This is a genomic window from Ramlibacter sp. Leaf400 (assembly GCF_001424545.1).
In the GTDB taxonomy this organism is placed as follows: Bacteria; Pseudomonadota; Gammaproteobacteria; order Burkholderiales; family Burkholderiaceae_C; genus Ramlibacter.
Window position 1 is genome coordinate 328254 of sequence record NZ_LMQL01000008.1, and the last position, 54986, is coordinate 383239.

A 54986-nucleotide genomic window follows, 5' to 3' on the forward strand; every position below is an offset into this window, starting at 1 on the left:
GTCGAGATCACCGGGCGCGGCCTGGAAGGCATCCTCTTCGAGGTCCAGGCGCCCACCGACCGGGCGGTGAACCTGGGCACGCTGCAGGGCGACGCCGTCGGCATCTTCGCGGGCACGCTGCGGCACAGCGGCCTGGTGCAGGCCAGCGCCGCCACCGTGCAGGGCGGCCGGGTGGTGCTGCGCGCGAGCGACCATGCCGAGACGGCCGGCACCGTCCTGGCCCAGGGCGCAAACAGCGCCGGCGGCCAGGTCGACGTGCTCGGCAAGACCGTGGGCGTCATGTCGGGCGCCGTCATCGACACCTCCAGCAGCAACGGCGGTGGCCGCATCCGCATCGGCGGCGACTACCAGGGCGCCAACGCGGACCTTCCCAACGCGCAGGTGGCCTACGTGGCGGCCGACGCCGCGTTGCGCGCCAACGCGATGGACCACGGCCAGGGCGGCACGGTCATCGTGTGGGCCGACGACACGGCGCGCGTGCACGGCAGCATCGAGGCCAAGGGCGGCGCCCAGGGCGGCGACGGCGGCTTCGTCGAGACTTCCGGCAAGCGCTACCTCGATACCAGCGGCGTGCGCGTGAACGCGTCCTCGCCGCGCGGCAAGGGCGGCCAGTGGCTGCTGGACCCGAGCGACCTGACCATCGCGGTGAACGGCGTCGACGACGCGGATTTCCTCAGCCCGTTCTCCATCGCCTCCGGCCTGCTGAACTCCCTGGTGCGGCTGGACACGCTGAACAACGCCCTGGATTCGGGCACCAGCGTCACGCTCACCACCAACGCCCAGGGCACCGGCGGCAACGGCGACATCGTCTTCGGCGACGGCACCGGCTTCCTGGACATCGTGCGTTCGACCTCGGGCGCGGCCACCCTGAACGTGCAGGCCGACGGCGACATCGTGTTCAAGGCCGGCACCACCACCGCCTTCCGCACCCAGGGCGGCAGCGGGCGCGACCTGAGCGTGGTGCTGCAGGCCAGTGGCGGCATCCGCACCGAGACCGGCTCCTGGGTCAAGCTGTCCACGGACCACAACGACAGCAAGGTGCGGGCCATCGTCGCCGGCGGCAAGACCTGGACCAACGACGGCAACGTCACGCTCAACCTGAACGGCAAGATCGACCTGGCCAGCGGCGCGACCTTCCAGAACAACGGCCTCCTGGACGGCGCCGCGGGCCCGTACGGCGGCATCTGGGGCGGCAACTTCATCAACTGGTCGGACGTCCGGCTGAGCCAGGGCCACTTCAACGTCGGCTCCTTCAGCGGCGGCGGCAGCTTCCGCTTCGACGGCGACACGTTCTCGGCCGGCGCCTTCGACTTCAGCGGCACCGACCTGTACGTGAAGGCGCGCACCGGCGACGTCGTCCTCTCCGGGATGTACGGGGTCACCGCCGCGGGGCACATCGGCCTCGAAGCAGTCAGCGGCAACGTCGAGGCCTCCAGCCTCACCGCCGGCAGCGTCGACGTATCGGCGGCCGGCAACATCACCGTGCAGGGCTGGGTCGACACCTACGGCGGCCGCACCAGCGCAGGCAGCGCCAGCGGCGGCAGGGTCAAGCTGGCGGCCGGCGGCAACGTGACGGTCTACGGCTCCATCGACTCGAGCGCCGGCTACGACTACTACGGCACTTCGGCCGGCGCCGGCGGCGACATCGACGTGTCGGCCGGTGGCGACATCTCCATCGGCAGCATCTACGCCTACGGCGGCTCGTCCAGCAGCGACGGGGTGGGCGGCAACGGGGCTTCGGTGACCCTGCGCTACGGCAACAAGCTGACGCTGGACTACGTCGACGCGGCCGGCGGCGGTGGCGGCTACAGCGGAGAAGGCGTCGGTGGCACCGGCGGCCGCGGCGGCAACCTGACGATCATCAAGGAACGCGGCGACCTCGAACTGTCCGGCGGCTACTTCAACGTGGACGGCGGCTGGGGCGGCGACGGCCTGGTCGGTGGCCAGGGCGGCCGCGGCGGCAACGTCACCCTGATCGCGCGCGCCGGCGGCGTGCTGATGCCGGGCTACGACGGCAGCATCAGCGCGCGCGGCGGCAGCGGCGGCTGGTCCGACGGCACCACCACCAACGCCGGCGGCCGCGGCGGCGACGGTGGCGCGATCGACATCTCGGCCAACGGCGCCTCCAGGCTGCTGGCCTGGCTCGATGCCTCCGGCGGCGACGGTGGCGAGGGCGACTACTACGGCTCCTCGCGCGGCGGGCAGGGCGGCAACGGTGGCGCGATCAACATCGCGGTCAACGGCTCGCTGGCGCTGGGCGGCGCACTGCTGGCCGGAGGCGGCCAGGGCGGCATGGTGTACGACTGGGGCTCCGAATACAGGTCCGAGTACACGTACGGGTACGAACCGTCCACCACCGCAACCGACCCGTCGCGCACCGGGGCGACAGGTGCGCTCGGCAGCGTCCACCTCTTCGCCACCGGCGGCGTGGTCGTGCCGGCCGTGATCGACATCCCCTACCCGACGCCCACGCCCACCGAGCAATCGGCCGGCATCCTGCCGCCGATCCCGTCGTCCACCGAGATCCCCGGGTCGCTGCAGATCGACGGCGCGTTCAGCAACGCGTCGGCGCTGCAGCTGGAGACCGGTGCCACCCTGCTGGTGAGCGGGCCGATGACGAACACCGGCTCGGTCGACCTCGGCGCGGCCTCCACGCTGGCGGTGGGCTTCAGCTACGACGCGGCCAGCGACACCTACGCGCTGGGCAACGGCACCTTCACCAACGCTGCCGGCGCGCGGCTGTCCGGCTCGGGCACGGTGCAGGGCAATGTGGTGAACGCCGGCACCGTCACGCCCGGCGGCGCCTCGGGCATCGGGCAGCTGAACATCACCGGCAACTTCGAGCAGACCGCCGGCGGCCGGCTGGAGATGGACATCGCGGCCAGCTCGCCCTTCGTTCCCGGCGTCACCTACGACCAGCTGGCCGTGGGCGGCAACCTGGCCCTGGGCGGCCAGCTGTTCGTCAACGCGGTGCCGCAGGTGCCGACGGCCAGCAGCACCCAGCTCGCGGCGGGACTCACCAGCACGTCATCCACGTCCGTGCCAGTCGCCACGCAGTACTACGAGCTGCTGCAGGCGGCGGCGGCCGGCGGCCGCTTCGACCTGATCTCGGGCCCGCCCGAGCTGCTGTCGCAGATCCGCATGAACGTGGGCGGCACGGTGATGGAAGTGCCCGGCAACACCGCCAGCGGGCTGATCGCCGCCATCGCCCGCATGCTGCCCGGCGTGACGCTGGCGCAGATCCAGCAGGTCATCGTCGAGGCGAACAACAACTCGATCGCCCAGCCGAAGGACGAGAAGGAAGGCGAGTCCGGCGAGAGCGACATCGTCGTGACGGACAGCGCGTGCAAGCCGGCGTGATGTAACCCGTCGTCCCCGCGGATTTGAACCCGTCGTCCCCGCGGAGGCGGGGACCCAGTGCTTCCATCTTCAAGGGGGTTCGAAGGCGGAAGCACTGGATTCCCGCCTTCGCGGGAATGACGGTGCTTGGTATTCCTAGAACCGCGGCAGTTCGGGGTGGGCCAGGCGCCCGCCCCGCACCAGCTCCTTGCCGTACTCCGCGCAGCGCGTCAGCGTGGGGATCACCTTGCCGGGGTTGAGCAGGCCGCGCGCATCGAAGGCGCGCTTGACGGCCAGCATCTGCTCGCGCTCCTGCGGGCTGAACTGCACGCACATGGAGTTGAGCTTCTCCACGCCCACGCCGTGCTCGCCCGTGACCGTGCCGCCCATGGCCACGCTGGTCTCCAGGATGTCGGCGCCGAACAGCTCGCAGCGGTGCAGCTGGTCCGCGTCGTTGGCATCGAACAGGATCAGCGGGTGCAGGTTGCCGTCGCCCGCATGGAACACGTTGGCGCAGCGCAGGCCGTACTTCTTCTCCATCGCCTGGATCGCCAGCAGGATGTCGGCCAGCCGCTTGCGCGGGATGGTCGAGTCCATGCACATGTAGTCGGGGCTGATGCGGCCCGACGCGGGGAAGGCGTTCTTGCGGCCGCTCCAGAAGCGCAGCCGCTCGGCCTCGTCGCGGCTGACCGCGATGGCGGTGGCGCCGGCGGCGCGCAGCACGTCGCTCATGCGGCCGATCTCCTCGGCCACTTCCTCCGGCGTGCCGTCGCTCTCGCACAGCAGGATGGCCTCGGCCGTCAGGTCGTAGCCGGCGTGGACGAAGTCCTCCACCGCGGCGGTCATCGGCTTGTCCATCATCTCCAGCCCCGCCGGGATGATGCCGGCCGCGATCACCGCCGCGACCGCGTCGCCGGCCTTCCGCACGTCGTCGAAGCTGGCCATGATGCAGCGCGCCAGCAGCGGCTTGGGCACCAGCTTGACGGTGACCTCGGTGGTGACGGCCAGCATGCCCTCGCTGCCCACCAGCACGCTGAGCAGGTCGTAGCCCGGCGTGTCCAGCGCCTCGCTGCCGAACACCACCGGCTCGCCATCGGCGGTGAAGCCGCGCACCTGCAGCACGTTGTGCAGCGTGAGCCCGTATTTCAGGCAGTGCACGCCGCCCGAGTTCTCGGCCACGTTGCCGCCGATGGTGCAGGCGATCTGGCTGGAGGGATCGGGCGCGTAGTACAGGCCCCAGGTGGCCGCGGCCTCGCTGATGGCCAGGTTGCGCACGCCGCACTGCACCCGCGCCGTGCGGCTGGCCGGATCGACCGCGAGGATGCGGTTGAACTTGGCCAGCGACAGCGTCACGCCCACCTTGTTCGGCATCGCGCCGCCCGACAGGCCCGTGCCGGCGCCGCGCGCCACCACGGGCACGCCCAGGCGGTGGCAGGCGCGCAGCACGCCCTGGACCTGCTCCTCGGTTTCCGGCAGCGCGACGGCCAGCGGCCGCTCGCGGTACGCCGTGAGGCCGTCGCATTCGTAGGGCCGGGTCTCCTCGGCATGCCACAGCAGCGCGTGCTTCGGCAGCACCGCGAGCAGCGCGGGCACGAGCTGGTCGAGCAGGGCGGCCGGGGGCAGCACGGCGGGATCGAGCGGGGCGTTCATGGGTGCAACCCTAGCGCACCTGGCGGGCGGGTGGGGTGAAGAAACTTCAAGCGGCGTCGGGCCTGCGGCTCACGCAGGCCGCCGTCAGGTACTGGCGGGGGCCGCCCGCGGCTCCAGGTGGTGGATGGCGCGCTTGGGATCGGTCTTCAAGCGATCCAGGGCCCGGTGCAGGCGCTGCAGCAGCAGCTGCTCGTCGACCTCGCCGCCGTCGGCCGCCTCGATGTCGCCGTCGGGCACCCGGGCCGAGACCACGCGAAGGTTGAGCCCCAGGTCGGGCGGGAAGGTGCGCAGGCGCTCCAGGCCGCGCGCCACCATGTGCTGCGCCAGCCGGCGGCGCTCGTCGTCGTGGCTGGGCCCTTCGACCAGCACCGCGAAACGCGTGTCCGATACCCGGCACACGGTGTCGACGTCGCGCACCACGGCGGCCAGGCGGGAGGCCGCCACCACCAGCGCGCGGTCGCCGGCATCGCGCCCCTCGCGCTCGACGATGTGGGCGTGGTTGGCCAGCTCGACCAGCAGGACCGCGCAGCGGTGGCCCAGGCGGCGGCCGCGCCGCAGCGCGTCGCGCAGGCGCAGCCGCAGCACGGGCGCGAGCACCAGGCCGGTGAGCGGGTCGGTGCTTTCCAGCGCACGCAGCCGGGCGCGGTGTTCGCTGAAGTCGCGCGCGCGCCGGTGCAGGATGTACAGCAGCAGCGGGATCTCGATGGCCGAGCCGATCAGCACGGCGTACTGGGTCGCCCAGCTGTCGGGCAACACGCCGGCGGCGCGCAGCGCGGGGAAGGGGTAGGCCAGGTGCACCGGCAGGAAGCCCAGGAACAGCCAGAACGAGTACGCCTCGCCGCGCCGCCACGTCCACAGGCACAGCGAGATGCTCAGGGCCACGGCGGCCAGGCCGTAGACGTTGAGGATCGCGTACATCGCCCCGTTGTTCAGCAGCAGGTAGGGCAGCGGGAAGGCCAGCCCGAACAGCGAGAAGGCCAGCGCCGCGCGATCGAGCGTGGGGCCGTGGCGCGAGAGGGCCGTGGCCTTGCGGATGTTCCAGATGCCGGCCGCGGTCATCCACAGCATGAAGATGGCCGGCGCGGCGTCGTTGAAGCGGGCCGAGCCGGGCCACAGGAACACCCCGCCCACCCCGGTGAAGGCCAGCTGGAACAGCAGCATGCAGGCGACGTAGGCCGCGTACGAATCGAACGCCAGGTCGGCGTACAGCCGCGCGTGCATCACGGCCAGCAGCCCCACCAGCAGGCCGAAGCCGACGTAGGCGCCCACCAGCAGGTAGGTCCACTGGCGGCGCTGCTGCAACTCGTTGGCATCGAGCAGCATCAGGTGCGCGCTGGCCGCGGCCGGGCGGTTCTCGATGCGCAGCCACGCGGTGACGGCGCCGCCCGCGGGCACCTCGAACAGGGGCGCGAAGTTGGGATGCGTCCACTGCGCCACGGGGAGGTGGTCGCCAGCGTGCTGCTCGCGCCAGCCGCCGTCGCGCCCCTGGGTGAACAGGCTGGCGCGGTTGAGGAAGGCGGCGCCGTTGAGCATCAGGTACCAGGGCGGCTCGGCGGCCAGGGGCGGGACGTCGATTCGCAGCCAGAGGGCGCCCGAGCCCAGGGAGACGGCGCGAGGGCGCTCGACGGGCTGGAATTCGGTGCCGCGCTGGGTGACTTCTTCGATGGTCAGCTGGCCGGTGGGGTCGATCCATTGGCCGATGCGCAGGGGGTCCTGGGCGTGGGCGGGAAGGGTGAAGAGGAGAGTGAAGAAGGCGAGGAGGAGGCAGCGCCACCACGTGCCGAAGGCCAAGGCGGAGGCGGGAGCGGAAGCTCTGGATTCCCGCCTCCGCGGGAATGACGGGAAAGGGTGGATCGTTTCGGTGACGCTCATGCCAGGCTCTTCTTCAGCCATTCCGCGAACGCGGCGCATTCCCAGCGGTCCAGGGTGCCGGTGCGCCAGCACAGGTAGTGCGCATGCGGGCTGGGCACGTTGCGCGGCGAGATGCGCTCCAGCGTGCCGTGGTCCAGCCAGGGCTGGCCGAGTTTCAGGCGAACGAGGGCGATGCCCAGGCCCTGCGCCGCCGCGTCGCACATCAGGCCGATGTCGTTGAACGAGGAGCCCTCGGCCGGCTCGCCGGCGTCGACGCCGTGGGCCAGGAACCAGGTGCGCCAGGGCTCCAGCGGGCTGCGGATCAGCTTGGCGGCGAGCAGCTCCTCGAGGGTGTCGAACGGCCCGTGCTCGCGGATGAAGGAGGGCGCCGCCAGCGGCGTGACCTCGTCGGTCAGCAGGCACAGGTGCTCGACGTCGGCGTAGCGGCCGGTGCCGAAGCGCACCATCAGGTCAGCGTCCTCGGCCACCACGTCCAGCAGCGGGATCGACACCTGCAGCGTGAGGTCGATCTCCGGATAGGCCTCGATGAAGCTGCGCAGCCGCGGCATCAGGATGGAGCGCGAGAACGTCGGCGTGACCGCCACCCGCAGCTTGCGCTTGCCCTGCGCCGCATGTCGGCCCGGGAAGCGCTCCAGGCTGGCCAGGCCCTCGCGCACGTGCGCCAGGTACTCGCTGCCTTCGGTGGTGAGCGAGAAATCGGCCCGGCCGAACAGCTTGGCGCCCAGCATCTGCTCGAGCTGCCGCACCCGGTGGCTCACCGCGCTGGGCGTCACGCACAGCTCCTCGGCCGCCAGCGTCACCGACCGCAGCCGCGCCAGGGCCTCGAAGGTGAGGAGGCACTGGATCGGCGGGATGCGGGCGGTCATGGTTGGATTCTCGTCATTCCCGCGGAGGCGGGAATCCAGTGCTTCCGGCTGCGGCCGCCACGCGGCCGGCGCGCTGCGCTGGATCCCCACGTACGCTCTTGCTCCTCACGCGGGGATGACCCGATGCGCTTCGCTTCATCGGGTCACTTGAAGATGACCGTCTTGTGCCCGTTGAGCAGAACGCGGTGCTCGCCGTGCCACTTCACCGCGCGGGCCAGCACCTGGCTCTCGGTGTCGCGGCCGACCGCGGTAAGGTCCTCCACGGTCTGCGAGTGGTCCACCCGCGCCACGTCCTGCTCGATGATCGGGCCCTCGTCGAGTTCGGCGGTGACGTAGTGCGCCGTGGCGCCGATCAGCTTCACGCCGCGGTCGTGCGCCTGGTAGTACGGCTTGGCGCCCTTGAAGCTGGGCAGGAAGCTGTGGTGGATGTTGATGGCGCGACCGGCCAGCTTGCGGCACAGCTCGTCCGACAGGATCTGCATGTAGCGGGCCAGCACCACCAGCTCGGCGCGCTCGCTCTCGATGATCTCCAGCTGGCGCGCCTCGGCCTGGGCCTTGGTGGCGGCGCTCACCGGCACGTGGTGGAAGGGCACGTTGTAGCTGGCCGCCAGCTGGTAGAAGTCGCGGTGGTTGGAGACGATGGCCGCGATCTCCAGCGGCAGCAGGCCGCTGCGCCAGCGGAACAGCAGGTCGTTCAGGCAGTGGCCTTCCTTGCTGACCAGGATCACCGTGCGCATCGGCTGGCGGGTGGCGTGCAGCTTCCAGGCCATGCCGAAAGGCTGGGCGAACAGGTGCAGCTGCGCCTGCAGGTCCTCGAAGGTCAGCTGGCCGCAGGCGAACTGCACCCGCATGAAGAACAGGCCCGTGTCGTGGTCGTTGTACTGCGCCGCCTCCTCGATGTTGCCGCCGCGCTCCAGCAGGAAGCCGGAGACGGCGTGCACGATGCCCGGGCGGTCGGGGCAGGAAAGCGTGAGGATGTAGGCGTGCGTCATGGGAAGCGGCGATTGTCGCAAACGCCCGCGCATTGCCGCGTTGGCGCGCCGCAGGCATCATCGACTTCCCATCGCTTCTCGCTGCCCCGATGCACCGACGCCGCTTTTCCCTCGCCCTCGTCTCGGCCCCCGCCGCCTTGCTGGCGCGGCCGGCCCATGCCTCCGGCCTGGCCTCCCTGTCCGATGCGGACGCCTCCCGCGGCCTGAAGACGGCGCTGGAGCAGGGCGCCCTGACGGCGGTGCGCCTGCTCGGCGTGCAGGACGGCTTCCTGGGCAACCCGCGGGTGCGCATCCCGCTGCCCAGCGCGCTGCAGGACGCTTCCAAGCTGCTCAAGGCCATGGGCCAGGGCCGGCAGGTGGAGGAGCTCGAGGTCGCGATCAACCGCGCCGCCGAGAACGCCGTGCCACTGGCCAAGAACCTGCTGGTGAACGCGGTGCGCACCATGAGCGTCACCGACGCCAAGAACATCCTCACCGGCGGCGACACCTCGGTGACCGCCTTCTTCGCCGACCGCACCCGTGCGCCGCTGGGCACGCAGTTCCTTCCCGTGGTGAAGCAGGCCACGTCCAAGGTGGGCCTGGCCGCCAAGTACGACCGCCTCGCCGGCAAGGCGGCGGGCTTCGGCCTGCTCAAGCAGGAGGACGCCAGCATCGACCACTACGTCACGCGCAAGGCGCTGGACGGGCTGTACCTGGTGATCGGCGAGGAGGAGAAGAAGCTGCGCAGCAACCCCGTGGCGGCCGGCAGCGACATCCTGCGCAAGGTGTTCGGGGCGCTGAAGTAATTCAAGGAACTGAACACGGAGGCACAGAGGCCCAGAGGAAAGAAGAGATTTCTTGAGGGTTTTCTCTGTCTCCCTCTGTGCCTCTGTGCCTCTGTGGTGAATTCTCAAGTGCTTCCCTGACGCGCGCCGCCCCCGGATTGCCGCCTCCGCGGGGCCACTCGCATTCAGAGCAAAATCAACTGACGATTCCGAAGGAGACCCGCCCCATGGCCTACAACGACTTCAACATGGACAACCAGTGGCTGCCGTTCACGCCGAACCGCAGCTTCCGCAAGGACCCGCGCGTGTTCGTCGCCGCCGACGGCATGAACTTCACCACGCACGACGGCCGGCAGGTCGTCGACGGCATCTCCAGCCTGTGGTGCGTGGGCGCCGGCCACAACCGCAAGCCCATCAACGAGGCGATCAAGAGGCAGCTGGACACGCTGGACTACGCCACCGCCTTCCAGGCCTCCAACGACAAGGCGTTCAAGGCGGCCGAGATGATCGCCGCGATGGCGCCGGGCGACCTCAACAAGGTGCTGTTCTGCAACTCCGGCTCGGAGGCGGCCGACACCTCGATGAAGGTGGCGCTGGCCTACCACCGCGCCCGCGGCGAGGGCCACCGCAACGTGTTCATCGGCCGCGAGCGCGGCTACCACGGCGTGGGATTCGGCGGGATGAGCGTGGGCGGCATCCCGTCCAACCGCAAGGTGTTCGGCTCCGCGATGCTGCCGCGGGTGGACCACATGCGGTTCATCCACGATCCGGTGAACAACGCCTACATCCACAACCAGGAACCGGAGTGGAAGGAAGACCCGCTGCTGGAGCTGGAGCAGCGCATCCTGCCGCTGCACGACCCGAGCAACGTGGCGGCCATCATCGTCGAGCCGGTCGCGGGGTCGGCCGGCTGGTACCTGCCGCCCAAGGGCTACCTCAAGCGCCTGCGCGAGATCTGCGACAAGCACGGCATCCTGCTGATCTTCGACGAGGTGATCACCGGCTTCGGCCGCATGGGCACCAACTTCGGCGCCGATTTCTACGGCGTGGTGCCGGACATGCTGAACTTCGCCAAGTGCGTCACCAACGGGGTGATCCCGCTGGGCGGCGTGGTCTGCCGCGACAAGCTCTACGACGCGATGATGAAGACCGACGCGCCCGAGCACGTGGTCGAGTTCTTCCACGGCTACACCTACTCGGGCCACCCGGTGGCCTGCGCGGCGGCGATCGCCACGCTGGAGCTGTTCCAGCAGGAGAACCTGTTCGCCCGCGCGGGCGAGATGGGCAAGGTGCTGGGCGATGCCTTCCATTCGACCTTCAAGGGACTGCCCAACGTCATCGGCATCCGCAGCCTGGGCCTGGCCGCGGCGGTGGAGCTGGCGCCGATCACCGGCTCGCCCGGCAAGCGGGCCTACGACATCTTCCTGGACTGCTTCCACAAGGGCGCCCTGGTGCGGCCGGCCGGCGATGTGCTGGTGATCGCCCCGCCGTACATCGTGGAGAAGTCGCACATCGACCAGCTGGTGAACACGCTGGCGGATTCGGTCAAGCGGCACGCCTGAGCGCTTGCTGTTGTCCCCGGCAGTCGCCGTCATCCCCGCGCAGGCGGGGATCCAGTGCTTCCCCCGGCAGGGCTGAAGGCGGACGCCCTGGATTCCCGCCTGCGCGGGAATGACGTCCACCGGCCACGCCTCAGCGGCGCTGCATCCGCTCGCGCAACTGCGCGCAGTAATCCGGCGCAGCCGCGCCCTTCGATCCGCTGGCCGGCAGCACCACCGGCCTGACCACCAGCGCCGGCGGCAGGTGGCGCGGCACGCCCAGCTCCGGCAACACGTGCCCGGCCCCCGCGAGCAGCAGCACGGCGCGCCCCGGCACGGCGGCCCGTTCCAGCGTCTGCGCCATCGCCCGGTCGCGGGCGATCTGCACCCGGGCCATGGGCGCCAGCTGCTGCTGCGGCAGCAGGTCGCAGTGGCCGGTGCGGATGGCCTCGCGCTGGCCCGCCAGCGCCGCCGCGTCCAGCGTGTCGTCCAGCGAGGCATCGGCCATGGCCTGGCGCATGCGGTCGCGCGGCAGGTTGGCGCCCAGAACGGGGACGCCGGCCGCCACCGCGGCCATCACGGCCGGGCCGTAGGCGCTCCAGGGCCAGGCCTCTTCGTTCCAGTGGAGCGCGGCGCGGACGTCGCCCTCGTCGGCGTTGCGCGGCAGGCCGGCAGTGCTGCGGCCCTGTTCGGCCATCTCCAGCGCCACGGCGGCGAGCCGGCCCCGGGCCGCTAGCGACTGGACGGTGTCGCGGTGCTGGCGCTGGTGGGCCGCGTCGTCGTGCTGCTCGCCCAGCAGCACGATGTCGGCCCCGGCCAGCTCGTCGACGCCCGGTCCCGGCGAGGCGCAGCCGGCCAGCGTGGCGAGGGCGGCCAGCCCCCAGGTGCAGAGCGCGGTGCGCATCGGGCGATACTAAGCCGCGGCCGCGCTTGCCGCGCCGCTTTTCCCGACCGATGGATTCCCGATTTTTCGTGCGCGCCGCCGCCACGCTCGCCGTCGCGCTGGCCGCCGCCCTGGCCTGCGTCTGGCTGCACACGCCCCTGCCCTGGATGCTGGGCCCGCTGATCGCCACCTCGGCGCTGTCGCTGCTGGGCGCGCCCACGCAGAGCTGGACACCGCTGCGCAACGCGGCGCAGTGGGCGATCGGCGTGGCGCTGGGCCTGTACTTCACGCCCGAGGTCACGGCGCTGGTGCTGCAGCTGTGGTGGGCCATCCTGCTGGCCATCGTCTGGGCGCTGCTGCTGGGCTGGGGCTTCGGACGCTGGCTGCACGGCGTGCTGCGCGGCCGCATGCCGGGCGGGCCGAAGGAGCTGCGCGCCACCAGCTACTTCGCCGGTGCCATCGGCGGCGCTTCGGAGATGACCTTGCTGGCCGAGCGCGCCGGCGCGCGCACCGACCTGGTCGCCGCCGCCCACAGCCTGCGCCTGCTGCTGGTGACGCTGCTGCTGCCGGTGGCCTTCGCCTGGCTGGGCCTGCACGGCAGCGACCCCACCTTGCCCGGCGCCCGCGTGGTCCGGCTGCCGGGGCTGGGCCTGCTGGTGCTCGCCACGCTGGCGGGCGCCTGGCTGCTGGCGCGCACCGGCCGCGCCAACCCGTGGTTCCTGGGGGCGCTGCTGGTGGCGATGGGCCTGACCATGGCCGGCATCCAGCTGTCGGCGATGCCGCAGGCGTTCACCAACGCGGCGCAGCTGGTCATCGGCGTCAGCCTGGGCGTGCGCTTCCGGGCCGAATTCGTGCACACGGCGCCGCGCTGGCTGCTGGCGGTGACGGTGGGCACGGTGGGAATGATCGTGCTGTGCGCGGGCTTCGCCGTCCTGCTGGCCTGGGCCACGGGATTGAGCGCCGCGACGCTGGTGCTGGGCACGTCACCGGGAGGGATCGCGGAGATGGCCATCACGGCCAAGGTGCTTCAGCTGGGGGTGCCGGTGGTGACTGCGTTCCAGGTCTGCCGGCTGGTGGCGGTGCTGATGCTGGTGGAACCCCTGCACCGATGGGGCTGGCTGCGCTGAACCGGCAGCCGGGGGAAGACGCGGGTGGGTCGCCCGCGGCCGGGGGTCAGTGCATCACCAGGGGGTTCTGGGCGAGCTCGGCGTAGCCGTCGAGCGTTTCCTCGACCTCTTCCTGGGTGGGCGTGTTCAGCTGCCAGGCGTTGATCTGCTTCTGGAACGCGTCGGCCCAGGAGCCGTCCAGGTAGACCTCCTTGTTCGTGCGCTTGTCGACGATCTCGAAGCCGTGGCGGGCGGTGCGCGGAGGCGGCTCGCCATCGGCAGGCTCGTTCGCCTGCATGTGCACGACGACGAACGAGTCGGAGTCATAGAGCATTTGCATGGTGTCGTCCTTTGGCATTCCAGATGGCTGCGTTCGGATCCGTTTCAAGTCATCCTCAAGAAGCCGCTTTCTGCATGCTTCCCAGAGTAGGCAATACCAGCCTCAGCCTTTGTCGGTGCCGGACCACTGCAGGTCGAGCCATTCGCCAGTCGGCGTTGTAAGACGCAGGCGCACCGGAACGTCAGCCGCGCCGGGGGCGAACCACAGTTCGAGTCGCGGATCCCACTCGCGTTCCGGTGTCCGCGTGAGCTTCAGCCCATCCGTGGGGCCCGACGGCAGGGCCAGCGTCTGCGCCCCATCGACCGTGAAGCGCCAGGCCTGGGCGTCGCGGGTGGTGGCGGTCTGGACCACGAGCGAATCGCCCGCCGACCAGCCTTGCGGTCGCGCTGAGAGCAGGGCGCCCAGCTGCAGCAGCACGCTCAGGCGGTCCTGAGCGCCAGGGTGCAGCGGCGCCGCTTCGGCCTGGCGGCTGAACACGATGCGGCCGCCGTCGCGGTCGAAGTGGGTGGCTTCCTCGCTGCGCAGCCGCTCGGAAAAGCGCAGCGGCGCCAGGCCGTGCGGCTGCAGGGTGCCGGTGCTGCGCTGCACGCGCGCCGGCAGCGGCGGCGCGTCGATGCGCAGCGTGGCCTCGTAGCGCTGGCCGTCGTGCCACCAGGCCAGTTCGGCCCGGCCGGACACGGGCACGCCGCGGTGAAGGGCGGTCACGGCGTAGTGCCAGCGGGCAGCGCCGGGGAGGGCGACTTGCGGAAGGGCTGCGCTCGTGTCCGGGGGCGGGATTGCGGGCGCAGGCGCCGCTGGCAACTCTCGGGAAGCAGGCGCGGGTGGCCGGGCTTGTCGCGCATCTGGGGTGCGGGGGACCCGCGTCGGCGTGGTCGGCGACGCAGCCGCGGGCGGCGCACCTGCCTGCGCCCCAACGGGCTCCACGGGCGTCGTCACCAGCGCGCGGACCGCCGCCCCCTGCGGCGTTCGCGATCCATTCCACGCGAACGTCCCCGGCGCCTCCTTCAACACCAGCCCGTGCAGCAGAAGCACCAGCGCGGACAGGACCAGCAGCGGCCGCGTCGGCACGCCGGGCCCGGGTTTCACCCGCGCCAGCCCAGGTCGCTGGAGAGCTGCAGGGCCGCTTCACGCAGCGGGCCGTGCACCGCGCCGTCCCACGCGGGGTCGAAGGTGCCGGTGGGCCCGAGGGCGACGATGCCCAGGACCATGTGGCCGTCGGCGTCGAACACCGGCACGCAGAAGCCCACGATGCCGGGCAGCAGCACGTCCACCACGCGTGCCGCGCCGCGCTCGCGCACCTCGTCCAGCAGGGCGCGCGCCTGTGTGAGCGTGGCGGGCACGTCGGTGCGGCCCTGCTTCTGCGCGCGCGCCAGTTCCTCGCGCAGCATGGGCGTGATCGCCTCGCGCGAGGCGTAGGCGGCAAAGCAGCGGCCGGTGGCGGACGACAGCAGCGGCATCACGTCGCCCAGGCGCAGGTTGACCGTCACCGCCGAGGGCGACTCCTCCCAGTGCACGATGGTCGGGCCGTGGTTGCCCCACACGGCCAGGGCCAGCGTGTGGCCGATGCGCTCCATCAGCGCCGTGACGCGCACGCGCGCCGCCTTGACCGCATCCAGCCGCGAGAGCGAAGCCAGACCGAGCTTGAGGGCCGCCGGCCCGAGGTCGTAGCGCGTGGTCGAGGGGTCCTGGGCCACCAGCTGCAGGCGCTGGAAACTCACCAGGTAGCGGTGCGCCTTGGCGGCGCTCATGCCGGCGGCGGCGGCCAGGTCGCGCAGCATCAGCGGGCCCGGCGCCTGGCCCAGGGCGTCGAGCAGCGCGAACCCCACCTCCACCGACTGGATTCCGGCGCGCTCCTTCATGCGGGAAGGCGTGGGCTAGAATTTCGTTTAGGTAAATTCATTTCACTAAGCGTAACGCCGCGGTCGGGCCCCGACTTTAGCGCAGGACGCGAATTCCGGGGTGCTCAGGATGAAGCTTGCGACGTACAAGGACGGTTCCCGCGACGGCCAGCTGGTGGTGGTGTCGCGCGACCTGGCGACGGCCCATTATGCGACCGGCATCGCGGGCCGCCTGCAGCAGGCGCTGGACGACTGGGGCTTCATCTCCCCCCAGTTGCAGGACCTGTACGAGGCCCTGAACGGCGGCAGGACGCGCCACGCTTTTCCCTTCGAGCCGCAGCGCTGCATGGCGCCGCTGCCGCGCGCCTACCAGTGGGCCGACGGCTCCGCCTACATCAACCACGTGGAACTGGTGCGGGCCGCCCGCAAGGCGGAAGTGCCCGAGACCTTCTACACCGACCCGCTGATGTACCAGGGCGGCAGCGACGACTTCCTGGGCCCGTGCGACGAGGTGGTGGTGCCCAGCGAGGAGTGGGGCATCGACTTCGAGGCCGAGATCGCGGTGGTCACCGGCGACGTGCCCATGCAGGCCACCCCGGACGAGGCGCTCGAGGGCATCCGCCTGGTGATGCTGGCCAACGACGTCAGCCTGCGCAACCTGATCCCGGCCGAACTGGCCAAGGGCTTCGGCTTCTTCCAGAGCAAGCCGGCCACCGCTTTCAGCCCGGTGGCCGTGACGCTCGACGAACTGGGCGACGCCTGGCAGGGCGGGCGCCTGCACCTCACGCTGCAATCCAACTGGAACGGCCGCCGCGTGGGCATGTGCGAGGCCGGCCCCGAGATGACCTTCCACTTCGGCCAGCTGATCGCCCACATCTGCAAGACGCGCAACGTGCGTGCCGGCAGCATCGTGGGATCCGGCACCGTGAGCAACAAGGGCACGGAGCAGAACGGCCGAATGGAGTGGCCCAAGGGCTACAGCTGCATCGCCGAGAAGCGGGCCATCGAGACCATCCAGGACGGCAAGCCCTCGACCGAGTTCATGAAGTTCGGCGACACCATCCGCATCGAGATGAAGGGCAAGGACGGGCAGACGATCTTCGGGGCGATCGAGCAGAAGATCGCGCCGGTGGTGCGCTGAGCCCCTGGTCCCGTCATTCCCGCGAAGGCGGGAATCCAGTGCGTCCGCCTTCAGCGGACTGCCGGAAGCCCTGGGTCCCCGCCTCCGCGAGGACGACGCACATTCCCCCGCATTCCTCTTAAAGCCGCAACCAAGGCGTCCCCGACTCCTCCGCCTCCGCCTGCCCCAGCGTGTGCAGGAACGAGTCGCACCACCAGTGCACGTCGGTGCGCTGCAGCGTCTTGAACAGCGCCTCGTGGCGCTCGCGCCGCTCTTCCAGCGGCATCTGCAGCGCCAGGTGGATGGCGTGGGCCGTGCCCTCGGTGTCGTAGGGGTTCACCAGCAGCGCTTCCTTCAGCTGCTCCGCCGCGCCGGCGAAGCGCGAGAGCACCAGCACGCCCGGATCCTCCGGGTCCTGCGCCGCGAGGAACTCCTTGGCCACCAGGTTCATGCCGTCGCGCAGCGGGGTCACCAGGGCCACGCGGCTGGCGCGGTAGAGGCCCGGCAGGCGCGCCCGCGCCACGGTGCGGTGCATGTAGCGCACCGGCATCCAGTCCAGCTCGCCGTAGTTGCCATTGATCGAGCCGCACAGGCTTTCCAGCTCGTGCAGGATGTCGGTGTAGGCGCTGACGTCCTCGCGGCTGGGCGAGGCGATCTGGATCAACGTGGCGCTCTGGCGCGTCTCGGGGTAGCGCGCCAGCAGCTCGCGGAAGGCGCGCATGCGCTGCGGCAGGCCCTTGGAGTAGTCCAGCCGGTCCACCCCCACCAGCAGCTTGCGGCGCGAGTACTCGCGCTTCATCCGCTCGTACATCTCGCGCGCCTCGGGCGCCTCGGTGACGCTGCGGAACTCCTGCACGTCCAGCCCGATCGGGTAGGCGCCGGCGTGGATGGTGCGGTTGAACACGCGCCAGCGGCCCTCGCCGGCCGACTGGGCGTGGGCCTCCGACTGGATGTAGCGGCAGAAGTGCTCGTGGTCCGCCTGGCTCTGGAAGCCGACCACGTCGTACGAGCACAGGCCCTTCATCAGCCAGTCGTGCCCGGGGATGGCTGCCAGGATCAGCGGCGGCGGCAGCGGGATGTGCAGGAAGTAGCCGATGCGCTGCGTGCAGCCCAGCGCGCGCAGCTCCGCGGCCAGCGGGATCAGGTGGTAGTCGTGCACCCAGATGATGTCGTCCGGCTGCAGCATCGGCAGCAGCGTCTTGGCGAACATCTGGTTGACCCGCCGGTAGCCCTCGATGTAGCCGGCGTCGAAGTCGGCCAGGTCCAGCCGGTAATGGAACACCGGCCACAGCACGCCGTTGGAGTAGCCGACGTAGAACGAGTCGTAGTCCTCCTTGTTGAGGTCCACGGTGGCCAGCGTCACCGGCCCGGCGTGGTGCACGTGCAGCTGCGGCTGGGCATCGCCCTCGGCCAGCTTACCGCTCCAGCCGAACCAGAGGCCGCCGCTGTTGTTGAGCACTTCGCCGAGCGCGACCGCCAGGCCGCCGGCGGCGGTCTTGCGGGGGTCGGCAACGCGGTTCGATACGACGACGAGCCGGGACATCGCGGTCAGATCACCGTGTCCCACGGCGCCGACAGGCGGACCGCGGCATTGATCAGGCCGACCATCGAATAGGTCTGCGGGTAGTTGCCCCACATCTCGCCGGTCTCGGCGTGCGTGTCCTCGGACAGCAGCCCCAGCGGGTTGCGGCTGGCCAGCATCACCTCGAAGATCTCGCGTGCCTGCGCCTTGCGGCCGATTCGCGCCAGCGCGTCGATGCGCCAGAAGGTGCAGATGTTGAACGCCGTCTCGGGCTTGCCGAAATCGTCGGCCGCCTCGTAGCGGCGCATGTACGGCCCGTCGCACAGCGACTTCTCCAGCGCGTCCACCGTGGCCACGAAGCGCGGGTCGCGCGGGTCGATGAAGTTCACCTCGGCCATCAGCAGCGCGCTGGCGTCCAGGTCGCGGCCGCCGAAGCTTTCCGCGAAGGACTTGCGCTCCTCGCTCCAGGACTCGCGCAGGATGCGTTCGCGGATGGTGTGGGCGCGCTCGGCCCAGTAGTTGGAGCGGTCCGTCAGCCCCAGCGTGACCGCCACCTTGGCCAGCCGGTCGCAGGCGGCCCAGCTCATCAGCGCCGACGAGGTGTGGATGCGCGCCCGGGTGCGCAGCTCCCACATGCCGGCGTCGGGCGTGTCGTAGATGCGGAAGGCCTGCTCGCCCACCGCCTCCAGCGAGGCGAACTCGGCGCGGCCGGCGCGGCGCAGCAGGCGGTGGTCGTGGAAGGCCTGGGCCGCGCCCAGCACGATGTTGCCGTAGACGTCGTGCTGGAAGTGCTCGGCCGCCTGGTTGCCCACGCGCACCGGCCCCATGCCGCGGTAGCCGGGCAGGTGCTCGTAGATCGCCTCGGGCAGCTTCTCCTCCTGGCCCACGCCGTACAGCGGCTGGATGTGGCTGCCGCGCGAGCGCACGATCACGTTGGTCAGCCAGCGCAGGTACTCCTCCATGGTCGCCACTTCGGAGATGCTGTTGAGCGCCCGCACGACGAAGAAGGCGTCGCGCAGCCAGCAGAACCGGTAGTCCCAGTTGCGTCCGCTGTTGGCCGCCTCCGGGATGCTGGTGGTCATGGCGGCGATGATGGCGCCGGTGTCCTCGAACAGGGACATCTTCAGCGTGATGGCCGCGCGGATCACCGCGTCCTGCCACTCCAGCGGCAGCGACAGGGCCCGCGACCAGTTGCGCCAGTAGGCGGCCGTGTCCTGCTCGAAGGAGCGCGCCGTGTCCTCGATGCCACCGGTGAGCGTCTCGTCCGGCCCCATGATGAAGTTCAGCGGCCGGTCGACCACGAAGAACGTCTCGGACAGGATGTAGTCGATCGGCGCGTCGGTGTTCACGCGCAGGGTCTGCCCCGGGCCGACGAAACGGATGTGGGTGCTGCCGCGCGTCACGTCCGGCTTGAAGCGGCCCCAGTCGAAGCGCGGCCGCAGCACCACCCGGATGCGCGGCGTGCCACCCAGCACGCGCACGCGCCGGATCATGGACAGCGGCCGGAAGGTGCGGCCGCGGCTCCAGAAGCGCGGCGCGAAGTCGGTGATCTCGATGCCCTGGCCCTGGCGGTCGTACAGGCGCGTGTGCAGCACTGCGGTGTTGGTCTCGTACTGCTGTTCGCTGCGCGCGAAGTCCTCCAGCTCGAACGCCCAGAGGCTGCCGTTCTCGGTCGGGTCCAGCAGCGCGTTGAAGATCGGGTCGCCGTCGAAGCGCGGCAGGCAGCACCAGACGACGCTGCCGCGTTCGTCGATCAGTGCGCTGTAGGCGCAGTTGCCGATCACGCCCAGGTTGAGGTTCGGGATCGAGGTGTTTGCTTTCATGCGGAGGCTTTCCGGGCGACCTTCATGGCCACCGCGTTCTCGAATTCCAGGCGCAGCGCGCCGGGGGTGGGCAGGCGCTGCCAGGCGACGGTGGGGCCTTCGCCCACCTTGACGCCCAGGCCGCCCAGGCGCTGCACGGCGGCGAAGCCGCCCTCGTCGGTGACGTCATCGCCCACGAACACGGGCAGGCGGCCGGCGAACGGGCCTTCGCGCAGGAAGGCCTCGATGGCGCTGCCCTTGGTCGCGCCGCCCGGCTTGGCTTCCACCACCATCTTGCCGCGCAGGAGCGTGAGGCCGGGCGAACGCTCCACCGCCTCCTGCATCGCGTCCAGGCATTCCTGTTCGAGCTCGGGGGCCGCGCGGTAATGGACGGCGATGGAGCTGTCCTTGTGTTCGACCAGCAACTGCGGGTAGCGCGTGGCCAGCACGCTGGCCGCGCGCTCCACCGCGTCCAGCGGATGCGTGGGCAGCAGGTCCACGGCACCGTCGGCCGCACGGCGCTCGGCGCCGTGCACGCCGGCCACGGGCAGCCGCAGCGGGCCGAGGTACTGGTCGATCTCGCGGATCGGGCGGCCGCTGACGACCGCCACTGCGCCTCCGAGGTACTGCTGCAGGGCGCTGAGCGTCGGCACGAGGCCGCAGGGGACGACCACCGCGCCGGGCTCCGGCGCTATGTCCACCAGCGTGCCGTCGAAGTCGAGAAACAGCGCGCAGGCCGGACTCAGGATGTCCACGAAATTCATGGGTCGTGAACGTAACACCGAAGGGGTGGGCGACGGCCGCCCTGCCGACCGCCGGACTCGGTAGGAACGCTCCTACAGGCCGGCGCGCTCGCGTAGAAAGTCAGGCCTGGTAAAGGCCCTGGAGCGAGCGGAAGCCCTTGACCTCGATCGGGTTGCCGCAGGGATCCAGGAAGAACATGGTCCATTGCTCGCCCGGCTGGCCGGCGTAGCGCAGGTGCGGCTCGATCACGAATCCGGTGCCCGCGGCGCGCAGGCGTTCGGCCAGCGCCTCCCACTGCGGCAGCTCCAGCACCAGCCCGAAGTGCGGCATGGGCACCATCCGGTCGCCCACCCGGCCGGTCAGCGTGGTCTCGAAGGGCTGGCCCAGGTGCAGCGAGAGCTGGTGGCCGAAGAAGTCGAAGTCCACCCACGTGTCGGTGCTGCGGCCCTCGGCGCAGCCGAGCACGCCGCCGTAGAAGCGGCGCGCGACGTCCAGGTCGGTCACGTGGAAGGCGAGGTGGAATAAGCTTTCCATCCCGCAAGACTACCCCACCCCGACGATGGACTACTCGCGCTACCGGACCCTCTCGATCAGCCGCCGCGGGCCCGGCGATTCGGTGCTGGACATCGTGATGCGCGCGGCCAACGGCAAGCTGCCGACGGCCGGCCACGAGGGCCACCGCGAGCTGGCCGAGATCTGGCGCGACGTCGGCGCCGACGACAGCGTGCGCTGCGCCGTGCTCCGCGGCGAGGGCCAGGGCTTCTCCGGCGGCGGCGACCTGTCGCTGGTGCAGGACATGGCCGGCGACTTCGAGGTGCGCAGCCGCGTCTGGAAGGAGGCGCGCGACCTGGTCTACAACGTGATCAACTGCGACAAGCCGATCGTCAGCGCGCTGCACGGCCCGGCCGTGGGCGCCGGGCTGGTGGCCGGGCTGCTGGCCGACATCCCGATCGCGGCGCGCGACGCCAGGATCGTCGACGGCCACACGCGGCTGGGCGTGGCGGCCGGCGACCACGCGGCCATCGTCTGGCCGCTGCTGTGCGGCCTGGCCAAGGCCAAGTACTACCTGATGCTGTGCGAGCCCGTCAGTGGCGAGGAGGCCGAGCGCATCGGCCTGGTCGCGCTGGCGGTCGACCGCGACCAGCTGCTGCCCAAGGCCTACGAGGTGGCCGACCGGCTGGCGCAGGGCAGCCAGAGCGCCATCCGCTGGACCAAGTACTCGCTCAACAACTGGCTGCGCCAGGCCGGCCCCAACTTCGACACCTCGCTCGCGCTGGAGTTCATGGGGTTCGGCGGACCGGACGTGCGCGAGGGCATCGCCTCGCTGCGCGACAAGCGGCCGCCGCGGTTCCCCGGCAGCTGACCGGCGTTGGGCCGGCGCGCTGCGGTCGCGTTTGTTTTTTCACGCAGCCGCGCACACGGCCCAGGGCCCGCCGGACATAATCCCGGCCATGCAGCGCTTGCGCCAAGCCCGTTTCCTCGCCCGCCTCGTGCTGGCCTGGTTCGCGCTGGCGATCGGCGTCGCGGTCGCGTCGCCGGTGGTGCAGCCCAAGGCCGTGGAGATGGTGTGCAGCGGCGGCGTGATGAAGCTGATGCTGCAGGGCGACGCGGACGAGCCGGTAGCGTCGCACACGCTCGACTGTCCGCTCTGCGCTTCGACCAGCGCGCCCCCGCCCGCTCGCTCCACGCACGCCGTCCAGCTGCCGCTGGCGCACGTCGTGCAGCCGATCCCGGCCGCCCGGCTGGCGGCCCGCGTGGCCGCGCCCCTGCCCGCCCGCGGGCCCCCTTCGCACTCCTGATCCGCTGAAAGCGTTCCATGCGCCGGCGTTCCCGCCGCGCGTGGCCTTCGTTTCCGAGACAGGAGTCCCATCGTGGACAGGTCGCGAGTCGCGGCCGCCGTGGCGGCCACCATCCCCCTGCTCTGCGCGCCGCCCGCCCGCGCGCAGGACACCCCGGCCCGCTCGCTGGGCGTGGTCACCGTCACCGGCGGGCAGCCCACTTCGCTGCCGACGCAGATCCCCACCACCATGGAAGGGATCACGCGCGAGCAGATCGAGCGCACCGTCAACGCGACCGACAGCGAGGACGTGCTCAAGTACTTTCCCAGCCTGCTGGTGCGCAAGCGCTACCCCGGCGACTACAACCACGCCATCCTGTCCAGCCGCGCCTCGGGCACGGGCAACAGCGCGCGCTCGCTGGTCTATGCGGACGGCATCCTGCTGTCCAACCTGCTGGGCAACGGCGTCGGCGGCCTGAGCTTCCCGCCGCGCTGGGGGCTGGTGACGCCCGAGGAGATCGAGCGGGTCGACGTGATGTACGGGCCGTTCTCGGCCGCGTACCCGGGCAATTCGGTGGGCGCGGTGGTCGACTTCGTGACCCGCATGCCCCGGCAGTTCGAGGCGCATGCCGCCGCCAGCTACTCGGTGCAGCCCTTCGAGCTGTACGGCACCGACCGGAACTCCCGGACCTGGCAGTCCAGCGCGTCGCTGGGCAACCGGGCCGGCGACTGGGGCTGGTGGCTCAACGTCAACCGCCTGGACAGCGAAGGCCAGCCGCTCACCTTCCCCACCCGGCCGGCCTCCGGCGCCAACCCGGCCGGGGCCGGCGTGCCCGTCACCGGCGCGGTGCCCACGCGCAACAGCGCCGACCAGCCCTGGTACGTGCTGGGCGAGGCCACGCAGTACGCCAGTCGCCAGGACCACCTGAAGGCCAAGCTGACCTACGACTTGCCGGGCGCGATCCGCGCCGCCTACACGCTGGGCTGGTGGGAGAACACCTCGCACGGGCGGTCGGCGTCCTACCTGCGCGACGGCGCAGGCAACGCGGTGGGCAGCGGGCCGATCCGCATCGGCGGCGCCGCGTTCGCCCCGCTCACCGGGGCCGACTTCCCGCTGACCGAGGAGCGCCTCACGCACCTGATGCACGGCCTGTCGCTCAAGAGCAGGACGCAGGGCGTGTTCGACTGGGAGGCCGCGGCCAGCCGCTACCACTACCGGCGCGACGACAAGCGCCAGAACGCCGCTTCCAATCCGCCGCCGGCGGCGCTGGCCGGCGGCGCGGGCACGCTGGCCGACGGCAGCGGCACCGGCTGGACCACCCTGGCCCTGCGCGGCACCTGGCGGCCCGACGGGACGCAGGGCGCGCACATCGTCGACTTCGGCGTGCAGCAGGAGCGCTACGAGCTGGCCTACCTGACTTCCAACGTCGCGGGCGACTGGCGCGACGATGCGCCGGGCAGCGTGGCCAGCAACGTCGGCGGCCACACGCAGCTGCGCAGCCTGTGGGCGCAGGACGCCTGGGCCTTCGCGCCGCGCTGGAAGACGGTGCTGGGGGCGCGCGTGGAGCGCTGGAACGCCTTCTCGGGCTTCACCGTCATCACGCCGGCGGTCAACACGGCCTGGCCGGACCGCGGCGAGTCCCACGTGTCGCCCAAGGCGGCGCTGTCCTGGCAGTGGCGGCCCGACACCGTGCTCAAGGCTTCGCTCGGGCGCGCGGTGCGTTTTCCCACCGTGGCCGAGCTCTACGGCGCGACCTCGACGGCCAACGCCCAGTTCATCAACGACCCCAACCTGCGGCCGGAACGGTCGTGGACCGGCGAGCTCACCGCCGAGCGGGAGCTGGAGCGCGGCCTGCTGCGGCTGACGTTCTTCGCCGAGGACACCCGCGACGCGCTCTACAACCAGACGCTGATCGACACGGCCGCCAACCGCAACGTCACCCGCGTGCAAAACGTGGGGCGCATCGCGACCCAGGGCCTCGAACTCGCCTGGAGCGGCACCGACGTGTGGACACCCGGCCTCAACCTCAACGCGAGCGCGACCTACGCCCACTCGGAGATCCGCGAGAACGCAGGCTTCGTGGCCACGCCCGGGGACACGGTGGGCAAGCGCCAGCCCAACATCCCGCGCTGGCGCGCCGCCGCGGTGGCCGACTACCGCTGGAGCGAGCGCTGGACCACCTCGGTCGGCGCGCGCTACAGCAGCCGGCAGTTCCGCACCCTGGACAACAGCGACGTCAACGGCTACGCGTACATGGGCGTGAGCCGGCTCTACGTGGTCGACGTGCGCGCGCGCGTGCAGCTGGACAAGCACCTGAGCGCGGCCTTCGGCATCGACAACCTGAACAACAAGACGTACTGGAACTTCCATCCCTACCCCCAGCGCACTTTCTTCGCGGAACTGAAGGCAGACCTATGAACCACCGATCCCTCGCCCCCCTGCTGGCCGCCCTTGTGGCGGCCCCCGCCGCCCTGGCGCACGTGTCGCTCGAGTACCAGGTCGCGCCGGCCGATGCCGGCTACAAGGCCGCCTTCAAGATCGGCCACGGCTGCGGCGCCTCGCCCACGCGGCAGGTGAGCGTCACCATCCCCGCCGGCGTGACCGGCGCCAAGCCCATGCCCAAGCCCGGGTGGTCGCTGGAGATCGAGCGGGCCAAGCTTGCGCAGCCCCTCACCTCGCACGGGCGCACCGTCACCGAGGACGTGGTGCGCGTCACCTGGACCGCGCGCACCGCCGCCGACATGCTGCCCAACGACCAGTACGATGAGTTCGTGCTGGTCGCGCGCACGCCGGCCAAGGCGGGCACGATCTACTGGCCGGTGAGCCAGGTGTGCGAGAACGGCCGCCTGGACTGGGTGGACGTCCCGCGCGACGGCCGCCCCGCCGCGGACCTCAAGTCGCCCGCGGCGGCCCTCGAGATCCTGCCGGCCGCGGGTGGCGGCGGCCACCGCCACTGAACTTCAAAAGGAGAGAACCCATGAACAAGATCAGAACCTTGCTGGCCGCCACGGCCCTGGCCTGCGGCGCGTCCGCCTGGGCGCAGGCGACGGCGCCGGTGACCGTGCTCGCGCCCTGGGCGCGCGCCAGCGTGCAGGGCCAGCGCGCCTCGGGCGCCTTCATGACCCTGGTGGCGCAGGAGCCGCTGACGCTGGTTGCCGCCACCAGCCCCGTGGCCGGCCGGGCCGAGCTGCACGAGATGAAGATGGACGGCGACGTGATGCGCATGCGCCAGCTCGACTCGGTGGAGATGAAGCCGGGCCAGCCGCTGCAGCTCAAGCCCGGCGGCCACCACCTCATGCTGATGGAGCTGAAGGCCCCGCTCGCGCCCAACACCAGCATCCCGGTGACGCTGACGTTCCGCACCGCCACGGGCGAACAGCGCCAGCTGGCGCTGCAGGTGCCGGTGTCGGCCACGCCGCCGAAGGAGGCTGGCGCCGCCGGCAGCCACCACAAGCATTGACACCGATGCTTGCGGATTGACGGTGCGGGCCGCCGACGGCCCGCGTCTCGGCCTGCTAAGCTGGTGCCATCCCCCCGACGGAGACGGCCATGAGCGACAACCCCACCCTGGCTTTCGGCAAGTTCGTTCCCGGTTTCGACTTCCTGCAGAACCTGGCCAGGGGCGCGAGCCAGACGATCCCGCAGATGCCCAACGTCGCGAACTGGATCGCGCCCACGCTCAACGTCGAGGAGCTGGACAAGCGCATCGGCGAGATGCGCGCGGTGCACTTCTGGCTGGAGCAGAACTCCAAGGCGCTGAGCGCCACCATCCAGGCGCTGGAGGTGCAGAAGATGACCCTGGCGACGCTGCGCGGCATGAACGTCAGCATGGGCGAGCTGGCCGAGTCGATGCGGGCCCGGACCAGCGATGCGATGGCGGCGGGCGCGCAGAGGGCTGCGGACACGGCGGCCGCCGCCGAGGCGGCCCGCAGCGCTCGTGGCAAGGCGGCCAAGAGTGCCGAAGAAGACACCGCCAAGCCCGCGGCCACGGCCACGGCCAGCGTGGTCGATCCGCTGCAGTGGTGGGGCGCCCTCACCCAGCAGTTCCAGAAGATCGCCTCCGACGCCCTGAAGGACGCCGCGCGCAACACCGCGATGGACACGGCGCGCACCACGGCCAGCGACATGGCCAGGGACGCCACCCAGGGCGCGGCGGACGGGACGCGGGCTGCGACCGGCACCTCCACCAAGACCGCCGACGCGAAGCCCGCGCCGGCCAAGAAGGCCCGCAAGACCCCCGCGCGCCGCCGCGCGGCCGCCGACAAGACATGAAGCTGTTCCCCTTCGCGCACGCCACCCATCCCCAGTGGCCGATGGCGGCCGGGCTGGTGCTGGCGCAGCTGCGCGCGCAGATGGCGCTGCCGGACTACGCCGCCACGCCCACGCTGGCCCTGCTGTACATCACCGACCACTACGCGGCGCACGCGCAGGACATCCTGGATCACCTGGGCGCCGAGCTGCCCGAGATCACCGACTGGTCGGGCACGGTGGGCGTGGGCATCTCGTCGAACAACGTGGAGTACTTCGACGAGCCGGCGCTGGCCGTCATGCTGTGCGCGGTGCCGTCGCACCAGTACCGCGTGTTCTCCGGCGTCGCGCCGCTGGGCACCGGCGAAGGCATGGGGTTCGAGCCGCACACCGCGCTGGTCCATGCCGACGCGACCACGCCCGACCTGGGCGAGCTGATCGCCGAGATGGCGGCGCGCACCAGCACCGGCTACCTGTTCGGCGGGCTGGCCGCCAGCCGCAGCGAGGCGGTGCAGTTCGCCGTCGGCGGCAACGGCAACATCAAGGGCCAGGGCAAGGCCGGCGGCGTCTTCCGTGGCGGCCTCTCGGGCGTGGCATTCGCCGAAAGCGTGCACGTGGTCTCGCGCGTCACGCAGGGCTGCCAGCCGCTCGGCCGCCAGCGCGAGGTCACGGCGGCCGAAGGCAACGTGCTGCTCGCCCTGGACGGCGAGCCCGCGCTGGACGTGCTGCTGGAGGAAGCCGGCATCTCGCTGGAACGACCGCAGGCGGCCATGACCGCGCTGCGCGCGACGCTGGTGGGCCTGACCGCCCCGGGCGCCGACGTCATCGGGCGCGCCGGCACCTTCGGCGCCGACGTCGAGGTGCGCCACATCATCGGCCTGGACCCGGGCCGGCGCGGCGTGGCCGTGGCCAGCAAGGTCGACACCGGCATGCGCATGGCGTTCTGCAACCGCAATGCCCAGGCCGCGCGGGCCGACCTCACGCGCATCTGCGCCGAGATCCGCGAGGAGCTGGAGCCGCAGGAGATGCCGCAGACCGTGGCGGCCGCGCTGGCCGCCCCCGAGGCGCAGTCGGCGCCCAGCCCGCAGCGGCGCATCGCCGGTGCCGTGTACGTCAGCTGCGCCGGCCGCGGCGGCCCGCACTTCGGCGGGCCCAGCGCCGAGCTGCAGATCGTGCGCCGGGCGCTGGGCGACGTGCCGCTGGTGGGCTTCTTCGCCGGCGGCGAGATCGCGCGGCACCACCTGTACGGCTACACCGGCGTGCTCACGGTCTTCGAGACGGCTTGACGCGCGGCTCGCCGCGCACCCCCTTGTTTCGTCATTCCCGCGGAGGCGGGAATCCAGCGCTTCCCCGCGCCGGGTTCACACGCCGCGCGCCCGGTCCTCGCGAAACTTCTTCGCGAAAGCCGCGAAGCGTCCCGCCTCCAGCGACTCGCGCACTTCCCGCATCAGGTTCAGGTAGTAGTGCAGGTTGTGGATGCTGGCCAGCATCGGCGCCAGCATCTCGCCGCAGCGCTCCAGGTGGTGCAGGTAGGCGCGCGAGAAGCCGCCGCTCACCGTGCCGTCCGGTGCCGTCTCACCGCGGCAGGCGTAGCAGGTGCAGGTCTCGTCCAGCGGCCGCTCGTCGCTGCGGTGGCGGGCGTTGCGGATCTTCAGGTCGCCGAAGCGGGTGAACAGGTGGCCGTTGCGCGCGTTGCGGGTGGGCATGACGCAGTCGAACAGGTCCACGCCCTGCGCCACGCCCTCCACCAGGTCCTCCGGCGTGCCCACGCCCATCAGGTAGCGCGGCTTGTGTTCGGGAAGCTTGTGCGGCGTGTGCGCCATGATGCGCAGCATCTCCGCCTTGGGCTCGCCCACGCTCACGCCACCGATGGCGTAGCCCGGGAAGTCCATCTCGACCAGCCTGGCGAGCGAGGCCTCGCGCAGGTGCTCGAACATGCCGCCCTGCACGATGCCGAACAGCGCGTTGGGGTTCTCCAGCCGCGCGAACTCGGTCTTGCAGCGCTGCGCCCAGCGCAGGCTCAGCTCCATCGAGAACCGTGCTTCCGCCTCGGTGGTGGTGTGCCCCTTGGTCTCGTACGGCGTGCACTCGTCGAACTGCATGACGATGTCGCTGTTGAGCGCCGTCTGCACCTGCATCGACACCTCGGGCGTGAGGAACAGCCGGTCGCCGTTGACGGGCGAGGCGAACTTCACGCCCTCCTCGCTGATCTTGCGCATCTCGCCCAGGCTCCAGACCTGGAAGCCGCCCGAGTCCGTGAGGATGGGCCGGTCCCAGCGCTCGAAGCGGTGCAGCCCGCCGAACTGCGCCAGCACGTCCAGGCCGGGGCGCATCCACAGGTGGAAGGTGTTGCCCAGGATGATCTGAGCGCCCATCTCCTGCAACGACCGCGGCGTGACGCCCTTGACGGTGCCGTAGGTGCCCACGGGCATGAAGATGGGCGTCTCGACCACGCCGTGGTTGAGGGTGAGGCGGCCGCGGCGGGCCAAGCCTTCGGTGGCCAGGGTTTCGAAGCGAAGCATGTCAGGTGGGGGTGCGTTCCAACAGCATCGAGTCGCCGTAGGAGAAGAAGCGGTAGCGGTGTTCCACCGCGTGGCGGTACAGGGACATCACGCGGTCGTGGCCGGCGAAGGCGCTCACCAGCATCATCAGCGTGGACTTGGGCAGGTGGAAGTTGGTCACCATCAGGTCCACCATCCGGAAGCGGAAGCCCGGCGTGATGAAGATGTCGGTGTCGCCGCGCGCCTGGCCGCTGCGGGCCCAGCTCTCCAGCGAGCGGACGGTGGTGGTGCCCACCGCCACGATGCGTCCGCCGCTGGCGCGCGTGCGCGCCACGGCCTCCTGCGTGGCCGGCGGGATCTCGAACCACTCGCTGTGCATGCGGTGCTCGGCGATGTTCTCGGTCTTGACCGGCTGGAAGGTGCCGGCGCCCACGTGCAGGGTGAGGTTGGCGCGCCGGATGCCGCAGGCGTCCAGGCTGGCCAGCACCTGCGGGTCGAAGTGCAGGGCCGCGGTGGGCGCCGCCACCGCGCCGGGCGTGCGCGCGAACACCGTCTGGTAGCGCTCCACGTCCTGCGCCGTGTCAGCGTGCTCGATGTAGGGCGGCAGCGGCACGTGGCCGTGCAGGTCCATCAGCGTGTAGGGGTCGCCGCTGAAGGCGAAGCGAAAGAGCGGCCCGTCCTCCTCGGGCCAGCGCCCCAGCAGGGTGGCCGAAAAGCCGCCCTGCATCGCGAGCACGGTGCCCACCGGCGGCTTCTTGCTCACCTTCATGTGGGCCACCACCTCGCCCCCCGGCAGAACGCGTTCGACCAGCAGTTCCAGCTTGCCGCCCGAGGGCTTGCCGCCGTACAGGCGCGCCTTGAGCACGCGGGTGTCGTTGAACACCAGCAGGTCGCCCGGCGACAGCAGGGCCGGCAGTTCGCGGAACACCCGGTCGGCGGGCGGGAAGTGCCGGCCATCGAGCAGGCGCGAGGCGCTGCGCTCGGTCGCGGGGTGCTGGGCGATCAGGTCGGGGGGAAGGGCGAAGTCGAAATCGCCCAGGGTGAAAGCGCGCATGTGTGGAGGGCCGGACGGACCCGTTCCCAGGGGAAACGTGAAGGCAGAATTGTCCCATGCCCGCCACCGCGACCCTGTCGGCCCCCCAGAAGGCCCTGCACAAGCTGGGACTGGTGCGCGACATCGACCTGGCGCTGCACCTGCCGCTGCGCTACGAGGACGAGACCCGCATCGTGAAGCTGCGCGACGCGCGCGAGGGCGAGTCGGCGCAGATCGAGGGCACGGTCACCGACAACCACGTCGCGTTCCGCCCGCGCCGCCAGCTGGTGGTGACGGTGGACGACGGCAGCGACACCTGCGTGCTGCGCTTCTTCTCGTTCTATCCCTCGCAGCAGAAGGCGCTGGCGGTGGGCCACCGGATCCTGGCCAGGGGCGAGCTCAAGGGCGGCTTCCTGGGCTGGACGATGGTGCACCCGACCTGCCGCGCCGCCGGCGGCGCTTTGCCGCAGGCGCTGACGCCGGTCTATCCGACTACCGCCACGCTGCCGCAGTCCTACCTTCGCAAGGCGGTGCAGAGCGGGCTGGCCCGCGCCGACCTGGCCGAGACCGTGCCGTCCGAACTCGCGCCGATGCTGGGCCTGCAGGCCGGGTGGACGCTGCGCGAGGCCCTGAACTTCCTGCACCACCCGGGCCCGGAAACCTCCCTGATGACGCTGGAGGACCGCAGCCACCCGGCGTGGCAGCGGCTGAAGGCCGAGGAACTGCTCGCGCAGCAGCTGTCGCAGCTGCAGAGCAAGCGCGAGCGCGACGAACTGCGCGCGCCGCACCTGGCCGCCGCGGCCGGCGGGCTGCACGAGCAACTGCTGCAGGCCCTGCCCTTCGCGCTCACCTCCGCGCAGCGGCGCGTCGGCGAGGAGATCGCGCGCGACCTGGCCCGGCCCGTGCCCATGCACAGGCTGTTGCAGGGCGACGTGGGATCGGGCAAGACCGTGGTCGCGGCGCTGGCGGCGGCCGTGGCCATCGACGCCGGCTGGCAGTGCGCGCTGATGGCGCCCACCGAGATCCTGGCGGAGCAGCACTTTCGCAAGCTCATCGGCTGGCTGGAGCCCCTGCTGGCGCCGCGCGGCCTCACGGTGGCCTGGCTCACCGGCGGCCAGAAGAAGAAGGAGCGCGAACCGATGCTGGAGCGCATCGCCAGCGGCGAGGCGGCCCTGGTGGTGGGCACCCATGCGGTGATCCAGGAGCAGGTGCGCTTCAAGCGCCTGGCGCTGGCCGTGATCGACGAACAGCACCGCTTCGGTGTCGCGCAGCGGCTGGCGCTGCGCGGCAAGATGGACGAGGCGGGGCAGGAACCGCACATGCTCATGATGTCGGCCACGCCCATCCCGCGCACGCTGGCCATGAGCTACTACGCCGACCTGGACGTGTCGACCCTGGACGAACTGCCGCCGGGCCGCACGCCGGTCATCACCAAGGTCGTGGCCGACAACCGCCGCGAGGAGGTGGTGGAGCGCATCCGCGCGCAGCTGGCGCAGGGCCGGCAGGTCTACTGGGTCTGTCCGCTGATCGAGGAGAGCGAAGCGCTGGACCTCACCAATGCGACCGCGACGCACGAGGCGCTGCGGGCCGCCCTGCCCGGCGTGCTGGTCGGCCTGCTGCATTCGCGCATGCCGGCGGCGGAGAAGAAGGCGGTGATGGCGCTCTTCTCCGGCGGGCAGATGGGCGTGCTGGTGTCCACCACCGTGATCGAGGTCGGCGTGGACGTGCCCAATGCGTCGCTGATGGTGATCGAGCATGCCGAGCGCTTCGGCCTGTCGCAGCTGCACCAGCTGCGCGGCCGCGTGGGGCGCGGTGCCGCGGCTTCGGCCTGCGTGCTGCTCTACTCCCCGGGCGAGAACGGGCGCCTGGGCGAGACGGCGCGCGCGCGGCTCAAGGCCATGGCCGAGACCAACGACGGCTTCGAGATCGCCCGGCGCGACCTGGAGATCCGCGGGCCCGGCGAGTTCCTGGGCGCGCGCCAGTCCGGCGCGCCACTGTTGCGCTTCGCCGACCTGGCCACCGACACCCACCTGCTGCAGGCGGCGCGCGAGCTCGCGCCGCTCATGCTGGATCGCTTCCCCGAATCCGCCCGGAGGCACGTGGGCCGCTGGTTGGGTGGAAAATCGGAGTACCTGAAGGCGTAGAAGAAATCCATGACGCTCACCGAACTCAAGTACATCGTGGCCGTTGCCCGGGAGAAGCACTTCGGCAAGGCGGCCGAAGCCTGCTTCGTCTCGCAGCCCACGCTGTCGGTGGCGATCAAGAAGCTCGAGGACGAGCTCGAGGTCAAGCTGTTCGAGCGCAGCGCCAACGAGGTGAGCGTCACGCCGCTGGGCGAGGAGATCGTGCGCCAGGCGCAGAGCGTGCTGGAGCAGGCCGCGTCGATCAAGGAGATCGCCAAGCGGGGCAAGGACCCGCTGGCCGGGCCGCTCAAGCTTGGCGTGATCTACACCATCGGCCCCTACCTGCTGCCGGACCTGGTGCGCCAGGCGATCGCGCGCACGCCGCAGATGCCGCTGATGCTGCAGGAGAACTTCACCGTCAAGCTGCTGGAGATGCTGCGCACCGGCGAGATCGACTGCGCGGTCATGGCCGAGCCTTTCCCCGACACCGGCCTGGCGCTGGCGGGGCTGTACGACGAGCCCTTCATGGCCGCGGTGCCCAACACGCACGCCTTCGCCACGCGCGAGACCATCACCGCGCAGGAGCTCAAGAGCGAGACCATGCTGCTCCTGGGCACCGGCCACTGCTTCCGCGACCACGTGCTGGAGGTGTGTCCGGAGTTCGCGCGCTTTTCCAGCGACGCCGAAGGCATCCGCAAGAGCTTCGAGGGCTCCTCGCTGGAGACCATCAAGCACATGGTGGCCGCCGGCATGGGCATCACCCTGGTGCCGCGCCTGTCGGTGCCCAAGGACGCGCTCGACCCCAAGCCCAAGCGCCGCCGGGACGACCAGGCCTTCGTGCGCTACATCCCCTTCGACGGCGACCCGCCGATGCGCCGGGTGGTGCTGGCCTGGCGCCGCAGCTTCACGCGCTACGAGGCCATCGCCGCGTTGCGCAACGCCATCTACGCCTGCGAGCTGCCGGGCGTCAAGAGACTCTCATGACCGATTCCAAGCTTTTCCAACCGGGGATCCTCGACGGCGTGCCCGCCGTCGCGCGCTTCGTCACCTTCTCCATCCCCGACAAGGGCACGGACGCCGCGCACATCCGCCAGGCGCTCACGCGCCTGGCGCCGCTGGTCAACGGCAGCGATGCCGTGCTGGGCATCGGCCCCTCGCTGGTCGCCGCGCTCGACGCCAAGGTGCCCGGCCTGCACGAGTTCCCGGATTTCTCGCGCGAGGGCGTGCGGGTGCCGTCCACGCCCGGCACGCTGTGGTGCTGGGTGCGGGGCGACGACCTGGGCGACCTGCTGATGCTCACGCGCAAGGTGCAGAAGGCGCTGGCGCCGGCGTTCGCGGTGCGGCACGTGGTCGACGCGTTCCGGCATGCGCTGGGCGAGAGCGGCCACGGCAAGGACCTCACCGGCTTCGAGGACGGCACCGAGAACCCGACCGGCGAGAAGGCCGAGGAGGCCGCGTTCGCCAGCGGCCTGGGCGAGGGCATCGACGGCTCCAGCTACGTGGCCGTGCAGCAGTGGGTGCACGACCTCGACGCCTTCGAGGCGCTGGGCGACGAGGCGGCCAACCACCATTTCGGCCGCCACCGCCTGACCAACGAGGAGCTGGACGACGCGCCGGAGTGGGCCCACGTCAAGCGCACGGCGCAGGAGAGCTTCGACCCCGAGGCCTTCGTGCTGCGCCGCTCCATGCCCTGGATGATGAGCATGCAGGCCGGTCTGAACTTCGTGGCGTTCGGCCGGTCGCTCGATGCCTTCGAGGCGCAGATGCGCCGCATGGCCGGCCACGACGACGGCATCGTCGACGCCATGTTCCGCATCAGCAAGCCGGTCAACGGGGCGTACTACTGGTGCCCGCCGATGCGCGATGGCCAGCTGGACCTGCGGCAACTCGGTCTCTAGCAACTTGCAGCTGCTGCAACGCATTCCCCTCTGGCTCGACCTGATCCGCTGGAGCCGCCCGGCGGGCTGGCTGCTGCTGCTGTGGCCCACGCTCAGCGCGTTGTGGATCGCGGCCCACGGCTTCCCCGGCTGGCACCTGCTGGCGGTGTTCACGCTGGGCACCGTGCTGATGCGCAGCGCCGGCTGCTGCGTCAACGACGTGGCCGACCGCGAGTTCGACAGGCACGTCAAGCGCACGGCGCAGCGGCCCGTCACGTCGGGGCGCGTGGGCGTGAAGGAGGCGCTCACGCTCGGCGCCGTGCTGGCGCTGGTCGCCTTCGCCCTGGTGCTGACCACCAACACGGCGGCCATCCTGTGGTCGTTCGCCGCGCTGGCGGTCACGCTGCTCTACCCCTACGCCAAGCGCTACGTGTCGATGCCGCAGGCGGTGCTGGGGATCGCCTTCAGTTTCGGCATCCCGATGGCCTTCGCCGCCGTGCAGTCGCGCGTGCCGCTGCTGGCCTGGGTGCTGCTGCTGGGCAACCTGTTCTGGGTGCTGGCCTACGACACCGAGTACGCGATGGTGGACCGCGACGACGACCTGCGCATCGGCATCAAGACCTCGGCCATCACGCTGGGCCGCGCCGACGTGCCGGTGGTGATGGCCTGCTACGGCGCCTTCCTGGCGATCTGGGTGCTGGCGCTGGCGCCGCGCGAGCTGGGCCTGCCGTTCCACCTGGGCATCGCGGCCGCGGTGGGGCAGGCGCTGTGGCACTGGCAGCTGATCCGCGAGCGCACGCGCGACGGCTGCTTCAAGGCCTTCCGCCTGAACCACTGGGTGGGCTTCGCGGTGTTCGCCGGCATCGTGGCCGGCTACGCGCTCAAGTAGCCGGGCCGTCGCGGCCGAACTCGTCACCCAGTTCGGCGGCCCGCTGGCAGGCCGCCTGCATGGCCTGCACGAACCTGTCGGCCACGCCGGATTGCTCCATCGAGGTGAGCGCCGCGTAGGTCGTGCCGCCCTTGGAGGTCACGCGCTCGCGCAGCACCGACGGCGGCTCGTTCGACGCGCGCGCCAGTTCGGACGCGCCGCAAAAGGTGCCGATGGCCAGCCGCTGCGCGGTGGCGGCGGGCAGCCCCATCTCCTGGCCGGCGCGCGTCATCGCCTCGATGAAATAGAAGACGTAGGCCGGGCCGGACCCGGACAGCGCCGTCACCGCGTCGAGCTGCGCTTCGGCGTCGACCCACAGCGTCTCGCCGGTGGGCGCCAGCACCTGTTCGACCAGCGTGCGGTCGCCAGCGGACACCGCGCCCCGGGCGAACAGCGCCGTCATGCCGCGACCGACCAGCGCCGGCGTGTTGGGCATGGTGCGCACGATGCGCTCGGTGCCCAGCCAGCGCGCCATGCTGTCCGAGCGGATGCCGGCCGCCACGCTCAGGTGCAGCGCGCCCTTCGCATGCGGCGCGACGGCCGCGGCGGCATCGCGGAAGGTCTGGGGCTTGACCGCCCACACCACCAGGCCGGCCTGCGCGAGCGCGGGGCCGGGGTGCTCGCTCGCGGCCACGCCGAAGTCGCGCGACAGCCGCTCGCGCGCCTCGGCCCAGGGTTCGACCACCTGCACGTTCGACGCGGGCAGACCTTTCTTCACCAGGCCGCCAAGGATGGCGCTGGCCATGTTGCCGCCCCCGATGAAGGCGATCGTCGTGTCCTGGAAGTTCATGGGTGGTCCTGCGGTGGGGTGCCGCGGGGCCGCGGCGCAGGCGGGCAGTCTAGTCGCTGCGGCGGGGCCGGGTTCTCAGGCCGGCGCGGCGGTGCTGCCGCGGCACACCAGCTCGACCGGGTACTCCTTGAAGGCGTCCCAGGCCTGGCCTTCCAGCCGGGCGACCAGCTGGTCGGCGGCCGCGCGGCCGATGTCGGTGATGGGCGTGGCGACGCTGGTCAGGCCCGGCGTCTGGGTGGCGCCCAGGTCGGTGTTGTCCACGCCGGTGATCGACATGCGGCCCGGCACGTCGATGCCGGCGTGGCGGCAGGCCAGCATGGCGCCGACGGCGAACACGTCGTTGGTGGCGACCACGGCCGTGGGCGGATCGGGCAGCTGCAGCAGGCCGGCCATCGCCTGTTCGGCGGTGGCCAGCGAGATCGGCGCATAGGCCAGGTGCCGCGGGTCCAGCGCCAGGCCGGCCTCGGCGAGCGCGAGCCGAAGGCCCTCGCCGCGCGCGCGGGCCCGGTCGTTGCCCGGCAGGGGCGCGCTCAGCAGGCCGATCCGGCGATGCCCCAGGGCGATCAGGTGCCGCGCGGCCTGGTAGGTGGCCGCGCGGTTGTCGAAGCCGATGCTGGGATGCCGCTGCAGCGGGTCCACGCCCCAGGTCAGCACGTAGGGCCGGCCGTAGTCCTCCAGCAGGCCGAACAGGCCCTGCTCGTGGTCCAGGCCCACCAGCATGAAGGCGTCGACGCCGTGTTCCACCAGCTGCGCGGCGATGCGCGCTTCGGACGCCAGGTCGTAGTGGTGCTCGGCGAGCACGAGGGAGTAGCCGCGTTCGTCCAGCCGCTGCTGCAGGGCGCTGGTGGTGCGGGCGTACAGCGCGTAATCGAACGACGGGACGATGGCGCCCACCATCTTGCTGCGGTGGCTGCGCAGGCTGCGCGCGGCGCCGTGCGGCACGTAGCGGAGCTTGCTGGCGGCGTCCAGCACGCGCTGCCGCGTGGCGGGGTCGACCTGCACCGAGTTGTTCAGGACCCGCGAGACCGTGGCCGTGGACACGCCGGCCAGGCGGGCCACGTCCTTGGCGCCGGAGCGGCCCTTTCGGGCGCTGGCTGCCGTCTTGTCCTCCAGTCGTTCCCCGTCCATGGTGCCGTTGTAATCGATTGCAGCGAATCTACCCCATGCAGAAGCAAATGAAAACTCCGTCTATGGGGAAACCACTGAGGCCAACGAGAATGACGGCGGCCAGATCGCTCGCTAGACTTGCATGTAATCGATTGCATGGGTCGAGCCCGGCCCGTCGCCGAAACCCGTCCACCCCGAGGAGACCTGCATGAAGGAACCCACCCGCTCGCCCGACACGGGCGCCCCCAGCCGCCGCGAGTTCATCGGCCAGGCCGCCGCCCTGGGCGCCGCCGGCCTTGCGGCCGGATGGACGGCCCCGGCCCTGGCGCAGGGCGCCCCCGACCTGGCGCCCTACCAGCGCGCCAAGATCAACTGGCGCCAGGCCGAAGGCGAGCAGATCTCGGTCGCGGTGATCCCGGCCAGCTACTTCGACAACCTGCTGGGGCTGCTGCCGCAGTTCGAGGCGCTGACCGGCATCAAGGTGCGCGCCGAGAAGGTGCCGCCCGGCCAGATCCGCCAGAAGGCGATGCTGGACCTGTCGTCCAAGACGGCGACCTACGCCACCCACTCGGCCGACCCGATGTACTACCCGCTGTACGTCTCCAACAAGTGGGTGGAGCCGCTGGACAAGTACCTGAACGACGCCACGCTCACCGACGCGGCCTGGTTCAACTACAACGACATCCTCAAGGCCTGGCGCGAGGCCGACTCGGTCGACGGCAAGCCGTACGGCATCCCGTACGACGGCGAGGTGACGGTGCAGGTCTACCGCAAGGACCTGTACGACGCCAAGGGGCTCAAGCCGGCCGACACCTACGACCAGCTGCTGTCCAACGCCAAGGCGATCCACGACCCGGCCAACCGCGTCTGGGGCCTGGCGATGCGAGGTTTCTCCGGCGCGGGCCAGAACATGTACATCTACCCGTCGCTGTTCCGCGGTTTCGGCGGCGACTGGATGCAGAACAAGAACGTGGTGGTCAACAGCCCCGAGGCGGTCAAGGCGCTCGAGTGGTACGTCAACGCCCTGTCGCAGTACGCCCCGCCCGCGGTGCGCAACTGGAACTGGCCCGACATCGCCGACGCCTTCTCGCAGGGCACGGTGGGCTGCTACCTCGACGCCCACTCGTCGGCCGCGGTGATCACCAACCCGGAGAAGTCCAAGGTCGTGGGCAAGGTCGCCTACGCGCGCTGGCCCAAGGGCCCGTCGGGCAAGCGGGTGACGTCGATCTGGAACTGGGGCTTCCCCGTCAACGCCGCGCTCAACGACAAGCAGAAGAAGGCGACCTGGCTGTTCATCTCCTGGGCCGCGTCGGCCGAGACGCAGGCGCGCACCTCCTGGAAGTTCGACGGCCCGGCCAAACGCTCGGGGCTCAACCGCCTGTCCCTGTGGAAGGCGCCGGAATTCGCCGCGGCCATGAAGGGCGCGGGCGACAACTTCATCCCCGCCGCGCTCGAGTCGCTGGAGCAGGACACCGACGTCGACTGGCGTCCGCGCGTGCCGCAGTGGCCCGCCATCGGAGAGACCATGGCCACGGCCATCCAGGCCGCGCTGGTCGGCCAGAAGAAGCCGAAGGAAGCGCTGGACGAGGCGCAGGCGCGCATCGCCCAGATCATGAAGGCCTGATGCCGGCATGACGGTCGCCACGCCCGCGGGCGGGGGGACGCTGGAGCGGCAGGAGCGGCGCTTTGCGCTCGCCCTGTTCGCGCCCGCGTTCCTGCTCCTGCTCATCACCACCACCGCGCCGCTGGTGTTCCTGGCCTGGAACAGCCTGCAGAAGCTGGACCTGGGCATGCCCTGGTTGTCCGGCTTCGCGGGGCTGGACAACTACGCCAAGATGGGCAGCGACCCGCGGTTCTGGAACTCGCTGTGGCTGACCGTGGTGTACACGGGATCGACCGTGCTGCTGCAGGTGGTGATCGGCCTGTCGCTCGCCCTGCTGGTGCTGCGCATCCCGCGAGGCCAGGGGCTGCTGCGGGTCGCGGCCATCCTGCCGATCGTGCTGGCGCCGGTGGTCGTGGGCCTGTTCTGGCGCACGCTGGTGCTGTCGCCCGACGTGGGCCTGGTCGACCTGGTCACCCGCACGCTGGGCCTGGGCAGCCACAACTGGCTGGGCGATCCGCAGCTGGCGCTGATCTCGGTGATCGCCATCCACACCTGGCAGTGGACGCCGTTCGCCTTCCTGGTGCTGCTGGCCACGCTGGCGACGCTGCCGCCCGACGTCTACGAGGCGGCGCGGCTGGACCGCGCCAGCGCGTGGCAGCGCTTCCGCTACATCACGCTGCCGCTGATCCGCCCCGCGGTCGTGATGGTGGTGATCCTGCGCACGATGACGGCGCTGTCCGCCTTCGCAGCCATCTTCGCCGCGACGGGAGGCGGGCCGGGCACCTCCACCGAGATCCTGAACCTGTACGCCTACCGCACCTCGTTCACCGAACTGAACATCGGCTACGGCTCCTCGCTGGCCATGGTGCTGCTGGCGATCACGATGTTCGTGTCCTGGCTGCTGTTCCGCCGCAGGAGGGCGCCTGCATGAACGCCACCGCCGTTTCTCCCGTGAACGCCGCCGCCATCGCCGGGCGGTCCGGCAAGGCCCGGCGCCTGCACCGGACCGTGGTGCTCTATGCCATCGCGGGCCTGCTGGTGTCGGTGTGGGCCTTCCCGGTGCTGTGGGCGCTGCTGACGTCGTTCAAGACCGAGCGCGACGTGCTGGCCTATCCGCCGCTGCTGGTGTTCACGCCGACGCTGGCCAACTACCGCGACGTGCTGTGGGGCCCGTCGTCGATCCTGCCCAACCTCTGGTCGAGCATGGTCGTCAGTGTCGGCGCCACGCTGCTCACCATGCTGTTCGCGGTGCCCGCGGCCTACGCCCTGGCACGCCTGCGCTACCCGTTCAAGCGGGCCAGCGGCTTCTACGTGCTGGCCACGCAGATGCTGCCGCCGGTGGGCCTGATCATCCCGTACTACCTGGTGCTGCAGCGCGCCGGCGGGCTGGACACCTACAGCGGGCTGGTGGCGATCTACCTGACGTTCTCGCTGCCGTTCGCGATCTGGCTGATGGTGTCGTACTTCGAGGACATCCCCTACGAGATGGAGGAGGCGGCCCTGCTCGACCGCGCGGGCCGCCTGCGCACGTTCTGGTACGTGATCCTGCCGCAGGTGGGTGGCGGCATCGCGGTGACCACGGTGTTCGTGTTCCTGAACGCGTGGAACGAGTTCCTGTTCGCGGTGGTGCTGGGCGGCAACAAGGTCCGGCCGGTCACCGTGGCGATGTTCAACTTCATCTCGGTCGAGCAGACGCAATGGGCACGCCTGGCCGCCGGCGCGATGGTGGCGATGGCGCCGGTGATCATCGTCGGCCTGCTGGCGCAGCGGCACATCGTCAAGGGCCTCACGGTGGGAGCGGTCAAGGGAGGTGGCCGGCGATGAACCAGAAAAAAGGAAACGTGCGCCTGCGTGGCGTGGTCAAGCGGCACGGCGAGACCACGGTGCTGCACGGGGTCGACCTGGAGATCCGGGCCGGCGAGTTCTTCGTGCTGCTGGGGCCGTCGGGCTCGGGCAAGACCACCACGCTGCGCATCCTGGCCGGCCTGGAGCAGGTCAGCGAAGGGCAGGTCCTGATCGACGACGCCGACGTCACCGGCGCCGAGCCGGGCGAGCGCGACGTGGCGATGGTGTTCCAGAGCTATGCGCTGTATCCGCACATGACGGTGGCCGAGAACATCGGCTTTCCGCTCAAGATGGTGGGCACGCCGCGCGAGGCGATGGCCCAGGCGGTGGCCGACGCGGCCGCGCGGGTGAGCATCGGCCACCTGCTGCAGCGGCGGCCCGGGCAGCTCTCGGGCGGGCAGCAGCAGCGCGTCGCGCTGGCGCGCGCGATCGTTCGGCAGCCGCGCCTGTTCCTGCTGGACGAGCCGCTGTCGAACCTGGACGCCAAGCTGCGGCTGGAGACCCGGCTGGAGCTCAAGCAGCTGCAGCGCTCGCTGGGCGTGACCACGGTGTACGTGACGCACGACCAGGAAGAGGCCATGACGCTGGCCGACCGCGTGGCCGTGTTCATGGACGGCCGCATCGTGCAGGTGGCCACGCCGCGCGACATCTTCAGCCGGCCCGCGCAGGTGACGGTGGCCGGCTTCATCGGCACGCCGCCGATGAACCTGGTGCCCGCCACCTGGCAGGGCGACTCGGTCCTGCTGGATGGCGTGGCCCACGCCGTCGGCGCCACCACCGCGCAGCCGCGCGAAGTGGTGCTGGGCGTGCGCCCGGGCGAGCTGCGCGCCGGGCCGCACGGCACGCCCGCCCGGGTGGAGTACGTCGAGGAGCTGGGCGACCACTGCATCGTGGACCTGCAGGCCGGCGGCCAGCGCATGAAGCTCAAGGCCGAGGGCGCGTCCCGGCTGGGCGAAGGCGCGTCCACCGCGCTCAGCTTCTCGCCGCAGGCCGCCCACCTGTTCGACCGCGCCAGCGGCGAACGACTGAACTGACCGAATCGAAGGAAGGACCGCCATGGACAAGCGCCCCAACATCCTGCTCATCCTGAACGACGACATGGGCTTCTCGGACATCGGCTGCTACGGCGGCGAGGTCGAGACGCCGAACCTGGACCGCCTGGCCGCCCAGGGCCTGCGGTTCTCCCAGTTCTACAACACGGCCCGCTGCAGCCCCTCGCGCGCGTCGCTGCTGACCGGCCTGCACCCGCACCAGACCGGCATCGGCATCCTGACCTACGACTCGGGCCCGGAGGGCTATGCGGGCAACCTGAACCAGCGTTGCGCCACCATCCCCGAGGTGCTCAAGCCGGCCGGCTACCGCAGTTACCTGAGCGGCAAGTGGCACGTGTCGAGCAACCTCCGGGAGCCCACCGATTCCTGGCCGATGCAGCGCGGCTTCGACGACTTCTTCGGCACCATCATCGGCGCCGGCAGCTTCTACGACCCCAACACGCTCACGCGCCGCAACGAGAACGCCGAGCACGAGGCGCGCGAGCCGGGCTTCTTCTACACCGACGCCATCAACGACGAGGCGGTCAAGTTCCTGCGCCGCCACAAGGCCGAGCATCCGGACAAGCCGTTCTTCCAGTACGTGGCCCACACCGCGCCGCACTGGCCGCTGCACGCGCACCCCGAGGACATCGCCAGGTACAAGGGCCGCTTCGACGAGGGCTGGGATCGCCTGCGCGAAGAGCGCCTGGAGCGCCTGGTGGCCAGCGGCATCCTGGACGCGCAATGGAAGCTGACCGGCCGCGACCCGCGCCAGCCGGCCTGGACCGACAGCGAAAACAAGGCCTGGCTGGCCAACTGCATGGAGGTCTACGCCGCGCAGATCGACCGCATGGACCAGGGCATCGGCCGCATCCTGAAGGCGCTGGAGGACCTGGACGAGCTGGACGACACGCTGGTGATCTTCCTGTCCGACAACGGCGCCTGCGCCGAGGACATCCCGGAAGGCGTGACCGTCGACGAGCTGGTGGACAAGCTCATGATCGCCCGCTCGCACACGCGCGACGGCCGCGTCGTGCGCTTCGGCAACACGCCCGAGATCGCGCCCGGCCCGGAGGACACCTACCAGAGCTACGGCCAGGCCTGGGCCAACCTGTCGAACACGCCCTTCCGCCTGTACAAGCACTGGACGCACGAGGGCGGCATCAGCACGCCGCTCATCTTCCACTGGCCCCAGGGCATCGCCCAGCGCGGCGAGGTCCGCCACACGCCGGGCTACCTGCCGGACATCATGGCGACCATCGTGGACGTCGCCGGCGTGCCCTACCCGCAGCAGCTGGACGGCCGCAGCATCCTGCCGCTGGAAGGCCATTCGCTGCGCAAGGCGTTCGGCGCCGACGCGGGGGAGCGCCCGCCGATGTTCTGGGAGCACGAGGGCAACGGCGCCATGCGCGACGGCCGCTGGAAGCTGGTGCGCGAGTACCCCAGGGACTGGGAGCTGTACGACATGGTGGCCGACCGCACCGAGACGCAGGACCTGGCGGCGCAGTTCCCCGACCGGGTGGCGGCCATGAAGCGGGCCTACGAGGAGTGGGCCGCGCGCTGCGGCGTGCTGCCGCGCGACAAGGTCGTGGCGCTGATGCGCAGCCAGGGCGTGACCAAGGCGTTCTGGGAAGACGAGTGAAGGCCTGCTGCGTCCCGGCGCGCGAGGGAGCCGCAGCGGTGGCGGTGCCGGTCGTGCACGGCCCCGTCGGCGGCGCGCGCATCGACTGGGTCGACCTGCCGGGCGGGCGATTCACCATGGGCACGGATTCGGCCGAAGGCTTCGCCGAGGACGGCGAAGGCCCGGCGCGCGCGGTGGAGGTCGCGCCGTTCGCGATCGGCCGCACGGCCGTCACCAACGCGCAGTTCCGCGCCTTCGTCCGCGCCACCTCGTACATCACCGAGGCCGAGCAGGCCGGCTCCTCCTTCGTCTTCTACCTGCAGGTCGAGCCCCAGCGGCGCGCCGCGATCCGCCAGGTCTCGCGCGAGCTGCCGTGGTGGCTGCCGGTGGAGGGGGCCTGCTGGCAGCGGCCCGCCGGGCCGGACAGCTGGATCCACGACCGCCTCGACCACCCGGTGGTGCACGTGTCCTGGCACGACGCCGCGGCCTACTGCGCCTGGGCCGGCGCCCAGTTGCCCACCGAGGCGCAATGGGAGTTCGCGGCCCGCGGCGGACTGGAGGAAAAGCGCTACGCCTGGGGCGACGAACTGGCGCCGGGCGGCCGCGAGCAATGCAACATCTGGCAGGGCGAATTTCCGTCGCGCCCCGCCGAGGGTTGGTGGCCGGAGACGGTGCCGGCCACGGACTTCGAGCCCAACGGCTGGGGACTGCACCAAGTGGCCGGCAACGCCTGGGAGTGGTGCGCCGACTGGTTCAGCCCCGACTACCACCGCGCCACGGCGGCGGTCGATCCGCTGCAGCAGCGGCCGACCGGCCGGCGCTCGCTGCGCGGCGGCTCGTTCCTCTGCCACGAGTCGTACTGCAACCGCTACCGGGTGGCCGCGCGCGGCTCCAACACGCCGGGCAGCAGCGCCAGCAACATCGGTTTCCGCGTCGCCGCACCGGTCGGCGCGCGGCGCCCGCAGGCCTGACGAAAGCCTGTCTCAGGCGCTGGGGGACAATCGGCAGTGATGACTCGAGAGGATGCATGGAACCGGCTGGCCTCGGCCGGGACCTTCGACGTGGTGGTGGTGGGGGGCGGCGCGACCGGACTGGGCGTCGCACTGGATGCGGCGGCCCGCGGTTTTTCGGTGGCGCTGCTCGAATCGCACGATTTCGGCGGCGGCACCTCGTCGCGCGCGACCAAGCTGGTCCACGGAGGCGTGCGCTACCTGGCGCAGGGCAACATCGCGCTGGTGCGCGAGGCGCTGCACGAACGCACCGTGCTGCTGCGCAATGCGCCGCACCTGGCGCAGCCGCTGGCCTTCGTCATGCCCTCGTACAAGCTGTGGGAGACGCCGTTCTACGGCGCCGGCCTCAAGCTGTACGACGCCCTCGCGGGCAAGGCGGGGCTGGCGCCCACGCGCTTCCTGAGCCGTGCCGAAACGTTGCGGGCGCTGCCGACAGCGCAGCCCGCCGGCCTCAAGGGCGGGGTCGAATACTGGGACGGCCAGTTCGATGACGCCCGCCTGGCGCTGGCGCTGGCCCGCACCGCCGAAAGCAAGGGCGCGTTGCTGGTCAATTACTGCGCCGTCACCGGCTTGCGCCACGAAGGCGGCCGGGTGGTCGGTGTGCGCTGCGAGGACCGCGAGACCGGGCGCGCCCTGGACCTGGGCGCCCGCTGCGTGATCAATGCCGCCGGGGTCTGGGTCGACCGGCTGCGCGAACTGGACGGGCAGGCGGTCGGCCGGCCGGTGCGGCCGATGGTGGCGCCCAGCCAGGGCGTGCACGTGGTGGTGGACCGCAAGTTCCTGCCCGGCCGGCACGCGCTGATGGTGCCCAAGACGGCCGACGGACGCGTGCTGTTCGGCGTGCCGTGGCTGGGCAAGGTCATCCTGGGCACCACCGACACCCCGCGAACCGACCTGCCGCGCGAGCCGCGGCCGTTCGAGGAGGAGCTGGCCTTCATCCTGGGCGAGGCGCGGCGCTACCTGGCGGTGGCCCCCACGATGGCCGACGTGCGCAGCCTGTGGGTCGGCCTGCGCCCGCTGGTCAAGCCGCAGGACGACGACGGCGGCAACACCAAGGCGATCAGCCGCGAGCACACGGTGCTGGTAAGCCGCTCGGGGCTGGTCACGGTCACCGGCGGCAAGTGGACGACCTACCGCGCCATGGCCGAGGACGTGCTGGGGCGCTGCTTCGACGCGCGCCTGCTGGTCAAGGCCGCAGGCGGAGTGACCACCAACTTGCGGCTGGTCGGTGGGGACGTTCCCGCCGGTGCTGCCGTCCCGGTGTGCGACCCGCCGGGCCTGCACGGCTACGGCTCGGAGGCGGCCAAGGTGCAGGCGCTGCCCGGCGCCGGCGCCGAACTGGGCGGGGGCCTCACCGAGGCGATGGTGCGGTTCGCCGCCCGCGAGGAGTACGCCCGCACCGTCGAAGACGTGCTGGCGCGGCGCTCGCGCCTGCTGTTCCTGGACGCCGCGCTGGCGGCGCGCCTGGCGCCGGTGGTGGCGCGGCTTCTGCGCGAGGAAACCGGCGTCGACCCGCACGAGGCCGACTTCACCACCCTGGCGGCCGGCTACCTGCCGCAGCGGCAGCCGGCCTGATCGGCCGGGCCGCGAGGCCTGGTTTGACAAAGCCTGTGGATAAGGCATAATCGCGGGCTCGCCTGTTTTTGGGCGAGCTATCTGCCTTCCCGGAGGCGCCGGATGCGGACCCCAAGTCCGCGGCGCCGACGACAGGCCCAAGACTGACCTGAAGTCCGCGCAGGAATCGGAGACCACCTCCGGTTCGAGCGGGGCCTCGGGGGAAAGTTGGGAATACACAAATGATCCAGACTGAATCCCGGCTCGAAGTCGCCGACAACACGGGCGCGAAGTCCGTGCTTTGCATCAAGGTGCTCGGTGGCTCCAAGCGTCGCTACGCCAGCGTGGGCGACATCATCAAGGTGAGCATCAAGGAAGCCGCGCCGCGTGGCCGCGTCAAGAAGGGCGAGGTCTACAGCGCCGTCGTGGTCCGCACCGCCAAGGGCATCCGCCGCGGCGACGGCTCGCTCGTGAAGTTCGACGGCAATGCCGCCGTGCTGCTCAACAACAAGCTGGAGCCGATCGGCACCCGCATCTTCGGCCCGGTCACGCGCGAGCTGCGCACCGAGCGCTTCATGAAGATCGTGTCGCTGGCGCCCGAAGTCCTGTAAGGGGAAGACATGAACAAGATTCGCAAAGGCGACGAAGTCATCGTCCTGGCGGGCCGTGACAAGGGCAAGCGCGGCAAGGTCGTGCTGCGCAAGGACGACGAGCGCGTGGTGGTCGAGGGCATCAACCTGGTGAAGAAGCACACCAAGCCCAACCCGATGAAGGGCACCACCGGCGGCATCGTGGAGAAGGCCATGCCGATCCACCAGTCCAACGTGGCGATCTACAACCCCGCCACCGGCAAGGCCGACCGCGTCGGCATCAAGGTCCAGGACGACAAGCGCGTGCGCGTCTTCAAGTCCAGCGGCGAAGAAATCAAGGTGGCATGACCATGGCACGACTGCAACAGCATTACCGCGAGAAGGTGGTCCCCGAGCTGACCACCAAGTTCGGCTACAAGTCGCCGATGGAAGTGCCGCGCCTCACCAAGATCACGCTGAACATGGGCGTGAGCGAGGCCGTGGCCGACAAGAAGGTCATGGACAACGCCGTCGGCGACCTGACCAAGATCGCCGGCCAGAAGCCCGTGGTCACCAAGGCCAAGAAGGCCATCGCCGGCTTCAAGATCCGCGAAGGCCAGGCCATCGGCTGCATGGTCACGCTGCGCGGCGAGAAGATGTTCGAGTTCCTGGACCGTTTCGTCACCGTGGCCCTGCCGCGAGTGCGCGACTTCCGCGGCATCTCCGGCCGTGCGTTCGACGGCCGCGGCAACTACAACATCGGCGTCAAGGAACAGATCATCTTCCCCGAGATCGAGTACGACAAGGTCGATGCCCTGCGCGGCCTGAACATCAGCATCACCACCACGGCCAAGACCGACGAGGAAGCCAAGGCGCTGCTCGCGGGCTTCCGTTTCCCGTTCAAGAACTGAAGGTACATCGTGGCAAAAACTGCTTTGATCCAGCGCGAACTCAAGCGTGACAAGCTGGTCGCCCAGTACGCGAAGAAGCACGCGGAGCTGAAGGCGATCGCCGGCGATGCCAAGAAGAGCGAGGAAGAGCGCGCCGCCGCTCGCCTGGCCCTGCAGAAGCTCCCGCGCAACGCCAACCCGACCCGCCAGCGCAACCGCTGCGAGATCACGGGTCGCCCGCGCGGCACCTTCCGCCAGTTCGGTCTGGCCCGCAACAAGATCCGCGAGATGGCCTTCAGCGGCGACATCCCGGGCGTGATCAAGGCCAGCTGGTAAACCGGCGAGGAGTGACAAGACATGAGCATGAGTGATCCCATCGCCGACCTGCTGACCCGCATCCGCAACGCGCAGATGGTGGCCAAGCCGTCGGTGAGCGTGCCGGCCTCCAACATCAAGGTCGCGATCGCCCAGGTCCTGAAGGACGAGGGCTACATCGACGGTTTCGAGGTCAAGAAGGACGGCAACAAGAGCGAGCTGCAGATCTCGCTGAAGTACTACGCCGGCCGTCCGGTGATCGAGCGCATCGAGCGCGTCAGCCGCCCCGGCCTGCGCGTCTACAAGGGCGCCGGCGCCATCCCCCAGGTCCAGAACGGCCTGGGCGTGGCCATCGTCACCACCCCCAAGGGCGTGATGACCGACCGCAAGGCGCGCGCCACCGGTGTCGGCGGCGAAGTGCTGTGCTACGTGGCCTAAAGGGAAGGAAAGACAAATGTCCCGAGTAGGAAAGATGCCGGTCGCCGTCCCGCAAGGCGTGGACGTGCAGATCAAGGAAGACCAGATCAGCGTCAAGGGCACCGGCGGCACGCTGTCGCTGGCCCAGAACGCCCTGGTGAAGGTCACCAGCAAGGACGGCAAGCTGTCGTTCGAGCCGGCCAACGAATCGCGCGAAGCCAACGCCATGAGCGGCACCATGCGCCAGCTGGTGAACAACATGGTGGTGGGCGTGACCAAGGGCTTCGAGAAGAAGCTGAACCTGGTCGGCGTGGGCTACAAGGCCACGGCCCAGGGCGCCAAGCTGAACCTGGCCGTGGGCTTCTCGCACCCGGTCAACAAGGAGATGCCCGCGGGCATCACCGTGCAGACGCCGGCCCCGACGGAAATCGTCATCAAGGGTGCCGACCGCCAGCGCGTGGGCCAGATCGCCGCCGAGATTCGTGCCATCCGTCCGCCCGAGCCCTACAAGGGCAAGGGGATCCGCTACGCGGACGAGAAGATCACGATCAAAGAGACCAAGAAGAAGTAAGGAGCGAACGATGTTGACCAAGAAAGAACAGCGTCTTCGCCGGGCCCGCCAGACCCGCATCCGCATCGCCACCCAGGGTGTCGCGCGCCTGACGGTGAATCGCACGAACCTGCACATCTACGCCAGCGTGATCTCCGACGACGGCAGCAAGGTGCTGGCCTCCGCCTCGACGGTCCAGGCCGACCTGCGCAAGTCGCTCGGCGGCTCCGGCAAGGGTGCCACCACCGAAGCCGCGCAGCAGGTGGGCAAGCTGATCGCCGAGCGCGCCAAGGCCGCCGGCGTCGAGAAGGTCGCGTTCGATCGCGCCGGCTTCGCCTACCACGGCCGCGTCAAGGCGCTGGCCGATGCCGCCCGTGAAGCGGGCCTGCAGTTCTAACGAACACGGATACCAAAATGGCAAAGATTCAAGCGAACCGGCAGGCTGAGGGTCCGGAGGACGGCCTCAAGGAAAAGATGATCGCGGTGAACCGCGTCACCAAGGTGGTCAAGGGCGGCCGGATCCTCGGCTTCGCCGCGCTGACCGTCGTGGGTGACGGCGACGGCCGCGTCGGCATGGGCAAGGGCAAGTCCAAGGAAGTGCCTGCGGCCGTGCAGAAGGCCATGGAAGAAGCCCGCCGCAACATGCGCAAGGTGTCGCTCAAGAACGGCACGCTGCACCACACCGTCTTCGGCCAGCATGGAGCGGCCCGCGTGATGATGGCGCCGGCCCCCAAGGGCACCGGCATCATCGCCGGCGGCCCGATGCGCGCGGTGTTCGAAGTCATGGGCATCACCGACATCGTGGCCAAGAGCCACGGTTCGACCAACCCGTACAACATGGTCCGGGCGACCCTGGACGCGCTGAAGAACTCCACCACTCCTTCGGAAGTGGCGGCCAAGCGCGGCAAGTCGGTCGAAGACCTGTTCGCCGCCTGAGCGAGGAACCAACGACATGGCGTCCCAACAAAACACGGTCAAGCTGCAGCTGGTGCGCAGCCCCATCGGCACCAAGGAATCGCATCGCGCGACGGTGCGCGGCCTGGGCCTGCGCAAGGTCAACTCGGTTTCCGAGCTGCAGGACACGCCCGCGGTGCGCGGCATGATCAACAAGATCAGCTACCTGGTGAAGGTGCTCTGACATGGAACTGAACAACCTCAAGTCCGCCCCGGGCGCCCGCAAGGCGCGCCGCCGGGTCGGCCGCGGCATCGGCTCGGGCCTGGGCAAGACCGCGGGTCGCGGCCACAAGGGCCAGAAGTCCCGCTCGGGCGGCTACCACAAGGTCGGCTTCGAAGGCGGCCAGATGCCGCTGCAGCGCCGCCTGCCCAAGCGCGGCTTCAAGTCGCAAACGCTCAAGTACAACGGCGAAGTCTCCCTGGCTTCGCTGGAGAAGCTGGGCGCCAAGGAAGTCGACCTGCTCACGCTGAAGCAGGCCGGCCTGGTCGGCGAGCAGGTCAAGAACGTCAAGGTCATCAAGTCCGGTGAGCTCAAGCTCGCCGTCAAGCTGACCGGCATCGGCGCGACCGCCGGCGCCAAGGCCGCCATCGAGGCGGCCGGCGGCAGCCTGGCCTGACCCCGAACGGAAAGACGAAGTTGGCGACGAACGCAGCCCAACTCGCGAAGACCGGCAAGTTCGGCGACCTGCGCCGGCGGCTGGTCTTCCTGCTGCTCGCGCTGGTGGTCTACCGCATCGGCGCGCACATCCCCGTGCCCGGCATCGACCCCGGACAACTCCAGCAGCTGTTCAAGGGCCAGCAGGGCGGCATCCTGAGCCTGTTCAACATGTTCTCGGGTGGCGCGCTGTCCCGGTTCACGGTGTTCGCGCTGGGGATCATGCCGTACATCTCGGCCTCCATCATCATGCAGCTGCTCACCTACGTGGTCCCCACGTTCGAGCAGCTGAAGAAGGAGGGCGAGTCCGGGCGCCGCAAGATCACCCAGTACACCCGCTACGGCACGCTGGGCCTGGCGCTGTTCCAGTCGCTGGGCATCGCCATGGCGCTGGAAGGCTCCCCGGGCCTGGTGATCCAGCCGGGCTTCGGCTTCCGCATGACCGCGGTGGTCAGCCTGACGGCCGGCACCATGTTCCTGATGTGGCTGGGCGAGCAGATCACCGAGCGCGGGCTGGGCAACGGCATCTCGATCCTGATCTTCGCCGGCATCGCCGCGGGCCTGCCCAGCGCGATCGGTGGACTGCTGGAGCTGGTGCGCACCGGTGCGATGAGCATCCTGGTGGCGATCTTCATCGTGGTGGTGGTTGCCCTGGTGACCTACGCCGTGGTGTTCATCGAGCGGGGGCAACGCAAGATCCTGGTCAATTACGCGCGCCGCCAGGTGGGCAACAAGGTGTATGGCGGCCAGTCGTCGCACCTGCCGCTCAAGCTGAACATGGCCGGCGTGATCCCGCCGATCTTCGCCTCGTCGATCATCCTGCTGCCGGCCACCGTGGTGAGCTGGTTCTCCACCGGCGACTCCATGCGCTGGCTGCGGGACCTGGCCTCCACCCTGTCGCCGGGGCAGCCGATCTACGTGATGCTGTACGCGGCCGCCATCGTGTTCTTCTGCTTCTTCTACACGGCGCTGGTCTTCAACAGCCGCGAGACCGCCGACAACCTGAAGAAGAGCGGCGCCTTCATCCCGGGCATCCGCCCGGGCGATCAGACGGCGCGCTACATCGACAAGATCCTGCTGAGGCTCACGCTGGCCGGCGCGGTGTACATCACCATCGTGTGCCTGCTGCCGGAGTTCCTGATCCTGAAATACAACGTGCCGTTCTATTTCGGGGGGACCTCGCTGCTGATCATCGTCGTCGTCACCATGGACTTCATGGCCCAGGTGCAGAACTACATGATGAGCCAGCAGTACGAGTCGTTGTTGAAGAAGGCCAACTTCAAGACTTCGCTCGGCGGTTGAAAAAAGGATGGCCAAGGACGATGTGATCCAGATGCAGGGAGAGGTGGTCGAGAACCTCCCCAACGCGACATTTCGCGTCAAGCTGGAAAACGGGCACGTGGTGCTCGGTCACATCTCCGGAAAGATGCGGATGCACTACATCCGCATCCTGCCGGGTGACAAGGTCACCGTGGAATTGACGCCCTACGACTTGTCCAGGGCACGCATCGTGTTCCGAGCCAAGTAAGGCGCGGGGAAAGATTTAGGAGAAAGACAAATGAGAGTTTCGGCTTCCGTCAAGAAGATCTGCCGCAACTGCAAGATCATCCGCCGCAAGGGCGTCGTCCGCGTGATCTGCACCGATCCGCGTCACAAGCAGCGCCAGGGCTAACAGGTTCGTAAGGAAAAGACATGGCACGTATCGCCGGCATCAACATTCCGCCGCACCAGCACGCCGAGATCGGCTTGACCGCCATCTTCGGGATCGGCCGCACCCGCGCGCGCCTGATCTGCGAGGCCTGCGGCATCGCCTACTCCAAGAAGGTCAAGGACCTGACGGACGCCGACCTCGAGAAGATCCGCGACCAGATCGCCAAGTTCACGATCGAGGGCGACCTGCGCCGCGAGACCACGATGAACATCAAGCGACTGATGGACATCGGGTGCTACCGGGGCTTCCGCCACCGCCGTGGCCTGCCGATGCGTGGCCAGCGCACGCGCACCAACGCGCGCACGCGCAAGGGTCCGCGCAAGGCCGCCCAGGCGCTCAAGAAATAACCGGGAAAGAGATAAGACATGGCCAAGGCTCCCGTCAACAACGCCGCGCAGCGAGTGCGCAAGAAGGTCCGCAAGAACGTGTCCGACGGTGTCGCGCACGTCCACGCGTCCTTCAACAACACCATCATCACGATCACCGACCGCCAGGGCAACGCGCTCTCCTGGGCTTCGTCCGGCGGCCAGGGCTTCAAGGGCTCGCGCAAGTCCACGCCGTTCGCCGCCCAGGTGGCCTCGGAAGTGGCCGGCCGTGCCGCGATCGAGCAGGGCATCAAGAACCTGGACGTCGAGATCAAGGGCCCCGGCCCGGGTCGCGAGTCCTCGGTGCGCGCGCTGGCCGCACTGGGCATCCGCATCAACTCGATCTCCGATGTGACGCCGGTGCCGCACAACGGCTGCCGCCCGCAGAAGCGCCGCCGCATCTAAACAGACGAAAACACGGCATGCCTTCGGCACGCCGTGTCCTTCAGTAAGCCCACCGCCGCCGGACACGTCCGGCGGCTCCCGCGGTAAATGGCCGCGGCAGATGAATTAAAGGAAGACACAAGTGGCACGTTATCTCGGCCCCAAGGCCAAACTTTCCCGCCGCGAAGGCACGGACCTGTTCCTCAAGAGCGCCCGCCGCTCGATCAGCGACAAGGCCAAGTTCGACTCCAAGCCCGGCCAGCACGGCCGCACCTCGGGCCAGCGCACCAGCGACTTCGGCCTGCAGCTGCGCGAGAAGCAGAAGGTCAAGCGCATGTACGGCGTGCTGGAAAAGCAGTTCCGCCGCTACTTCGAGGAAGCCAACCGGCGCAAGGGCAACTCCGGCGCCAACCTGCTGTTCCTGCTCGAGTCCCGCCTGGACAACGTGGTGTACCGCATGGGCTTCGGCTCCACGCGCGCCGAAGCGCGCCAGCTGGTGAGCCACAAGGCGATCACGGTCAACGGCAAGCCGGTCAACATCCCGTCGTACCTGGTCAAGGCCGGCGACGTGGTGGCCGTGCGCGACAAGTCCAAGAAGCAGAACCGCGTGGTCGAGGCGCTGCAACTGGCCCAGCAGGTCGGCATCCCGGCCTGGGTGGAAGTCAGCGCCGACAAGGCCGAGGGCACGTTCAAGAAGGTGCCCGATCGCGACGAATTCGGCGCCGACATCAACGAGTCGCTGATCGTCGAACTGTATTCCCGTTAAACGGGGGTTCGCGAGGCTCCTGGCGAGCCTCCACCTCCGAGAGTTTTCCGTTCCCTTGTTGCGGGGCACCGCGACCGGGGACTTCACCAGCCTTACCGGTGTAACGAGCCGGGGGTATTGAGAGGAAGTCCTGCATGCAAACCAACCTGCTGAAACCCAAAGCCATCAACGTGGAACAGCTTGGCCCCAACCGGGCCAAGGTGACGCTGGAGCCGTTCGAGCGCGGCTACGGCCACACGCTGGGCAACGCCCTGCGCCGCGTGCTGCTCTCCTCGATGGTCGGGTATGCGGCAACCGAAGTCACCATCGCCGGTGTGCTTCACGAGTACTCGTCGATCGACGGCGTCCAGGAAGACGTGGTCAGCATCCTGCTGAACCTCAAGGGCGTGGTGTTCAAGCTCCACAACCGCGACGAGGTCACCCTGTCGCTGCGCAAGGATGGCGAAGGCGTGGTCACCGCCGCCGACATCCAGACCCCGCACGACGTCGAGATCATCAATCCCGACCATGTCATCGCCCACCTGTCCCAGGGCGGCAAGATCGACATGCAGATCAAGGTCGAGAAGGGCCGCGGCTACGTGCCGGGAACGATGCGCCGCTACGCCGACGAGCCGACCAAGTCCATCGGCCGCATCGTGCTGGACGCCTCGTTCTCGCCGGTCAAGCGCGTGAGCTACACGGTCGAGAGCGCCCGCGTCGAGCAGCGCACCGACCTGGACAAGCTGGTCGTCGAGATCGAGACCAACGGTGCCATCACCGCCGAAGACGCGGTGCGTGCCTCGGCCAAGATCCTGGTGGAGCAGCTCGCGGTGTTCGCGCAGCTCGAGGGCAGCGAACTGGCCGCCTTCGACCAGCCGGTGCAGCGCAGCTCGCAGCAGTTCGACCCGATCCTGCTGCGTCCGGTCGACGAGCTGGAACTCACGGTCCGTTCGGCCAACTGCCTGAAGGCCGAGAACATCTACTACATAGGCGACCTGATCCAGCGCACCGAGAACGAGCTGCTCAAGACCCCGAACCTGGGTCGCAAGTCGCTCAACGAGATCAAGGAAGTGCTGGCTTCGCGCGGGCTCACGCTCGGCATGAAGCTGGAAAGCTGGCCGCCCGCCGGCCTCGACAAGCGTTGAAGGACGAGGCTGCGCAGCAGCTTCGTTGAATCCGTCAACAGTACGTGCAACACCCAGTACCTGACACGGCTGGGTGACTCATAAGGAAAGGAAAGCACCATGCGTCACGGCCACGGCCTTCGCAAACTCAATCGCACCAGCGAGCACCGACTCGCCATGCTGCGCAACATGATGAATTCGCTGATCGAGCACGAGGTGATCAAGACCACCGTGCCCAAGGCGAAGGAACTGCGCCGCGTGGTCGAGCCCATGATCACGCTCGGCAAGGAGCCGACGCTGGCCAACAAGCGCCTGGCGTTCGACCGCCTGCGTGATCGCGAGAACGTCGCCAAGCTCTTCTCCGAGCTGGGCCCTCGCTACAAGACCCGTCCGGGCGGCTACACCCGCATCCTCAAAATGGGTTTCCGCGTCGGTGACAACGCGCCGATGGCGCTGGTGGAACTGGTCGACCGTCCCGAGCCCGTCGAGGCCGCGGAAGGCGAACAGAACGCCTCCGAATAAAGTATAATTTTCCCTCTGACGCGCGGTGGAGCAGCCTGGTAGCTCGTTGGGCTCATAACCCAAAGGTCGCAAGTTCAAATCTTGCCCGCGCAACCAATTCAAAACGCCCACCTTGGTGGGCGTGTTTCTTTGTGCGTCCAACAACTGCGAAGCCGAGACTGGCTCGGCGACGCAAGCTGAACGCCTTCAGTCTTCGAGGAAGTTCCCGGCCGTGAACTTCACCGGCGGCGCTCCGGGATCGAAGAACACGCCCGCCGGATCGCCGCCCTCGGCCACCACCTCCAGTTGTCTCTGCAGCAGGCGCCGCAGCATCACGATGCCGCGGTCCGTGGTGGCCAGGTGCTCCTCGGAATGCCGGGC

Annotated in this window: 58 protein-coding genes and 1 tRNA gene (2 of these 59 cut by a window edge); 42 read left to right on the forward strand and 17 right to left on the reverse strand. The window is 70.1% G+C overall.

The genetic code is table 11. The annotated features are described in order from the left end of the window. On the forward strand, positions 1 to 3360 hold the 3' portion of the coding sequence (locus tag ASG30_RS07745; RefSeq protein WP_055894593.1) for a two-partner secretion domain-containing protein. The gene continues 651 nt to the left of window position 1, outside the view; the window shows 3360 of its 4011 coding nt (coding positions 652-4011); its start codon lies off the left edge, out of view; its stop codon occupies positions 3358 to 3360. Positions 3361 to 3495: 135 nt separating this feature from the next. Here the strand turns inward: ASG30_RS07745 and ASG30_RS07750 are convergent, their stop codons facing one another. The 4 genes from ASG30_RS07750 to purU all read right to left on the reverse strand — a co-directional run bounded on the left by ASG30_RS07750 (position 3496) and on the right by purU (position 8719). Next, on the reverse strand, positions 3496 to 4989 hold the full coding sequence (locus ASG30_RS07750; protein ID WP_055894595.1) for an FAD-linked oxidase C-terminal domain-containing protein: 1494 nt from the start codon (positions 4987 to 4989) through the stop codon (positions 3496 to 3498). 84 nt (positions 4990 to 5073) lie between these two features. Next, on the reverse strand, positions 5074 to 6780 hold the full coding sequence (locus ASG30_RS07755; protein WP_055894597.1) for a sensor domain-containing diguanylate cyclase: 1707 nt from the start codon (positions 6778 to 6780) through the stop codon (positions 5074 to 5076). Positions 6781 to 6857: 77 nt separating this feature from the next. Continuing rightward, positions 6858 to 7727, reverse strand: coding sequence for a LysR substrate-binding domain-containing protein (locus tag ASG30_RS07760; protein ID WP_055894599.1), 870 nt, complete (start codon positions 7725 to 7727; stop codon positions 6858 to 6860). A gap of 143 nt (positions 7728 to 7870) precedes the next feature. Further along, positions 7871 to 8719: a formyltetrahydrofolate deformylase gene (gene purU, locus ASG30_RS07765; protein ID WP_055894602.1), complete on the reverse strand. Its 849-nt coding sequence runs from the start codon at positions 8717 to 8719 to the stop codon at positions 7871 to 7873. A gap of 89 nt (positions 8720 to 8808) precedes the next feature. Between purU and ASG30_RS07770 the strand changes: the two genes are divergently transcribed. Then, the gene (locus ASG30_RS07770; protein WP_055894604.1) at positions 8809 to 9504 is read left to right on the forward strand and encodes a DUF4197 domain-containing protein; all 696 of its coding nucleotides are present in this window, start codon (positions 8809 to 8811) and stop codon (positions 9502 to 9504) included. Positions 9505 to 9710: 206 nt separating this feature from the next. Beyond that, complete coding sequence (locus ASG30_RS07775) at positions 9711 to 11045, forward strand: aminotransferase class III-fold pyridoxal phosphate-dependent enzyme (protein WP_055894606.1); 1335 nt, start codon at positions 9711 to 9713, stop codon at positions 11043 to 11045. Positions 11046 to 11175: 130 nt separating this feature from the next. Here the strand turns inward: ASG30_RS07775 and ASG30_RS07780 are convergent, their stop codons facing one another. After that, positions 11176 to 11925, reverse strand: coding sequence for a ChaN family lipoprotein (locus tag ASG30_RS07780; protein ID WP_055894608.1), 750 nt, complete (start codon positions 11923 to 11925; stop codon positions 11176 to 11178). 50 nt (positions 11926 to 11975) lie between these two features. On the opposite strand from ASG30_RS07780, the gene ASG30_RS07785 reads away from it, so the two are divergent. Beyond that, a complete protein-coding gene (locus tag ASG30_RS07785) occupies positions 11976 to 13031 on the forward strand; it encodes an AbrB family transcriptional regulator (RefSeq protein ID WP_055894610.1) in 1056 nt (351 codons plus the stop codon). A gap of 46 nt (positions 13032 to 13077) precedes the next feature. Here the strand turns inward: ASG30_RS07785 and ASG30_RS07790 are convergent, their stop codons facing one another. The 3 genes from ASG30_RS07790 to ASG30_RS07800 form a co-directional block, all read right to left on the reverse strand. After that, on the reverse strand, positions 13078 to 13350 hold the full coding sequence (locus ASG30_RS07790) for a BTH_I0359 family protein (RefSeq protein ID WP_055894833.1): 273 nt from the start codon (positions 13348 to 13350) through the stop codon (positions 13078 to 13080). 102 nt (positions 13351 to 13452) lie between these two features. Further along, positions 13453 to 14055: a DUF3108 domain-containing protein gene (locus ASG30_RS23180; RefSeq protein ID WP_055894612.1), complete on the reverse strand. Its 603-nt coding sequence runs from the start codon at positions 14053 to 14055 to the stop codon at positions 13453 to 13455. 377 nt (positions 14056 to 14432) lie between these two features. Next, a complete protein-coding gene (locus tag ASG30_RS07800; protein WP_055894614.1) occupies positions 14433 to 15209 on the reverse strand; it encodes an IclR family transcriptional regulator in 777 nt (258 codons plus the stop codon). Between the two features lie 109 nt (positions 15210 to 15318). Here ASG30_RS07800 and ASG30_RS07805 point away from each other — a divergent pair, with 109 nt between their 5' ends. Then, positions 15319 to 16329, forward strand: a complete 1011-nt coding sequence (locus ASG30_RS07805) for a fumarylacetoacetate hydrolase family protein (RefSeq protein ID WP_055894616.1) — start codon at positions 15319 to 15321, stop codon at positions 16327 to 16329. Positions 16330 to 16447: 118 nt separating this feature from the next. Here the strand turns inward: ASG30_RS07805 and otsA are convergent, their stop codons facing one another. From otsA to ASG30_RS07825, 4 genes are all read right to left on the reverse strand, one after another. Continuing rightward, positions 16448 to 17851 carry an alpha,alpha-trehalose-phosphate synthase (UDP-forming) gene (otsA, locus tag ASG30_RS07810; protein ID WP_055894618.1) on the reverse strand — a complete coding sequence of 468 codons (1404 nt, stop codon included), beginning with the start codon at positions 17849 to 17851 and terminating at the stop codon, positions 16448 to 16450. 5 nt (positions 17852 to 17856) lie between these two features. After that, positions 17857 to 19653 carry a glycoside hydrolase family 15 protein gene (locus ASG30_RS07815; RefSeq protein WP_082521953.1) on the reverse strand — a complete coding sequence of 599 codons (1797 nt, stop codon included), beginning with the start codon at positions 19651 to 19653 and terminating at the stop codon, positions 17857 to 17859. After that, positions 19650 to 20396: a trehalose-phosphatase gene (otsB, locus tag ASG30_RS07820; protein WP_055894623.1), complete on the reverse strand. Its 747-nt coding sequence runs from the start codon at positions 20394 to 20396 to the stop codon at positions 19650 to 19652. Before otsB ends, ASG30_RS07815 begins: the two co-directional genes overlap by 4 nt. A gap of 100 nt (positions 20397 to 20496) precedes the next feature. Continuing rightward, the gene (locus ASG30_RS07825; protein WP_055894625.1) at positions 20497 to 20910 is read right to left on the reverse strand and encodes a VOC family protein; all 414 of its coding nucleotides are present in this window, start codon (positions 20908 to 20910) and stop codon (positions 20497 to 20499) included. Positions 20911 to 20935: 25 nt separating this feature from the next. Here ASG30_RS07825 and ASG30_RS07830 point away from each other — a divergent pair, with 25 nt between their 5' ends. The 7 genes from ASG30_RS07830 (at position 20936) to ASG30_RS07860 (ending at position 27688) form a co-directional block, all read left to right on the forward strand. Beyond that, entirely contained in the window at positions 20936 to 21739 is an 804-nt protein-coding gene (locus ASG30_RS07830) for an enoyl-CoA hydratase/isomerase family protein (RefSeq protein ID WP_055894627.1), read from the forward strand. A gap of 88 nt (positions 21740 to 21827) precedes the next feature. Further along, positions 21828 to 22175 carry a hypothetical protein gene (locus ASG30_RS07835; protein ID WP_082521954.1) on the forward strand — a complete coding sequence of 116 codons (348 nt, stop codon included), beginning with the start codon at positions 21828 to 21830 and terminating at the stop codon, positions 22173 to 22175. Positions 22176 to 22247: 72 nt separating this feature from the next. Beyond that, positions 22248 to 24572 (forward strand): TonB-dependent receptor, encoded by a 2325-nt coding sequence (locus tag ASG30_RS07840; protein ID WP_055894629.1) that lies wholly within the window; start codon positions 22248 to 22250, stop codon positions 24570 to 24572. Next, positions 24569 to 25111: a YcnI family copper-binding membrane protein gene (locus ASG30_RS07845; protein ID WP_055894630.1), complete on the forward strand. Its 543-nt coding sequence runs from the start codon at positions 24569 to 24571 to the stop codon at positions 25109 to 25111. The genes ASG30_RS07840 and ASG30_RS07845 overlap by 4 nt, the downstream gene beginning before the upstream one ends. Positions 25112 to 25131: 20 nt before the next feature. Next, positions 25132 to 25614 carry a copper chaperone PCu(A)C gene (locus tag ASG30_RS07850; protein WP_055894632.1) on the forward strand — a complete coding sequence of 161 codons (483 nt, stop codon included), beginning with the start codon at positions 25132 to 25134 and terminating at the stop codon, positions 25612 to 25614. Positions 25615 to 25703: 89 nt separating this feature from the next. Next, entirely contained in the window at positions 25704 to 26426 is a 723-nt protein-coding gene (locus ASG30_RS07855) for a PhaM family polyhydroxyalkanoate granule multifunctional regulatory protein (protein ID WP_055894634.1), read from the forward strand. After that, a complete protein-coding gene (locus ASG30_RS07860; protein WP_055894639.1) occupies positions 26423 to 27688 on the forward strand; it encodes an FIST signal transduction protein in 1266 nt (421 codons plus the stop codon). The genes ASG30_RS07855 and ASG30_RS07860 overlap by 4 nt, the downstream gene beginning before the upstream one ends. A 75-nt stretch (positions 27689 to 27763) precedes the next feature. Here the strand turns inward: ASG30_RS07860 and tgt are convergent, their stop codons facing one another. Together tgt and queA are read right to left on the reverse strand one after the other, a co-directional pair. Further along, positions 27764 to 28924 (reverse strand): tRNA guanosine(34) transglycosylase Tgt, encoded by a 1161-nt coding sequence (gene tgt / locus ASG30_RS07865; protein ID WP_055894641.1) that lies wholly within the window; start codon positions 28922 to 28924, stop codon positions 27764 to 27766. A 1-nt stretch (position 28925) separates the two neighbouring features. Next, a complete protein-coding gene (gene queA / locus ASG30_RS07870; RefSeq protein ID WP_055894642.1) occupies positions 28926 to 29957 on the reverse strand; it encodes a tRNA preQ1(34) S-adenosylmethionine ribosyltransferase-isomerase QueA in 1032 nt (343 codons plus the stop codon). A gap of 56 nt (positions 29958 to 30013) precedes the next feature. Here queA and recG point away from each other — a divergent pair, with 56 nt between their 5' ends. From recG to ubiA, 4 genes are read left to right on the forward strand one after another with little or no spacing between them, the layout of a single operon-like run. Beyond that, positions 30014 to 32080 (forward strand): ATP-dependent DNA helicase RecG, encoded by a 2067-nt coding sequence (gene recG / locus ASG30_RS07875; protein WP_055894644.1) that lies wholly within the window; start codon positions 30014 to 30016, stop codon positions 32078 to 32080. A gap of 9 nt (positions 32081 to 32089) precedes the next feature. Continuing rightward, positions 32090 to 33043, forward strand: coding sequence for a LysR substrate-binding domain-containing protein (locus tag ASG30_RS07880; protein ID WP_055894647.1), 954 nt, complete (start codon positions 32090 to 32092; stop codon positions 33041 to 33043). Next, on the forward strand, positions 33040 to 33957 hold the full coding sequence (locus tag ASG30_RS07885; protein ID WP_055894649.1) for a Dyp-type peroxidase: 918 nt from the start codon (positions 33040 to 33042) through the stop codon (positions 33955 to 33957). The genes ASG30_RS07880 and ASG30_RS07885 overlap by 4 nt, the downstream gene beginning before the upstream one ends. 4 nt (positions 33958 to 33961) lie before the next feature. Beyond that, on the forward strand, positions 33962 to 34825 hold the full coding sequence (gene ubiA / locus ASG30_RS07890; RefSeq protein ID WP_442965674.1) for a 4-hydroxybenzoate octaprenyltransferase: 864 nt from the start codon (positions 33962 to 33964) through the stop codon (positions 34823 to 34825). Here ubiA and proC read toward each other — a convergent pair. Next, on the reverse strand, positions 34818 to 35654 hold the full coding sequence (gene proC / locus ASG30_RS07895; protein WP_055894653.1) for a pyrroline-5-carboxylate reductase: 837 nt from the start codon (positions 35652 to 35654) through the stop codon (positions 34818 to 34820). The two genes, ubiA and proC, sit on opposite strands and share 8 nt — an antisense overlap. 75 nt (positions 35655 to 35729) lie before the next feature. Beyond that, on the reverse strand, positions 35730 to 36782 hold the full coding sequence (locus ASG30_RS07900) for a LacI family DNA-binding transcriptional regulator (RefSeq protein WP_082521955.1): 1053 nt from the start codon (positions 36780 to 36782) through the stop codon (positions 35730 to 35732). Between the two features lie 187 nt (positions 36783 to 36969). On the opposite strand from ASG30_RS07900, the gene ASG30_RS07905 reads away from it, so the two are divergent. From ASG30_RS07905 to ASG30_RS08030, 26 genes are all read left to right on the forward strand, one after another. After that, positions 36970 to 38385 (forward strand): ABC transporter substrate-binding protein, encoded by a 1416-nt coding sequence (locus ASG30_RS07905; protein ID WP_055894658.1) that lies wholly within the window; start codon positions 36970 to 36972, stop codon positions 38383 to 38385. A gap of 7 nt (positions 38386 to 38392) precedes the next feature. Continuing rightward, a complete protein-coding gene (locus ASG30_RS07910) occupies positions 38393 to 39295 on the forward strand; it encodes a carbohydrate ABC transporter permease (protein ID WP_055894659.1) in 903 nt (300 codons plus the stop codon). After that, positions 39292 to 40188, forward strand: coding sequence for a carbohydrate ABC transporter permease (locus ASG30_RS07915; protein WP_055894661.1), 897 nt, complete (start codon positions 39292 to 39294; stop codon positions 40186 to 40188). The genes ASG30_RS07910 and ASG30_RS07915 overlap by 4 nt, the downstream gene beginning before the upstream one ends. Then, positions 40185 to 41243, forward strand: a complete 1059-nt coding sequence (locus tag ASG30_RS07920; RefSeq protein WP_055894663.1) for an ABC transporter ATP-binding protein — start codon at positions 40185 to 40187, stop codon at positions 41241 to 41243. The genes ASG30_RS07915 and ASG30_RS07920 overlap by 4 nt, the downstream gene beginning before the upstream one ends. A gap of 22 nt (positions 41244 to 41265) precedes the next feature. Next, positions 41266 to 42882, forward strand: a complete 1617-nt coding sequence (locus ASG30_RS07925) for an arylsulfatase (RefSeq protein WP_055894666.1) — start codon at positions 41266 to 41268, stop codon at positions 42880 to 42882. Positions 42883 to 42920: 38 nt separating this feature from the next. Next, positions 42921 to 43832, forward strand: coding sequence for a formylglycine-generating enzyme family protein (locus ASG30_RS07930; RefSeq protein ID WP_200947269.1), 912 nt, complete (start codon positions 42921 to 42923; stop codon positions 43830 to 43832). A 39-nt stretch (positions 43833 to 43871) separates the two neighbouring features. Beyond that, complete coding sequence (locus tag ASG30_RS07935; protein ID WP_055894668.1) at positions 43872 to 45446, forward strand: glycerol-3-phosphate dehydrogenase/oxidase; 1575 nt, start codon at positions 43872 to 43874, stop codon at positions 45444 to 45446. A gap of 221 nt (positions 45447 to 45667) precedes the next feature. Beyond that, a complete protein-coding gene (rplN, locus tag ASG30_RS07940; RefSeq protein WP_006297881.1) occupies positions 45668 to 46036 on the forward strand; it encodes a 50S ribosomal protein L14 in 369 nt (122 codons plus the stop codon). 9 nt (positions 46037 to 46045) lie between these two features. Further along, complete coding sequence (gene rplX, locus ASG30_RS07945) at positions 46046 to 46363, forward strand: 50S ribosomal protein L24 (RefSeq protein ID WP_055894670.1); 318 nt, start codon at positions 46046 to 46048, stop codon at positions 46361 to 46363. Between the two features lie 2 nt (positions 46364 to 46365). Continuing rightward, positions 46366 to 46905: a 50S ribosomal protein L5 gene (gene rplE / locus ASG30_RS07950; protein ID WP_055894841.1), complete on the forward strand. Its 540-nt coding sequence runs from the start codon at positions 46366 to 46368 to the stop codon at positions 46903 to 46905. 9 nt (positions 46906 to 46914) lie between these two features. Then, positions 46915 to 47220, forward strand: coding sequence for a 30S ribosomal protein S14 (gene rpsN / locus ASG30_RS07955; RefSeq protein WP_055894672.1), 306 nt, complete (start codon positions 46915 to 46917; stop codon positions 47218 to 47220). Positions 47221 to 47241: 21 nt separating this feature from the next. Continuing rightward, positions 47242 to 47637: a 30S ribosomal protein S8 gene (rpsH, locus tag ASG30_RS07960; protein WP_055894674.1), complete on the forward strand. Its 396-nt coding sequence runs from the start codon at positions 47242 to 47244 to the stop codon at positions 47635 to 47637. 16 nt (positions 47638 to 47653) lie between these two features. After that, positions 47654 to 48187 carry a 50S ribosomal protein L6 gene (gene rplF / locus ASG30_RS07965; RefSeq protein WP_055894676.1) on the forward strand — a complete coding sequence of 178 codons (534 nt, stop codon included), beginning with the start codon at positions 47654 to 47656 and terminating at the stop codon, positions 48185 to 48187. Positions 48188 to 48197: 10 nt separating this feature from the next. Then, the gene (gene rplR / locus ASG30_RS07970) at positions 48198 to 48563 is read left to right on the forward strand and encodes a 50S ribosomal protein L18 (protein WP_055894678.1); all 366 of its coding nucleotides are present in this window, start codon (positions 48198 to 48200) and stop codon (positions 48561 to 48563) included. Positions 48564 to 48580: 17 nt separating this feature from the next. Next, the gene (gene rpsE / locus ASG30_RS07975) at positions 48581 to 49102 is read left to right on the forward strand and encodes a 30S ribosomal protein S5 (protein ID WP_055894680.1); all 522 of its coding nucleotides are present in this window, start codon (positions 48581 to 48583) and stop codon (positions 49100 to 49102) included. A gap of 16 nt (positions 49103 to 49118) precedes the next feature. Then, positions 49119 to 49304, forward strand: coding sequence for a 50S ribosomal protein L30 (rpmD, locus tag ASG30_RS07980; RefSeq protein WP_055894682.1), 186 nt, complete (start codon positions 49119 to 49121; stop codon positions 49302 to 49304). 1 nt (position 49305) lies between these two features. Beyond that, positions 49306 to 49737: a 50S ribosomal protein L15 gene (gene rplO, locus ASG30_RS07985; protein ID WP_055894684.1), complete on the forward strand. Its 432-nt coding sequence runs from the start codon at positions 49306 to 49308 to the stop codon at positions 49735 to 49737. Between the two features lie 20 nt (positions 49738 to 49757). Then, a complete protein-coding gene (secY, locus tag ASG30_RS07990; RefSeq protein WP_055894685.1) occupies positions 49758 to 51077 on the forward strand; it encodes a preprotein translocase subunit SecY in 1320 nt (439 codons plus the stop codon). A 7-nt stretch (positions 51078 to 51084) separates the two neighbouring features. Further along, complete coding sequence (infA, locus tag ASG30_RS07995; protein WP_012734373.1) at positions 51085 to 51303, forward strand: translation initiation factor IF-1; 219 nt, start codon at positions 51085 to 51087, stop codon at positions 51301 to 51303. 30 nt (positions 51304 to 51333) lie between these two features. Next, the gene (gene rpmJ / locus ASG30_RS08000; RefSeq protein WP_011481465.1) at positions 51334 to 51447 is read left to right on the forward strand and encodes a 50S ribosomal protein L36; all 114 of its coding nucleotides are present in this window, start codon (positions 51334 to 51336) and stop codon (positions 51445 to 51447) included. Between the two features lie 20 nt (positions 51448 to 51467). After that, on the forward strand, positions 51468 to 51833 hold the full coding sequence (rpsM, locus tag ASG30_RS08005) for a 30S ribosomal protein S13 (protein ID WP_055894687.1): 366 nt from the start codon (positions 51468 to 51470) through the stop codon (positions 51831 to 51833). An 18-nt stretch (positions 51834 to 51851) separates the two neighbouring features. Continuing rightward, positions 51852 to 52256, forward strand: a complete 405-nt coding sequence (gene rpsK, locus ASG30_RS08010) for a 30S ribosomal protein S11 (protein ID WP_055894690.1) — start codon at positions 51852 to 51854, stop codon at positions 52254 to 52256. 121 nt (positions 52257 to 52377) lie between these two features. After that, complete coding sequence (rpsD, locus tag ASG30_RS08015; protein ID WP_055894693.1) at positions 52378 to 53001, forward strand: 30S ribosomal protein S4; 624 nt, start codon at positions 52378 to 52380, stop codon at positions 52999 to 53001. A 134-nt stretch (positions 53002 to 53135) separates the two neighbouring features. Then, a complete protein-coding gene (locus ASG30_RS08020) occupies positions 53136 to 54125 on the forward strand; it encodes a DNA-directed RNA polymerase subunit alpha (protein ID WP_055894694.1) in 990 nt (329 codons plus the stop codon). Positions 54126 to 54224: 99 nt separating this feature from the next. Further along, positions 54225 to 54626, forward strand: a complete 402-nt coding sequence (rplQ, locus tag ASG30_RS08025; protein WP_055894696.1) for a 50S ribosomal protein L17 — start codon at positions 54225 to 54227, stop codon at positions 54624 to 54626. Positions 54627 to 54645: 19 nt separating this feature from the next. After that, positions 54646 to 54722, forward strand: a tRNA-Met gene (locus ASG30_RS08030). Positions 54723 to 54812: 90 nt separating this feature from the next. On the opposite strand, the gene ASG30_RS08035 is transcribed toward ASG30_RS08030, so the two are convergent. Continuing rightward, positions 54813 to 54986, reverse strand: partial view of an aromatic ring-hydroxylating dioxygenase subunit alpha gene (locus tag ASG30_RS08035; RefSeq protein ID WP_055894698.1) — the 3' portion only. Its footprint extends 1041 nt past the window's final position; 174 of the gene's 1215 nt are visible here — the last part of the coding sequence; its start codon lies off the right edge, out of view; its stop codon occupies positions 54813 to 54815.

Bases quoted from the DNA above. Each gene is read 5' to 3' on its own strand.
- ASG30_RS07910 (WP_055894659.1), top strand. From the start codon at position 38,393: ATGACGGTCGCCACGCCCGCGGGCGGGGGGACGCTGGAGCGGCAGGAG.
- queA (WP_055894642.1), bottom strand. From the start codon at position 29,957: ATGCGCGCTTTCACCCTGGGCGATTTCGACTTCGCCCTTCCCCCCGAC.
- rplF (WP_055894676.1), top strand. From the start codon at position 47,654: ATGTCCCGAGTAGGAAAGATGCCGGTCGCCGTCCCGCAAGGCGTGGAC.
- rplE (WP_055894841.1), top strand. From the start codon at position 46,366: ATGGCACGACTGCAACAGCATTACCGCGAGAAGGTGGTCCCCGAGCTG.
- ASG30_RS07855 (WP_055894634.1), top strand. From the start codon at position 25,704: ATGAGCGACAACCCCACCCTGGCTTTCGGCAAGTTCGTTCCCGGTTTC.
- ASG30_RS07835 (WP_082521954.1), top strand. From the start codon at position 21,828: ATGCAGCGCTTGCGCCAAGCCCGTTTCCTCGCCCGCCTCGTGCTGGCC.
- ASG30_RS07845 (WP_055894630.1), top strand. From the start codon at position 24,569: ATGAACCACCGATCCCTCGCCCCCCTGCTGGCCGCCCTTGTGGCGGCC.
- recG (WP_055894644.1), top strand. From the start codon at position 30,014: ATGCCCGCCACCGCGACCCTGTCGGCCCCCCAGAAGGCCCTGCACAAG.
- rpmD (WP_055894682.1), top strand. From the start codon at position 49,119: ATGGCGTCCCAACAAAACACGGTCAAGCTGCAGCTGGTGCGCAGCCCC.
- ASG30_RS07800 (WP_055894614.1), bottom strand. From the start codon at position 15,209: ATGAAGGAGCGCGCCGGAATCCAGTCGGTGGAGGTGGGGTTCGCGCTG.
- rplX (WP_055894670.1), top strand. From the start codon at position 46,046: ATGAACAAGATTCGCAAAGGCGACGAAGTCATCGTCCTGGCGGGCCGT.
- ASG30_RS07780 (WP_055894608.1), bottom strand. From the start codon at position 11,925: ATGCGCACCGCGCTCTGCACCTGGGGGCTGGCCGCCCTCGCCACGCTG.
- rplR (WP_055894678.1), top strand. From the start codon at position 48,198: ATGTTGACCAAGAAAGAACAGCGTCTTCGCCGGGCCCGCCAGACCCGC.
- ASG30_RS07830 (WP_055894627.1), top strand. From the start codon at position 20,936: ATGGACTACTCGCGCTACCGGACCCTCTCGATCAGCCGCCGCGGGCCC.
- otsA (WP_055894618.1), bottom strand. From the start codon at position 17,851: ATGTCCCGGCTCGTCGTCGTATCGAACCGCGTTGCCGACCCCCGCAAG.
- rpsE (WP_055894680.1), top strand. From the start codon at position 48,581: ATGGCAAAGATTCAAGCGAACCGGCAGGCTGAGGGTCCGGAGGACGGC.
- rpsM (WP_055894687.1), top strand. From the start codon at position 51,468: ATGGCACGTATCGCCGGCATCAACATTCCGCCGCACCAGCACGCCGAG.
- ASG30_RS07915 (WP_055894661.1), top strand. From the start codon at position 39,292: ATGAACGCCACCGCCGTTTCTCCCGTGAACGCCGCCGCCATCGCCGGG.
- ASG30_RS07760 (WP_055894599.1), bottom strand. From the start codon at position 7,727: ATGACCGCCCGCATCCCGCCGATCCAGTGCCTCCTCACCTTCGAGGCC.
- ASG30_RS07815 (WP_082521953.1), bottom strand. From the start codon at position 19,653: ATGAAAGCAAACACCTCGATCCCGAACCTCAACCTGGGCGTGATCGGC.
- tgt (WP_055894641.1), bottom strand. From the start codon at position 28,924: ATGCTTCGCTTCGAAACCCTGGCCACCGAAGGCTTGGCCCGCCGCGGC.
- rpsK (WP_055894690.1), top strand. From the start codon at position 51,852: ATGGCCAAGGCTCCCGTCAACAACGCCGCGCAGCGAGTGCGCAAGAAG.
- ASG30_RS07825 (WP_055894625.1), bottom strand. From the start codon at position 20,910: ATGGAAAGCTTATTCCACCTCGCCTTCCACGTGACCGACCTGGACGTC.
- rpmJ (WP_011481465.1), top strand. From the start codon at position 51,334: ATGAGAGTTTCGGCTTCCGTCAAGAAGATCTGCCGCAACTGCAAGATC.
- ASG30_RS07880 (WP_055894647.1), top strand. From the start codon at position 32,090: ATGACGCTCACCGAACTCAAGTACATCGTGGCCGTTGCCCGGGAGAAG.
- ASG30_RS07925 (WP_055894666.1), top strand. From the start codon at position 41,266: ATGGACAAGCGCCCCAACATCCTGCTCATCCTGAACGACGACATGGGC.
- ASG30_RS07790 (WP_055894833.1), bottom strand. From the start codon at position 13,350: ATGCAAATGCTCTATGACTCCGACTCGTTCGTCGTCGTGCACATGCAG.
- ASG30_RS07750 (WP_055894595.1), bottom strand. From the start codon at position 4,989: ATGAACGCCCCGCTCGATCCCGCCGTGCTGCCCCCGGCCGCCCTGCTC.
- ASG30_RS07850 (WP_055894632.1), top strand. From the start codon at position 25,132: ATGAACAAGATCAGAACCTTGCTGGCCGCCACGGCCCTGGCCTGCGGC.
- ASG30_RS07770 (WP_055894604.1), top strand. From the start codon at position 8,809: ATGCACCGACGCCGCTTTTCCCTCGCCCTCGTCTCGGCCCCCGCCGCC.
- ASG30_RS07860 (WP_055894639.1), top strand. From the start codon at position 26,423: ATGAAGCTGTTCCCCTTCGCGCACGCCACCCATCCCCAGTGGCCGATG.
- infA (WP_012734373.1), top strand. From the start codon at position 51,085: ATGGCCAAGGACGATGTGATCCAGATGCAGGGAGAGGTGGTCGAGAAC.
- proC (WP_055894653.1), bottom strand. From the start codon at position 35,654: ATGAACTTCCAGGACACGACGATCGCCTTCATCGGGGGCGGCAACATG.
- ASG30_RS07905 (WP_055894658.1), top strand. From the start codon at position 36,970: ATGAAGGAACCCACCCGCTCGCCCGACACGGGCGCCCCCAGCCGCCGC.
- ASG30_RS07920 (WP_055894663.1), top strand. From the start codon at position 40,185: ATGAACCAGAAAAAAGGAAACGTGCGCCTGCGTGGCGTGGTCAAGCGG.
- ASG30_RS07805 (WP_055894616.1), top strand. From the start codon at position 15,319: ATGAAGCTTGCGACGTACAAGGACGGTTCCCGCGACGGCCAGCTGGTG.
- rplO (WP_055894684.1), top strand. From the start codon at position 49,306: ATGGAACTGAACAACCTCAAGTCCGCCCCGGGCGCCCGCAAGGCGCGC.
- ASG30_RS07775 (WP_055894606.1), top strand. From the start codon at position 9,711: ATGGCCTACAACGACTTCAACATGGACAACCAGTGGCTGCCGTTCACG.
- otsB (WP_055894623.1), bottom strand. From the start codon at position 20,396: ATGAATTTCGTGGACATCCTGAGTCCGGCCTGCGCGCTGTTTCTCGAC.
- ASG30_RS07900 (WP_082521955.1), bottom strand. From the start codon at position 36,782: ATGGACGGGGAACGACTGGAGGACAAGACGGCAGCCAGCGCCCGAAAG.
- rplQ (WP_055894696.1), top strand. From the start codon at position 54,225: ATGCGTCACGGCCACGGCCTTCGCAAACTCAATCGCACCAGCGAGCAC.
- ASG30_RS07785 (WP_055894610.1), top strand. From the start codon at position 11,976: ATGGATTCCCGATTTTTCGTGCGCGCCGCCGCCACGCTCGCCGTCGCG.
- ASG30_RS07935 (WP_055894668.1), top strand. From the start codon at position 43,872: ATGACTCGAGAGGATGCATGGAACCGGCTGGCCTCGGCCGGGACCTTC.
- rpsH (WP_055894674.1), top strand. From the start codon at position 47,242: ATGAGCATGAGTGATCCCATCGCCGACCTGCTGACCCGCATCCGCAAC.
- ASG30_RS07885 (WP_055894649.1), top strand. From the start codon at position 33,040: ATGACCGATTCCAAGCTTTTCCAACCGGGGATCCTCGACGGCGTGCCC.
- purU (WP_055894602.1), bottom strand. From the start codon at position 8,719: ATGACGCACGCCTACATCCTCACGCTTTCCTGCCCCGACCGCCCGGGC.
- rplN (WP_006297881.1), top strand. From the start codon at position 45,668: ATGATCCAGACTGAATCCCGGCTCGAAGTCGCCGACAACACGGGCGCG.
- ASG30_RS08020 (WP_055894694.1), top strand. From the start codon at position 53,136: ATGCAAACCAACCTGCTGAAACCCAAAGCCATCAACGTGGAACAGCTT.